The organism is Streptomyces sp. ISL-12 (assembly GCF_018614415.1).
Taxonomy (GTDB): domain Bacteria; phylum Actinomycetota; class Actinomycetes; order Streptomycetales; family Streptomycetaceae; genus Streptomyces.
Map to the genome: position 1 here is coordinate 55,581 of NZ_JAGGOO010000007.1, position 56,658 is coordinate 112,238.

Below are 56,658 nucleotides of genomic sequence, written 5' to 3' on the forward strand. Positions count from 1 at the left end.
GGCTCCGCGCTCGCCCGCCGGGTCGCCCTGGAGACCGCCGACTTCCTCGTCCGCGAGCTGCGCACCGCCGAGGGCGGGTTCGCCTCCGCGCTGGACGCCGACAGCGACGACGGCGCGGGCCGGCATGTCGAGGGGGCGTACTACGCGTGGACGCCCGAGCAGTTGCGCGAGGTGCTCGGGGAGGCCGACGCCGGCCTCGCCGCGCAGTACTTCGGCGTGACCGAGGAGGGCACCTTCGAGCACGGCGCCTCCGTGCTCCAGCTCCCGCAGCACGAGGGCGTGTACGACGCCGAGCGGATCGTCTCCGTACGGGAGCGGCTGCTCGCCGCGCGGGACCGGCGGCCCGCTCCCGGCCGGGACGACAAGGTCGTCGCCGCCTGGAACGGCCTGGCGATCGCCGCGCTCGCCGAGACCGGCGCCTACTTCGACCGTCCCGACCTGGTCGAGGCCGCCGTCGCCGCCGCCGACCTGCTGGTCCGCCTCCACCTCGACGACCAGGGCCGGCTCACCCGCACCAGCAGGGACGGGCGGGCCGGTACCAACGCGGGCGTGCTGGAGGACTACGCCGACGTCGCCGAGGGCTTCCTCGCGCTGGCCTCCGTCACCGGGGAGGGCGTCTGGCTGGACTTCGCCGGGCTGCTCCTGGACCACGTACTGACCCGGTTCCGCGACGAGGCGGGGTCGCTGTACGACACGGCCGTGGACGCGGAACGGCTGATCCGGCGCCCGCAGGACCCGACGGACAACGCGACGCCCTCCGGCTGGACGGCGGCGGCGGGGGCGCTGCTGACGTACGCCGCGCACACCGGGTCCGGGCCGCACCGGGAGGCCGCGGAGCACGCCCTGGGGGTCGTCAAGGCGCTGGGGCCGCGGGTGCCGCGGTTCGTGGGGTGGGGGCTGGCCGTGGCGGAGGCGTTCCTCGACGGGCCGCGGGAGGTCGCCGTCGTGGGGGACGGGGAGCTGCGCCGGGCGGCGCTGCTGGGGACGGCGCCCGGGATGGTGGTCGCCTTCGGTGAGGAGGGGAGCGGGGAGTTCCCGCTGCTCGCCGGGCGGGGGCTGGTCGGCGGGGAGGCGGCGGCGTACGTGTGCCGGAACTTCACGTGTGACGCCCCTACGACGGACGCGGAGCGGTTGCGGGCGGCGGTGCGCTGACGTCGTGGCCGCTCGCGCCCCTCACGGGACGTAGCGGTTGACGATCGCCTCGAGCTGCTCGTGGTGGGCGCCCCGCCAGTACGCCCGGCCGCATTCCGTGCACTGGGCGAAGACGTCGTACGACCGTTGCGTACCGCTCTCCAGCTGGTCGGCGACCTCGTCCTTGGTGGCCGCGCGCAGCAGGCCGTTGCAGGCCGTGCAGCGGGTCCAGGGGCGCAGGTCGGGGGCGAAGCGGTGCAGTACGTCGTGGAGCTGGTCGTCGGGGCGGGTGCTGTAGACGAAGGCGCCGGCCCACAGTTCGCGGCGGCGCAGCAGGCCCCGGTCGCGGCTGAGCAGGACGCGGCGCTCGGCGGCGGAGCGGGCGGCGAGCGCCGGGTCGCCGATGTCGGAGGACTCGTACGCCGTGTCCACGCCGAGCAGGCGCAGGCGGCGGGCGAGGGTGCCGAGGTGCACGTCGAGGAGGAAGCGCAAGGGGGCGCCCGGCACCCGCTGCGGACGGTCCACGGGGCGCACGGTCACCGACTCGCCGGCCGTCGGGATGTGCCCGGGCGGCACGGTGCGGCCGTCGACGACGAGGCTGCCGACCTCGGTCAGCGGGACGCCGAGGGACTCCACGACGTGGCCGAGGGTGGAAACGCCGTCGACGGCGGCCGGGGTGGCGCCGGACCGGCGTGCCCGGGGGACGAAGAGAAGCAGCTCGGGGGCGAACTCGACGCGGATCTCGGGACCGTTCACCTCGTCAGGATGTCATGATCGCCGACCCTGGGGCCGGTGCTTCTCCGGCGTCCGGGGACGGGGGCGGGTCCGTGCGGGGACCGGTGACGGGCTTGTGCGGGGAACTGGCGGGGGGCTCGGTCGGGGGACCGGTGGCAGCTCCTTGCCGGGGACCGGTGGCAGCTCCCTGCCGGGGACCGGTGGCTGACCTGTGGGGGGAACGGGTGGCGGGCTCGGTCGGGGGACCGGTGGCAGCTCCCTGCCGGGGACCGGTGGCAGCCCCCTTGCCGGGGACCAGTGGCAGCTCCCTGCCGGGGACCGGTGGCTGACCTGTGGGGGGAACGGGTGGCGGGCTCGGTCGGGGGACCGGTGGTAGCTCCCTGCCGGGGACCGGTGGCAGCTCCCTGCCGGGCACCGGTGGCAGCCCCCCTGCCGGGAACCCGTGGCAGCCCCCCGCGGGGACCCCGTGGCGGGCAGGTCGCGGAAGGCGTCGAGGGCGCGGTCGGTCAGGTGGGTCAGGTCGTCCCGGCAGTCCCGCTCGGCCCAGTAGACCAGCGCCTCCAGCAGGGCTCCCATCAGGCCCGTCACGTAGACGCGGACCTCCAGGTCGGCTTCGCCGCGGCCGGTGCGCCCGGCCAGGGCGCGGCTCATCAGGCGGCCGGTGACGGACACGCTCTCCCTCAGCCGGGTGCGGACGGCCGGGACCTCGGCCATCAGCCGGACGCGGAGCACCGTCTCCTCCCGGCTGCCGGGGTGCGGACGGTCGCCCAGGGCGAGGGCGGTCGCCCGGCGCAGCGCCCACCGGATCGACTCCGGCACCGGTTCGTCGGCCGGGCGCCGGAGCAGCAGTTCCTCCACCAGGGGCGCGTACTCGTCCGTGAGGACGATGTCCTCCTTGGTGGGGAAGCAGCGCAGCACGGTGCTGGGGGAGACCTCGGCGCGCTCGGGATCCGCTCGACGGTGGTGGCGTCGTACCCCCGCTCGCGGATCAGGGCGTACGTGGCGTCCCTGATCGCTCGGCGCGTCCTGGCCTTCTTCCGCTCCCGCAGCCCCGGTTGCCGGACGGTTCCGGGAGCGGAGGGGGTGAGGGCATGTGCCGGGGTCATGCCCTCCACTGTCCTGCCCGGCCGGCGGCCCCTAATAGGCGATCAGCGAGATCCCCACGTAGTGCGCGATGAACGCGGCCAGCGTGAAGGAGTGGAAGACCTCGTGGAAGCCGAACCAGCGCGGGGAGGGGTTGGGGCGCTTGATGCCGTAGACGACGCCTCCGACGCTGTAGAGCACCCCGCCGACGACCACCAGGACGAGGACCGCGATGCCGCCGGCCCGCATGAAGTCGGGCAGGTAGAAGACGGCCGCCCAGCCCATGGCGAGGTAGCAGGGGGTGTAGAGCCAGCGCGGGGCGCCGACCCAGAAGACGCGGAAGGCGATGCCGGCCACCGCGGCGGCCCAGATGCCCCACAGCAGCCACCGTCCCTTGGCCTCGGGGAGCAGCAGCATGGTCAGCGGGGTGTAGGTGCCCGCGATGATCAGGAAGATGTTGGCGTGGTCCAGGCGGCGCAGGATGCCGTCCATGCGGGGGCTCCAGTCGCCCCGGTGGTACAGCGCGCTCACGCCGAACAGCAGACAGGCCGTCAGGACGTAGACGCCGCAGGCGATCCGTCCTCTGGTCGAGTCGGCGAGGGCGGTGAGCGCGAGACCCGCGACGAGTACGGCCGGGAACATCCCGAGGTGCAGCCAGCCCCTGAGCTTGGGCTTGACCGGATGCGGCAGGGAGAGCGCGACGGGACCGCGGCCGGCGGCCGGGGAATCCGTGTGCGCATCGGAGGCGGACGCAGTCATGCGCGGCATCGTACCTACGGAACCGTAAGTTACGCGTCAGTACAACCGTGTGAATCCGGTCGCGCGTTCCATGGTCTCACGGTCGACGGCCGGTCGCCGAGTAAAGGAAGTACCAGGTGAACTCAACGTATACGCAAAAAAACGGGCGGGTGTGCGGCGGAGAGGCGAGGTGCGTGGCGCTCCTCACGTCGCTCAGGTGTGCGCTCCTCTGGACAGATGGGCGCGGGCGTCGGATGATCAAATGAGTGCGGTCGGCACCGGATGAGCGCTCGGGTGATCCCGGGCGGGCGTCCGGGTCGCAGCCCCCACGGGGCCTGTCAACAACACATCCCCGCCTTGAGGAGCAATCGTGGCGCGCGACATCGCGGCTTCCCCCGTCCCCACCCGGCACCAGGAGCTGGTCTCGTGGGTGGACGAGATCGCCGAACTGACGCAGCCGGACGCCGTGGTCTGGTGTGACGGATCCGAGGCCGAGTACGAGCGGCTGTGCGAGGAGCTGGTGGCCAAGGGCACCTTCCGGAAGCTCGACCCGGTCAAGCGCCCCCACTCCTACTACGCGGCCTCCGACCCCTCCGACGTCGCCCGCGTCGAGGACCGGACCTTCATCTGCTCCGCCGAGGAGGAGGACGCCGGCCCGACCAACCACTGGAAGGACCCCGCCGAGATGCGGGAGATCTTCAGCGGAGAGAACGGCCTGTTCCGCGGGTCGATGCGCGGCCGGACCATGTACGTCGTGCCGTTCTGCATGGGGCCGCTGGGCTCGCCGCTGTCCGCGATCGGCGTCGAGATCACCGACTCCGCCTACGTCGCCGTCTCCATGCGCACCATGACCCGCATGGGACAGCCGGTCCTGGACGAGCTGGGCGAGAACGGCTTCTTCGTCAAGGCCGTGCACTCGCTGGGCGCCCCGCTGGGCGAGGGACAGCAGGACGTCCCCTGGCCCTGCAACCAGACCAAGTACATCTCGCACTTCCCCGAGGACCGCGAGATCTGGTCCTACGGCTCCGGCTACGGCGGCAACGCCCTGCTCGGCAAGAAGTGCTACGCCCTGCGCATCGCCTCCGTCATGGCCCGCGACGAGGGCTGGCTCGCCGAGCACATGCTCGTCCTGAAGCTGACCCCGCCGCGCGGCGAGGCGAAGTACGTCGCCGCCGCCTTCCCCTCCGCCTGCGGCAAGACCAACCTCGCCATGCTGGAGCCGACCATCCCGGGCTGGACGGTCGAGACCATCGGCGACGACATCGCCTGGATGCGGTTCGGCGAGGACGGGCGGCTGTACGCGATCAACCCCGAGGCCGGTTTCTTCGGTGTCGCGCCCGGCACGGGCGAGCACACCAACGCCAACGCGATGAAGACGCTGTGGGGCAACGCCGTCTTCACCAACGTCGCCCTCACCGACGACAACGACGTGTGGTGGGAGGGGATGACCGAGGAGACCCCGGCCCATCTCACCGACTGGAAGGGGAACGACTGGACGCCCGAGTCCGCCCGCGAAGCAAATGAATACCGCCCGGCCGCCCACCCCAACGCCCGCTTCACCGTCCCCGCCGCGCAGTGCCCGATCATCGCGCCCGAGTGGGAGGACCCCAAGGGCGTGCCGATCTCGGCGATCCTCTTCGGCGGGCGCCGCGCCACCGCCGTACCGCTGGTCACCGAGTCCTTCGACTGGAACCACGGCGTCTTCCTCGGCGCCAACGTGGCCTCCGAGAAGACCGCCGCCGCCGAGGGCAAGGTCGGCGAGCTGCGCCGCGACCCGTTCGCCATGCTGCCGTTCTGCGGCTACAACATGGGCGACTACATGGGCCACTGGATCGACGTCGCCAAGGGCAAGGACAAGGCGAAGCTGCCGAAGATCTACTACGTCAACTGGTTCCGCAAGGACGACGACGGCCGGTTCGTCTGGCCCGGCTTCGGAGAGAACGGCCGCGTCCTGAAGTGGATCGTGGAGCGGCTGGAGGGCAAGGCCGAGGGCGTGGAGACGCCGATCGGCGTGCTGCCCGCCAAGGGCGCGCTGGACACCGACGGCCTCGACCTGTCCGACGCCGACCTGGACTTCCTGCTCACCGTCGACAAGGACGTGTGGCGCGAGGAGGCCGCGCTGGTGCCCGAGCACCTCGACACCTTCGGCGACCACACGCCCAAGGAGCTGTGGGACCAGTACCGCGCACTGGTGGAGCGCCTGGGCTGACACCCCCGCGCGCACCCCGCGCGCACCCCGCGCGCACCCCCGCACCCCCCCCGCACAGAACTTCGCGGCCGGTCCGGCTCCGCCCTGACCAGCGATGTCGTCACGAAGGCCGGCCGCGAGAGGGCTCGTCCCGCTCCAGTAGCTCGATGTCCCGGAGCAGCCGGAGGCGCCCCGTCCGGGCCGGGTCCCCGCACAACGGCGTGCGACGGACCCGGCCCATACCGCTTCAGTTCGGGCGGTCCTCCAGATACCGCGTGTGCGTCTCCTGGCGGCGCTCCTCCGTCTCCCGCAGCCGCGCGGCCAGCGCGGACGCCTCCTCGTGGAGCAGACCGAGCTGGCGTTCCAGATGCCGTTCCGGCGGCTCGCCGCCCGGCGTCATCCGGTGCCACCAGCGGGTGCGCAGATACGCGTCGACGGCCTCGGGGACGTCCTGCCGCACCGCCCGGGTCAGCGTGTGCACCCCCTCCGGGTCCTGGGCCAGCACCCCGGTGACCCAGCCCGGTTCCAGCAGCGCGCCGAGCAGCTCGGCCAGTTCGGTGAGGCGCCCGGCCGCCGCCGGCGGCAGGTCGGCGTCCGCGAGGTAGGCGCCGAGCCGCTCCCAGTCGGCGCGGATCTCGTCGAGCTGGGCGGACGGGTCGGGGAAGGCGGGCGGGGCGGGCCGCTCCGGCGGGGCGATCAGCGCGCCCGCGCCGTACAGACCGGCGACGACCACCGGCCAGTACGGTCCCGCGACCCCCGTGAAGGTCAGCACGAGCCCGGCGAGACCGCAGGCGCTGCCGGTCAGGTTCTTCCGGGACTCGACGTAGGCCCATGCCTTACTGGTAGCCACGGATCTCCTCGAAGGCGCCGTCCAGCGACCCCTGCCGGGCGTCGAACAGCCGGCCGCCGGTCAGGTCGGCGATGTGCTCCAGCTCCGCCCGGTCGGAGTCGCCGAAGAGGATGGGGAAGACCGGGATCCGCCGCTGTTCGGCGGTGAGCGCGCGGTAGAAGCCGTCGAAGTCGGCCGCGTCGGCGCCGGTGGTGTTCTCGCCGTCCGTCATCAGCACGATCGACGTGAACGTGTCCTCGTCGCCGCCGAGGTGGCCGTACGCCTTCTCCAGCGAGGTGTAGACGGCGGTGTCGCCCGACGCGGTGAGCGCCTCGGTGTCCGCGCGGATCGCCGACAGGCCCCGCTCGGGATCCCCCGGGTCCACGACATGGGTGCGCACGCTCTTCACCTCCGAGCCGAACGGCATCAGCGTGACCTCCTCCCGTTCCCGGAAGTCGCCGGTCAGGCCGGTGAGCGCGGCCTTCAGGCCCGCCAGGCGGTCGCCCCGCATGGAACCGGAGGTGTCCAGGACGTACACCGTGCGCGAGGGGCGGCGCAGTTCGTTCTCGTACGAGTCGAGCAGGCCGTCGGCGACGGAGCGGGTGCCGGGGAAGGGCAGTTCGCGGCGGCGTTCGGTGCCGAGACCGGCGGCGGGGGCGACGGAGGCGACGACCGGGCGGCGCAGGGTGGTGTCGGTGATCCGCCGCTGGAGCCGCTCGGTGCGCAGGGCGTCGGCCACCTTCCGGACGTCCTCGCGGGTCGCGGCGCCCGTGGACGCCAGAGAGGAGAGCGGGTAGTCGGCGGTGACGACGCCGTCGCGGGGGCGGATCACCGTCAGACCGTCGATGCCCTGGAGGACGGACTCGTAGTTGAGCAGCGCGTCGACGTTCCCGCGCCGCTCGTAGGCCGCCGCCAGCCAGCCCGAGGAGCCCGAGGTCAGCTGCTGGCCCTGGAAGAACTCCTTCAGCCGGGGCCGGGCCTCGCGCACGTCCGCGTCGGTGAGCGCCGCCTCGGCGCCGGAGAGCGCGGAGGCCACCGAGACCAGCGTGGCGAAGCCGGAGTTGGAGCGGGCCGGGTCGGTCATGCCGTACGTCAGCTTCCCGTCCGCGACGGCCTCCTCGACCTGGGACCAGGTGACACCGTCGGGCTTCCAGCCCAGCTCCCGCACCGTGGCGTCCCGTACGCCGATGGCGACCGGGCTGGTCATCACGGGCGTCTCGGAGACCACCTGCCGCGCGGCCTCGGGGCGCAGCCGCAGATAGTCGTTGGACGACAGCCACACGGCGTCGTACTGCCCGTCCGTCTTCCCCTTCGCCAGCATGTCGACGGCGTCGAGGGTGCCCATGGGGGTGAGGCGGACGGTGACGCCGGTGTCCTCGCGGACCTGCTCCAGCACCGGTGCCATGTCGGTCAGTTCGCTGGAGGCGAGGACGCGCAGCGTGCCGGGTTCGGCGGGGCCGGGGACGCCGGGGGTGGAGATGCCGGCGGCGGCGCCGTCGTCGTCGGTGGTGCAGGCGGTCAGCAGGGCGAGGGCGGCGGCGGTCAGACAGGCGGCGAGGGCGCGGCCACGCGGGCGGCGCTCCTCGGTACGACGGCGTCTCATGCGAGACCGCCGTCCAGTGCGCCCTGCGAGCGGCTGCGCTCCAAGTAGCCGCTCGCCTGCTGGAGTTCGGCGGTCAGCGACTCGACCGTGGCCGCCATCGCCTCGGTGGCCCGCACCTTGTAGCTGTCGATGGTGTCCAGGGTGCGGTAGATCTGCTGGAACGCCTGGCGCAGGGTGTCCGCGCCGACCGCCGGGTCGGCGGCGATCCGCTGGATCTCGCCGCTCTGCGTGGCGAGCATCTCCGCGTTGCCCCGGATCAGGTCCTCCGTGGTGCCGCGCAACGCGTCGACCTGCTCGACGACCTTCTTCTGGTGGTCGAGCGCGGACGCCAGCATGACGGAGATCCGCAGCGCGGACACGGTGGTCGTCGCCGCCCGGTCGACGCCCTTGATCAGCTCCTCGTTGTTGCGGCGTACGACGTCCATGGCGAGGTAGCCCTGCGCGCACACCGCGAGCTGGGTGAGCAGGTCCTGGTGCTTCTGCCGGACGGGGAAGAGGACGTCGGCGCGGAGCGCGTCGGCCTCCTGGGGGTCGACGACGCCGGCGATGTGCTCCTCGACGGCGGTGTCCAGGGCCTCGGTGAGGACGACGTACTCCTGGAGCTTGCCCATGGTCTCCCACAGGCGGACCCGCTCGGTCTGCAACGCGGCGTTGTCGCGGCGCAGTTCGTCCTGTCCGCCGCGCAGGGAGCCCACGATCGCGTGGAGCGTGCCCTGCGCGGAGGCGTACTTGGCGAGGTGGTCGCGCAGTCTGTTGCCGCCGGGCAGCCGGGAGAGGAACCGGCGGCCCTTGGCGGCCGGCAGGTCGCGCGGGTCCAGGTCCTCCACGACCCGGCGCAACTCCACCAGAGAGCCCGCCACCCGCGCCTGGGCGTCGCCGCCCTTGCCGGGCAGGCTGCGCACGGTCCGCTCCAGCATCCGGTTGGACTGCGCGGCTGCGGCCCGCATCTCGCCGGCGCCCAGGCCGGTGATCTCGCCGACCTTGCCGGCGAACTCCGGGGAGCGGGCGTCCAGCGCGGCCAGCGACTCGACGTAGGCGGCGGCCTTGCGGGCCGTCTCGGCGCGGACGCCGTCGTCCACGGGGACGAGCCCGCCGGCCTTCTCCCGGTCCACGGCGGCCACCGGCTCGGGCGGGGTGAGGACGAAACTGGTGTCGTTGTCGGTCATGCCGGGTCCCCCGTCATCCACGGGCCCGGCGGGCGATGTCGCGCAGCACCTCGGAGGTGGGCACGGGCGCCTGCCGGACGCCGGTCAGCTGTTGGTTGAGATACGCGGTGTGGTCCTGGGTCGCCCGGGTGAACTCGGCGGTGGCGCCCTGCGGCCGGAACCCGTGCCGGACGGCGAGCCCGCGCAGCTCCGGGTCGCCGGCGAGCAGTTCGCCCAGCTTCCGGCCGTCCTCGGTCAGCGGTACGACCGTGTGGTCGCTGGTCGCGGTGGTGTCCGGGTAGAGGACGGTGAGGTCGCCGACGTCCCGGTCCTCCTGGAGCAGGGCGGCGACCTGGGACTCGTACACCAGCACCAGCGGGTTGCCGACGCCGCTGACGAAGTCCCGGAACGCGGCGTCCGAGCTGGACTGCTGGGCGCCTTGCACCTGGACCAGCTCGCGCATCAGGGGCGCGGTGCGCGCCACGTCCGCGTCGGAGGCGGCGACCCGGTCGCCGCCCGCGACGTAGGAGGCGGCGGCGAGCCACAGGGCGCCGGAGTTGGAGGACTCCGGGTCGGTGGTCGAGACGTAGACCGTCCCGCGCAGCTCCCCGTGTTTCCCGGCGCCCTTGAGCTGCTGCCAGGTGCGGTCGTCGCGGGCGGCGTCCAGGAAGGCGTCGGTCCTCAGGGTGCCGCCGTGGGTGCGGCCGAGGGTCGCCAGGCCGTTCGCCGCCAGTACGTCGGCGGCGGCGCGGTGGGCGACGACGACCAGCGGCGAGTAGAACGGCCGGGGCAGCGGCTCCCGTACGCCGTACCGCTGCGCGAGTTCGTCGGCGGGGGCCTGGCTGGAGGGGAAGGCGAGGTCGTAGCCCTTGAGGTCGAGCTGTTCCATCGCCCAGGACCCGGAGGTCTCGGTGGTCACGGTCCAGCCCTGGGCGGCGAGGGCTTCCACCACGTCCGGGTCGGCGAAGAACTCCGCCTTCTCCGACCCGATCACGGCCCGCACGGTCTTCGTTGCCGTGCTCTGTTCCCCGCTGTCCCGTCCCGCGACGACGGCTGCCACCACACCGCCGACGAGCAGGACCGCGAGGACTATTCCTGCGATACGTCTCACAGGCGGAGCATCCTCGCGGAAGCCGACGTTCCCCGGTGTCCCGGGTGAACGAAGGGTGTCCGGGCCATACCGGTATGCAACAGGAACGGGTCGTTCCGCGCGCCACGCCGAGAAATCCCGCCGTGTCGCGGGGCGTTGCGGTGTACGCTCCCGATCTTGCCGGACCCGAACTGCCGTTCGGGTCATCGACGCATCCTGTGGGGGGAACAGTTGAACAGAGTCCGAGGTACCAGACGCGCCGGCCGTCTCGCGGCCCCGCTGCTCGCCGCCGCGCTCGCCGCCGGCGCGCTGACCGTCACCGCCGCACCGGCCGCGCACGCCGCCGCCTCCGACCTGGTGGCCAAGCTGCCGATCTCCTCGTTCTCGGCGCTGACCGTCGACTCGGAGCACCAGCGCGTGTACGTCGCCGACAGCAACCTGGGCTATTCGTCCAACACCGGTCTCATCGCCGTCTACGACTTCTCCGGTGTGCGGGTCGCCACCATCACCACCACGCGTTATGTCTCCGGCCTGGCGCTGAACACCGACAACAGCGTGCTCTACGTCGGCGGCCAGGGGAGCATCCTGCGGTACGACACCACCACGTACCAGGCGCTCGGCAGCACGTCGGCCAGTTCGGACACCTGCGGGCGCAGCCTGGCCTTCGCGGGCGGCAAGGAGTACCACACGTCGCCGACCGTCACCAGCTACACCTCCGAGTGCGAGGCGACGCTCACGTACCTGGACTACAGCCTGCCCGACAACACCTTGCAGCGCAGCGGCTGGCAGGACTACGGCAAGCTCCAGCTGGAGGCGGGTCCCGGGGACCGGCTGATGATGGGCCAGCCGTCGAACACCAAGGCCGCCAACCCGTTCGTCGCGGTGTTCGACGCGAGCGGGGAGACCCTGGTGCGCACGGCCGGCCGCCGGTTCGCCGACGCCGACGGCAAGGGCGCGCTCAACTTCAAGGACATGGCGTTCTCCGCGGACGGCAGCGAGGTCGCCGTCGCCGACGCGAGCGCGGGGACCCGGCTGCTGAACACCGACGACCTGTCCGACGCCGCGACCGGCTACCCGGCGCTGCCGGCCGGCGCCGCCGCCTCCGCCGTCGCCTTCAGCGGGGACGGGAAGTACCTCGCGCGCGGCGCCTCGGCCTCCGGTGCCACGCCCGACCTGCTGCTCTCGCCCGCCGACCCGCAGGACACGACCCCGCCGCTGGAGTTCGCCTTCGACGGCAGCCTCGACGGCGACCGGGTGGCGCCACGCGGCCTCGAGTGGTCCGCCGACGGCTCCCGGCTGTTCGCGGTCACCACCAACACCGCCGGGAGCCAGTACTGGCTGCACGTCGTCCAGCCGCCGGCCGTCCAGTACGACACCCGCTTCACCGGCGGGCTGACCCACAGCCCCGCCGCGGCGGCCGCGGGCGAGGCGCTGGCGGTGCGCGGCAGGCTGGAGCTGGACGGCCCCGCGCCCACCGAGCCGCTGAAGGTCACGGCGACCCGCACCGACGCGGCCGGTACGCACGAGATCGGCACCGCGACCGTCAAGGCGGACGGCACCTTCACCGTGCTGGACGAGCCGGACCTGGTCGGCGAGGCCACGTACACGGTGTCGTTCCTCGGCGACCTCACCCACCGCCCGGCCACCGACGTCGTCCGGACGGTGTCGGTCGGCAAGGCGGCCAGCTCGATCGCGCTCACCGCCCCGGCGGAGGCGTCGAAGGCCGCCGGCGTGCACATCACCGGCACGTTCAGCGCGCAGGGCGCGGCGCTGCCCGAGCGGGCGGTGCTGGCGGTGGAGCGCACCGACCGGCTCGGCACCGGGACGCTGTCGTCGGTGACGGTCGCCGCCGACGGCACCTTCACCCTCGACGACCTGCCGCGCACCCGCCGGGACACGACCTACACGGTCAGCTGGCCCGGCGACGACCTGCACGCCGGGTCCACCGCGGCGGCGACGGTCCGCGTCACGGGCTGACCCCACGCACAGGGGCACCCCGGGCGTATGTCCGGGGTGCCTCCGTGTCGGATCAGCGGGCGGCGAGCGCGGGCGGCTGAAGGGCCGCCGTGTGGGCGTCCATCCGCTCGGCGGCGAGGATCGCCGCCGCCGTGTCGGCGCGGGAAGCCGCCACCACCAGCGCGCGGCCCGCCAGGGTGTGAGCCCGTCGGTGCAGGTCCGCGAGGCGGGCGGGGTTCTCCGCGGCGGTCAGCGGGATGCGGGCCGGCGCCTCGCCTCCCCGCAGCCGGGCCACCTGCCCGGCGAGCCGCTCGGCCGCCGCGTCCAGCTCGTCGCCGGGCGCCAGCGCCCGCAACTCGTCCGTCACGGCGAGCAGTGCGGCCAGATGGCCCGCGAGCTGGATGTCCAGCTCTTCCTCGCGGGACCGGTGGGGGAAGTCCGGGGTGCTGCCGGCCATCGTGCTGTGGACCGACTTGGTACGGATCGGCTCGTACATGGATGGCCTCCTGACTACATTCAGGAAACCATCCTACATTGGATTGAGTCTAAAGTTGTGTGTTCTCGCGAACCGGACGTCAGGGCTGGCTGTAGCCGTCCAGGAAGCGGCCGATGCGCCCCACCGCGTCCCGCAGGTCCACCGCCGAGGGCAGGGTCACCACCCGGAAGTGGTCCGGCTCGGGCCAGTTGAAGCCGGTGCCGTGCACGACCATGATCTTCTCCTGGCGGAGCAGGTCGAGGACCATCTGCCGGTCGTCCTTGACCTTGAAGACCTCGGGGTCCAGACGCGGGAAGAGGTACAGCGCCCCCTTCGGCTTCACACACGTCACGCCCGGGATCTGGGTCAGCAGCTCGTACGCCGTGTCGCGCTGCTCCCGCAGCCGCCCGCCCGGCAGCACCAGGTCCTTGATCGACTGCCTTCCGCTGAGCGCCGCGACCACCCCGTGCTGGCCCGGCATGTTGGCGCACAGCCGCATGTTCGCCAGGATGGTCAGGCCCTCGATGTAGGACGCGGCGTGCGCGCGCGGCCCCGACACCGACATCCAGCCGACCCGGTAGCCCGCCACCCGGTACGCCTTCGACATGCCGTTGAAGGTGAGCGTCAGCAGATCCGGGGCGATCGACGCGGTCGGGACGTGCACGGCGTCGTCGTAGAGGATCTTGTCGTAGATCTCGTCCGAGCAGACCAGCAGGTTGTGGCGGCGGGCGATGTCGGTCAGCCCGCGCAGCAGCTCCTCGTCGTACACCGCGCCCGTCGGGTTGTTCGGGTTGATGATGACGATCGCCTTGGTGCGGTCGGTGACCTTGCGCTCGATGTCGGCGAGGTCCGGCATCCAGTCGGCCTGCTCGTCGCAACGGTAGTGCACCGCCGTGCCGCCGGACAGTGAGACGGCCGCCGTCCACAGCGGGTAGTCCGGCGCCGGGACCAGCACCTCGTCACCGTCGTCGAGCAGCCCCTGCATCGCCATCACGATCAGCTCGGAGACGCCGTTGCCGATGAAGACGTGCTCGACGTCCGTCTCGATGCCCAGGGTCTGGTTGTGCATGACGACCGCCCGGCGCGCGGCCAGCAGACCCTTGGCGTCGCCGTACCCGTGGGCCGTCGACACGTTGCGGAGGATGTCCTCCAGGATCTCCGGCGGGCACTCGAACCCGAAGGCCGCCGGGTTGCCCGTGTTCAGCTTCAGAATGCGGTGCCCGGCCGCTTCCAGCCGCATCGCCTCCTCAAGAACCGGGCCCCGGATCTCGTAACCGACGTTGGCGAGCTTGGTCGACTGGATCACCTGCATGACCGCGAGCTTACGGCCAGGTAACGGTCGCCGGGCCGTGTTTTCCGCCACGTGGACCGCGCGGTCCGGCCGGATTCACCGGACCGGGTACGGCGTCCGCCGCACCGACCGCCCCGCCAGGACGTCCGTGCGCCGTCCGTCCTCGATCACGAACCGGCCGTCCACCAGGACGTGCGGGATGCCCGTCGGCAGCCGGCGCGGCTCCTCGTACGTCGAGCCCGCCGCGACCGTCGCCGGGTCGAAGAGGACCAGGTCGGCCCGGTACCCCTCGCGGACCAGCCCCCGGTCGGGGAGGCGCAGCCGGGCGGCCGGACGCGAGGTGAGGTGGGCCACGCACTCCTCCAGCGACAGCACGCCCAGCTCGCGCACGTAGTGCCCGAGGTAGCGCGGGAAGGTGCCGTGGGCGCGCGGGTGCGGTTTCGCGCCCTGGAGGATGCCGTCCGAGCCGCCGGTGTGCACCCGGTGCCGCATGATCGCGCGGACGTTCTCCTCGTGGCCGACGTGCTGGAGGATGGTGGGCGCCAGCCGGTCTTCCAGGAGCAGCCGGCGGACGACCGTCCACGGGGTCTCGCCGCGGGCCGTCGCCGACTCCTGGACCGTACGGCCGACGTACGCCCCGAGCGACGGGTCGCCCGTGCCGGAGATCTCGATCGTCTCCCACTCCACGGGCACGCCGTGGCAGCCGTCGGAACCGGTCACCTCCAGGTGGTGCCGGACGCGCTCGGCGGTGTCGTCGTCGGCGAGGCGCTTGAGGATCTCCTCCGGGCCGCCCTCGCTCGCCCAGCTCGGCAGCAGCGCGGCCAGCGTGGTCGAGCCGGGGGTGTAGGGGTACGTGTCGAGGGTGAGGTCGGCGCCGGCGGCCAGCGCCTCGTCCAGCAGGGCCAGCAGTTCGGGGGCGCGGCCCTTGTTGACGCCGAAGTTCATGGTGGCGTGGGCCAGGTGCAGCGGGCAGCCCGCCTCCCGGGCCAGCCGGACCATCTCCGCGTACGCCTCCAGCGCCCCGGCCCCGTAGGAGCGGTGGTGCGGGCAGTAGTAGCCGCCGTACGACGCCACCACCCGGCACAGTTCGGTCAGCTCGGCGTCCTCGGCGTACATGCCGGGCGTGTACGTCAGCCCCGACGACATGCCGACCGCGCCCTGCTCCATGCCCTCGGCGACCAGCCGCCGCATGTGGTCCAGCTCGGCCGGTGTCGCCTCCCGGTCCTCCCAGCCGACGGCGAGCGCGCGCACCGTGCCCTGCGGGATCAGGTAGGCGGCGTTGACCGCGATGCCCCGGTCGAGGCGGTCCAGGTACTCGCCGACCGAGCGCCAGTCGAGGTCGAGGTCGTCACCGGGGCCGTTCCAGCCCGCGATCGCGCGGCGCACCTCGCCGAGGGTGCGGTCGTCGACCGGGGCGTAGGACAGGCCGTCCTGGCCGAGGACCTCCAGGGTGACGCCCTGCGCGGCCTTCGCGCTGTGGTCGGTGTCGCGCAGCAGCGCCAGGTCGCTGTGCGCGTGCATGTCGATGAAGCCGGGGGCCAGGACCAGCCCCTCGGCGTCCAGCTCCCGGCGGGCGGTGGGCCGCTGGCAGCCGGCCGCCGCGGCTTCCTGGACGATCGACACGATCCGGCCGCCGTCGACCACGACGTCCGCCCGGTAGGCGTCCGCGCCGGAACCGTCGACCACGTCGGCGTCCCGGATGACCAGCTCTTCCATGTCGGAGCCCTCCTAGAAGTACGTACGGATGTACTCGACGACCGTCCCGTCCGCCTCCGCGACCGGGATGAGCTGCCACTTGTCGAACGACGTGCACGGATGGGACAGGCCCATCCCGACCCAGTCCCCGACCGCCAGGTCCGCCTCGGCCGCCGTGCGCAGCCAGGCGTGCTGGTCGGACAGGCCGGTCACCGTGACGCCGGTGGCCGGCCGCTCGGCGCCACCGCCTGGGCGGATCACCTGGGCGAAGGGGAGGTGGAGGTCGTACGCCGCGTCCCGCTTGCCCGCGTTGGTGAACGCCTGCTCGGGGGAGGGCCGGGAGACGACCTGGCTCCACAGGCGGAACGCGGGCTCCAGCGCGCCCTCCTCGGGGACCCGGTTGAAGGGGGTCAGCTCGCGGTAGTGCCCGTCGTCGTGCGAGACGTACGCGCCGGAGCGCAGCAGCTTCAGCACGGGCCGGGAGAGGGCGGGGACCTCCGCGAACACGTCGGCCACCGCGTCGAACCAGGCGCTGCCGCCCGCGCTCACCACGATCTCGTCCGCCCCGCCGAAACGGCCCTGCTTGTCCAGGTCGGCCGCCAGGGCCACCAGCCGGCGCAGATACGCCCGCACCCGCTCCGGATCCGCGTCCGGCACCTCGCCCTCGTACCCGGCGACCCCGGCCAGCCGCAGGGCCGGGGCGGCGGTCACCGCGTCCGCGACCGCCGCGCACTGCGCCTCGGTGCGGGCGCCGGTCCGCGCGCCCTCGCCCGCGGCCAGCTCCACGACCACGTCCAGCGGGCGCGCGGCCCCCTCCAGCGCCGCGTCCATCAGCTCCACCCCGCGCACGGAGTCGACGTAGCAGACGAGGCGGAAGTCCGGGTCGGCGTCCTGCTCGGCGGCGATCCAGCGCAGGGCGGCGGCGTCGACCAGTTCGTTGGCGAGGAACACCCGCCGGATGCCGAAGGCCCGCGCCACCCGCACCTGGTGGGGCACGGCGAGGGTGATGCCCCAGGCGCCGTGTTCGATCTGCCGGTGGAAGAGCTGGGGCGCCATGGAGGTCTTGCCGTGCGGCGCGAAGGCCAGGCCGTGCCGGGCGGCGTACGTCTCCATGAGCGCGAGGTTGTGCGCCAGGCGCTCGGCGGACAGGGCCAGCACGGGGGTGGTGAAGCCGCCGGTGAAGAGGTTCCGGCGCTGGGCGGCCAGCTCGGCGACGGTCAGGCCGTGCGCGTCCGGCGGGAGGCCCTTGAAGCGGTGGTCGACGTGCTCCTCGGCCAGGCGGGCGAGGGCTTCGGTACCGGTGTCGAGGGCCATCGGGCCTCCCAGGTCTCGGGTGCTGCGTTGGTCTGAGGTGCTGCGTTGGTCTGAGGTGCTGCGTCGGGCTGGGGTGTTGCGCTGGTACGGGGTGTTGCGCTGACACAGGGTGTTGCGTTCTCTGCAACGCTCATTGCGTATGTCGCTTACCGCTGTCTAACATCTCGGCGAACGCGGGTCAACGGAGCCGCCGCTCGCCGGACACGACAACCCGCCGGACACGACACTCGCCGGACACGACAAGGAGCCTGCCCATGGATGCCGTCGATGTCGTCACGCTCGGCGAGTCCATGGTCACCTTCCTGCCCTCCCGCCCCGGGCGGCTGGCCGACGTCCCCTCCTTCGACCGGGCCATCGGCGGCGCCGAGTCCAACGTCGCCTGCGTGCTCGCCGCCGCCGGCCACTCCGCCCGCTGGGTCGGCCGGGTCGGCGCGGACGGCTTCGGCGACCACCTGGTGGAGACGATCGGCGGCTACGGCGTCGACGTGAGCGCCGTCCGGCGGGACCCGGCACGCCCGACCGGCGTGTACTTCCGCACCGCCGGGGACCGGGGCACCGACGCGCACGAGGTGGCGTACTACCGGGCCGGGTCGGCCGCCTCCGCCATGTCCCCGCGGACGGTGGACCTGGCCGCCGTCCGCGCCGGGCGCGTGCTGCACCTGTCCGGCATCACGGCCGCGCTCTCCGCCGACTGCCTGCGGCTGATGCGGGAACTGACCGCGCGCCACGCGGAACGGCCACGGGTGTCCTTCGACGTGAACTACCGTTCCGGGCTGTGGAGCCGTGCGGCGGGCGGCCCCGAGGTCCTGCTGGAACTGGCGCGGGGAGCGGACATCGTGTTCGTCGGGGACGACGAGGCCCGCGACGCCTGGGGCCTGCGCGGCGCGCGGGCCGTGCGGGACGCGCTGCCGGAGCCCGAACTGCTGGTCGTCAAGGAGGGCGCCGCCGGTGCCACCGCCTTCCACGGCCCGGACGCCACCTCCGTACCGGCCCTCCGCGTCGACGTCGTCGCCGCCGTGGGCGCCGGTGACGCCTTCGCCGCCGGATTCCTCTCCGCCACCCTGCGCGGACTGCCGGTAGGGGACCGGCTGCGCCACGGCCACCTCTGGGCCGCCGCCGCCCTCACCGTCCCCGGCGACCTCGCCCCGCCCCCGGCCCGCGACCTGGCCGACCGCCTGGCCGCCCTGGACGAGCGGGCATGGGGGAGACTGCGACTCGGCCCCGGCTGGACCCGTGCCGAGAAGGCCGACGAGGAGGTACGCACCCCATGAGCCAGACCGTCGACCGCGCGCTCAGCATCCTGCCGCTGCTCGCCGAGGGCCCCGCCGACCTCGGCCGGGTCGCCGACGCCCTCGGCGTCCACAAGTCCACGGCCCTGCGCCTGCTGCGCACCCTGCACGAGCACGGCTTCGTCTACCGCCAGTCCGACCAGCGCTACCGCCTCGGCTCCCGGCTGATCGCCCTCGCCCAGGAGGCGATGGAGAACCTGGACGTCCGCGAGATCGCCCACCCCCACCTCGTACGCCTCAACGAGACCTGCGGCCACACCGTCCACCTCGCCGTCTACGAGGAGAACGAGGTCCTCTACATCGACAAGGTGGAGAGCCGCTACCCGGTCCGCATGTACTCCCGGATCGGCAAGCCCGTCGCCATCACCGTCGCCGCCGTCGCCAAACTGCTGCTGGCCGACCTCCCCGAGGGCGAGCGGCGCGCGGTCGTCGAGCAGCTCGACTACCCGCTGTACACGTCCCGTTCGACACCGAGCGCCGACGCCTTCCTGAAGGAGCTGGCCAAGGTGCGCGAACAGGGCTGGGCCACCGACCTCGGCGGCCACGAGGAGTCCATCAACTGCGTCGCCGCACCCGTCAGGGACGCGGCCGGCCGGGTGGTCGCCGCGATGTCGGTCTCCGCGCCGAACGTCGTCGTCACCGCCGACGAACTCCTCACCCTGCTCCCGCTGGTGCGCCGTACGGCGGACGCCATCAGCGGCGAGTACTCCGGCAGGACCCCCGCCTCAGCCTCAGCCAAGGAAGTCACCGCATGACCGAGAAGACCGCGCTCACCCCCTCCACCCACACCGTGCCGCCGGCGAAGTTCAGCCACGGCGTGAAGAAGGGGAACATCCTCCAGGTCGCCGGCCAGGTCGGCTTCCTCCCGCACGAGGAGGGCAAGGCCCCGACCCCGGCCGGCCCCACCCTGCGCGAGCAGACCCTCCAGACCCTCGCCAACGTCAAGGCGATCCTGGAAGAGGGCGGCGCGAGCTGGGACGACGTGATGATGATCCGTGTCTACCTCACCGACGTCGACCACTTCGCCGAGATGAACGAGATCTACAACTCCTACTTCGAGGAGCAGGGCCTCACCCAGCCCCCGGCCGCCCGCACGACCGTCTACGTCGGCCTGCCCGCCGGACTCCTCATCGAGATCGACGCGCTGGCCGTACTGGGCTGACCGTCCCTCTCTGCTCGTCCGCGTACGGCGCGGCGCTCCCCGCACGGGGCGCCGTGCCGCGATCCCCCCTGCCCGAAAGCTCCATGCACCTCTCCAGAGGACCCCCTATGTCCGAGTCCCCGTCCCACACCGGCGGCCTGCTCCTCCTGATCGACGGCACGGCCGGTCTGCTGACCGTCGCCGCGATCGGCATCGCGCTGCTGCTCTTCCTCATCATCAAGGTCAGACTCCAGCCGTTCGTCGCGCTGCTGGCCGTCTCCATAGCCGTCGGCCTGCTCGCCGGGCTGTCGGTCACCGAACTCTTCGGCACCGTCCAGAAGTCCGACGCCGTCTCCACCATCGAGTCCGGGATGGGCGGCATCCTCGGCCACGTCGCCATCATCATCGGCCTGGGCACCATGCTCGGCGCGATCCTGGAAGTCAGCGGCGGCGCGCAGGTGCTGGCCACCCGTCTGCTCGGTCTCTTCGGTGAGAAGCGGGCGCCGCTCGCCATGGGCCTCACCGGCCTGATCTTCGGCATCCCGGTCTTCTTCGACGTCGGCATCTTCGTCCTCGCCCCGATCGTCTACGCCGCCGCCAAGCGCTCCGGCAAGTCGGTCCTCCTCTACTGTCTGCCGCTGCTGGCCGGCCTCTCCATGACCCACGCCTTCCTGCCGCCGCACCCCGGCCCGGTCGCCGCCGCCGGACTGCTCCACGTCGAGCTGGGCTGGGTCATCCTGATGGGCGTCGTCTGCGGCGTCCCCGCCGTGCTGGCCGCCTGGGCCTGGTCCGCCTGGATCGGCCGCCGCCTCTTCGTCGCCGTACCGCAGGACATGGTGGAGGCCGCCGAGGAGGCCAAGGCGGCCGTCGTCGCCGAGCAGCGCGCGGCGGGCGTGACGCCGAAGGAGACCCCGGTGCCGCTCGGCACGGTCCTCGGCATCATCGGCACCCCGCTGGTTCTGATCCTCGCCGCGACTTTCTCCTCGATCGTCCTGGACCCCTCCACCGGCCGCTCGGTGATCGAGTTCTTCGGCAACCCGTTCGTCGCCCTCACCCTCGCCCTGTTCCTCGCCTACTACCTGCTCGGCGTCCGGCGCGGCTGGTCCCGCAAGTCCCTGGAGACCGTCTCGACGTCCTCCCTCAAGCCGGTCGGCAACATCCTGCTGGTCGTCGGCGCGGGCGGGGTCTTCGGCGCCGTCCTCAAGGGCAGCGGCGTCGCCCAGGCACTCTCCGACACCTTCGACGGCGTCGGCCTCCCGGTGATCGTCCTCTCCTACCTGATCTCCCTGGTGCTGCGCGTCGCCCAGGGCTCGGCGACGGTGGCGATCGTGACGACGGCGGGCATCGTGGCCCCGCTGCTCGCGGAGGGCGACCACTCCCAGGCGTTCACCGCCCTGGTCATCATGGCCATCTCGGCCGGCTCCATCTTCGCCTCGCACGTCAACGACGGCGGCTTCTGGATGGTCGCCAAGTACTTCGGCATCAGCGAACGGGACACGCTCAAGTCGTGGACGGTGCTGGAGAGCGTGCTGTCGGTGGCCGGGTTCGCGGTGGCGGCGGTGCTGAGCGTCTTCGTGTAGCCGCATCGTCGTTGTAACGATGCCGGGGGCGGCTGTGTGCGGCACAGGTTCGTCGACCATACTGCCCGCTGTGGAGCAGCGCATTGGATCGAGCAGCCAGCCCCTGGAGGGCGCCGGGTTCGACCCGGCCTTCATCCCCGGGCTCACCGCGCCCGGGTCCGGCGAACCGGAGGACGTGAAACCGGCGGACGCGGGGCGGGAGGAACCCGAGCCTGAGCCCGAACAGGCTCCCGAACCGGCCGAGGCGGCCGAGGAGTCCCAGGAGGCTCAGGAGGAACCGTCCGCCGACGGCCCGGTCTTCGAGGCGGCCGACCGGCGCGCCCGGATCGTCGCCGACCACCGGGGCGTACGCCTGGCCCTGGACGACCAGGAGTGCGAGTTCCGCTGGGACGAGATCGGCGCGGTCGAGACGGAGACGCCCCGCTTCGGCAAGCGGTTCACCGTGACCGTGCACACGCCGGAGCGGCGCTGGTACTACCTGGAGATCGAGGCCGCCTCCCGCAGCCGCTTCGCGGAGTGGGAGACGGCGCTCGACGCGGTCCTGGACGCGTACTTCGAGGACGCCGGGGACGCCGAGGGCGAGGCGGACGACAAGGAAGCGGCAGCGGCGTCCTAGGGTCCGTTTTCGAGTGGATCCCGCCCAGAGCGGGAACGAGGCGCGAGAGACCGCCACTTCGTACGCGGACGCCGGCAGCGGCGCAGAGCCGCAGTTGCCCGTTCGAGCAGCCGGTGCTGCCCGGGAGTACCTGGGCGGCGGGGGAGGGTGTCGTGTAGGAAGTTGAGGATCACACATCATCGGAGGCGTTTCCTTGTACAGCCGTGAGAGCGCCAGGACAGGCGGAACCGAGAAGGCCGCGCGTTCACCCCACCGGTCCGGTCCGGCCCTTCCCGGACAGATGCAGGGCCGGCTCGGTCTTCAGCGGTCGGCAGGCAACGCGGCGGTCGTACAGATGCTCCGTCAGTCCGGGCACTCATGGGCTCAGCCCGAGCAGCACCAGCACTCCGCCGGCTGCGGCCACCGGGGGCAGCGGAGCGCGGCACCCGCCGAAAGCAGCGGCGGGCCGGTCGAGCGCGCGATCCAGCGGCGAGTGAGCCTCAGGGACGAGCAGAATCCGCAGAACAACCGGGAGTTGCGCAGCGAGGGAAGCGTTCAGGCATTTCTCGCACAGCACGGCGTCTCGGTACTCGATACCGTCACGTCCGGCATGGGTGCGTCCGTCACTCCCCAGACGGCGTTTGTGGGGTTCAGAGTCGGCGGAGTGATCAAAAGCTTCGTAGCCGATGAAATGGATCGTGTCTACGATGACAGCAGGGCCGGCGCGCAGGAGCTGGCCAAGGACATCGCCAAAGAGATCATCAAATCCCTCACGCCGCCACAAGCGCAGCCCGGTCTCTCCACTCCGAGCGCGATGCCGCAGCAGATGAACCAGCAGCAGTCGGGTGGCAGCAATCCCGGAGCGTCCTCGGGCACTCGGGGGCACGAGGTTGCCGACGTGCTGGCGCAGTGGGCCCGGCAGAGGTTGGCTCAGCACACGCCGGACAACCCGTACCTGACGGGGCTGGAGAAAGGCGTGAAGTCGGCTGTCACCGGTCGTGCCGCCGTGTTCACCGAGCCTCTGCCGAGTATGGAGAGCACGGCGGAAGGGGCGCGCTGGGCTGCCTGGGCCCTGATTGTGGGTGAGGAGAGGGTGCGCCAGGCAGTGGCGCAGGCCGCACAGGAGGCGAGTCCGGACGAGGCCCAGAAGCTGCTGGCTCAGTTCGACAGCACGCTGGAGGCCAAGAAGCAGGAAGCGGCGGGGAGTGTCATCGGCTCCCTGGCGACGGGTGGGCTGATCGGCCAGGCTGCGAACGTCGTCCCGCACCCTGCCGCCAAGGTGGCGCTCAAGGCTACTGCGACGCTCGTCGGAGGTCTGGCTGCCGCCAAGAAGCTCGGCGACGGTGCGGACGCCGTCAAGACGATTGAAACGGTCAGCCCTCAGACCTACCAGAAGCTCGTGAAGGCTCGTAACCAGGCGCTGGACAAGGCCGCCGAACAGCACCTGGCGAGGAGCAGGGAGCAGATGCATGAGCAGATGAGGGACTTCGGCCCCTTCGGGTGACCCCTGCGCCCATGGCAGGCCCCGTCCCCGCCAACGAGCGGGGACGGGGCGGCGGTCCGCGCGTACCCGGCCGGATTTCCGGCCCGCGCCATCCGCCCCAGCGGACGCAGATCCGGTCGAGGGTCTCCGGTACGAGGTCCTCGGCGAGGCGGGTGTCACCGTTTCATGGAGCGGTGAACGGTGACCGCCTCGCCATCGCCGTCAGCAGTACTGCGCGGACTTCCCTATGGACCGGTACATGCAGTCGGCGTTTTCCAGGAGTTGCAGCACCGCGTCCCGGTTGCGGGACGTCTCCCGCTCGATGACCTCGTCGGGCGGGTAGAAGCCGCCGCCGGAACTGGACGACGGGTACATCTCGAAGGTGTACCCGAAGATCTTCTGGTTCCCCCACAGCCAGTCGTCGATCGACCCGTCGGTGATGTACAGGTCGCTGGACTGCTCCGCCGTGTAGCCGTTGCTGGCGGCCATCTTCTGCCCGACCGCCGCGAAGGCGCTCCGGTCGTCGGCCGTCATCCCGGTGGTGGTGTCGGCGGTGGTGTAGCCGAAGGGCCACAGCACCAGTTCGCTGTACGTGTGGAAGTCGATGCCCGCCTTGATCTGCTGCACCCCGCCGACGACCCGGCTGCGCACGAAGTCGGCGACGACCTTCACCTCGGGCGCCGACTCGCCGGCCGAGCCCCGGTAGGTCTCGGAGGACGGCGAGCCGGAGGAGCCGCCGCAGCAGCCCCAGCGGTAGGCCCAGTTCCGGTTCAGGTCCGTACCGACGTACGAGGAACCGGAGTTGGGCTGGCGGTTCTTGCGCCAGGACCGGTAGGAGCCGGTGGCGATGTCGTACTCGCCGCCGTCCGGGTTCATGTCCGGCACGATCCAGATCTCGCGGCCGTTGACCATGCTGGTGACCCGGGAGTCGGAGCCGTAGCCCGCCCCCAGCTCGCGGATCAGGTAGAGCGCCATCTCCACCGTCAGGTGCTCGCGGGCGTGCTGGTGGTGGGTGAAGAGCACCTCGGGCTCGTTCTCGTCCGACGCCACGTTGTCGCTGATCTTGACGGCGACGATGTCCCGGCCCTGGTACGACTTCCCGATCACCCGCTTGCTGATGATGCCGGGGTACGCCGCGATCCGGGCGTCGATCTCCGCGGTCATCTCGGCGTAGTTGTGATAGCCGGAGTCGGCCGAGGGGAAGTCGAGGAGCCGTACGTCGTCCGCGCCGGCCGAGCGGTCGGGGACGGCGCCCAGCGGGGTGACGTCGTAGCCGAGCCGCTTCAGCTCCTTGATCTGGTCGGCGCGGCCCGAGACGAAGACCGAGTGGTCGTCGGCGTCGTCCACCGTGACGCCGGTGCGCTGGATCGCGGTGCGCGACGCGGAGTCCGAGCGGGTGCGCACCTCGTACGGGCGGATGTCGTCCGCCGACGGGGCGGCCTCGCGGGCGCTGTCGGCACCGGCCTCGGTCGTCCCGGAGAGCGGGGCGGCGAGGGCGAGCGCGAGGAGGGCGGCGAGCGCGGCCCAGTGTCTGCGGCTGCCGGGGCCTCGTGAGCGAAGTCGCATGAAGTCTCCTGAGTTCTCCGGGGCCTCCGGGATCTCCGGAGGCGGGGGAGTGGAGCGGGGGGTGGTCCAGCGACGTGCTGTGCGGATGTGGCGCTCATCCTGGCGGTGTGACATGGTCAGGTCAAGTGCACCCGCGCGCTCTTGCGCCGGGGTGTTCTTTGCGCTTTCTTGATCGGCATGGCGGACGCTACGGGCACCCTCGGCAACACCGGCACTCCTCGCAAGTCAAGCTGGCGCTACATCGGCCCCGGCATCGTCGTCGCCGCGACCGGCGTCGGCGCCGGCGACCTGGTCGCCACCCTCATCGCGGGCGCCAACTTCGGCTACACCCTGCTGTGGGCGGCGGTCATCGGCTGCCTGGTGAAGATCTCCCTGGCGGAGGCGGCGGGCCGCTGGCACCTGTCCACCGGCCGCACCCTCTTCGACGGCTGGGCCAGCCTCGGCCGCTGGACGACCTGGTTCTTCGCCTTCTACGTCGTCGTCTGGGGCTTCGTCTACGGCGCGGCGGCGATGTCCTCCAGCGCGCTCCCCCTCCAGGCCCTCTTCCCGGACGTGATGGACCTGAAGTGGTGGGGCGTGGCCTGCGCGGTGGCCGGCCTGGTCTTCGTCTGGTTCAACAAGTACGCCGTCTTCGAGAAGGTCATGACCGTCCTGGTCGGCGTCATGTTCGTGGTGACCGTCTACCTGGCGGTCCGCGTCACCCCCAACCTGGGCGACGCCTTCGCCGGTCTCCTCCCGGTCCTCCCCGACGAGAAGGACTCGATCCTCAACACCCTCGGCCTGATCGGCGGCGTCGGCGGCACGATCACGCTGGCCGCGTACGGCTACTGGGTCAACGCCAAGGGGTGGACGGACACCGGCTGGATGAAGGTGATGCGGCTGGACAACCGGGTCGCCTACCTCACCACCGGCGTCTTCGTCGTCGCGATGCTCTTCGTCGGCGCGGAGCTGCTGCACAGCGCGAACATCGCCATCGCCAGCGGCGACAAGGGCCTGGTCCAGCTCAGCGACATCCTGGAGGACCGGTACGGCACCGCCACGGCGAAGTTCTTCCTGATCGGCTTCTTCGCCACGTCCTTCACCTCGCTGATCGGCGTCTGGCACGGCGTCAGCCTGATGTTCGCCGACTTCGTGGCCCGGCTGCGGGCCGGGACGGCGGCGGCGACGGGCGAGAAGATCGCCGCCGGCGAACGCGAACGCTCCTGGCCGTTCCGCCTCTACCTCCTCTGGCTGACCTTCCCCCCGATCGTCCTGCTCTTCCAGGGCCAGCCCTTCCGCCTGGTCATCATCTACGGCGTGCTGGGCGCCGCCTTCATGCCCTTCCTCGCCCTGACCCTGGTCTGGCTCCTCAACTCCGACCGCACACCTGCCGAGTGGCGCAACGGCTGGCTGAGCAACGGCATGCTGGGCATCGCGGGCCTGCTCTTCCTGGTCCTGTGCGTGAAGCAGATCTGGGACCAGCCGTGGTCGGAGTTCTTCTGAGCGCGGCCGATCCGGTACGGCCTCCCGGCAGCCCGGCCGGCGCGGGCCCGGTGGTGTCTCAGCGCAGGGCGTCCCACTCCGTGCTGAGCGCGATCTTCCGCAGCTGCTCCAGACCGAGCGCCGGTTCGGCACGGCTCGGCTCGGCGTCCACGGCACTGTTGTTGAAGGCGCTGACCACGACCCGGAAGCCGTCCTCGCCGGCGCGCAGGGTGTCGGCGGTCCACATCACGACCCCGGCGACCCGGTCGTCACCGGACCCCTGCCGGGTGGTGACGCGGGTGCCGTCGGCGAGGGTCTCGGCGGAGCCGTACAGCTGATCGGCGACGTCGTTCATGCCGTGCTGGACGTTGACCTGGACCAGGCTCTCACCCTCGCCGTCGTCGACGACGGCGTAGGCGAACTCGCCCTCGCCGCCCCGCCGGACCACCTCCAGGCCGTCGGGGAGCAGCGCGGCGAGGGTGTCGCCGACGGCCTCGCCGGAGACCGCCGACGGCGTGGCGCCCGGCCCGCCGCCCTCCACGAGCCTCCCGCTCTCCGGCGCTACGTCCGCGACCCGGCGCCACACCTCCGCCGAGACCAGTTCCTTCAGCTCGGCCGCCGACAGCGGAGGTTCCTCACGGCTGACCGGCCGGTCCTTCTGCGCGGGCGAGTTCCACTCGCTCACGCTGATGTGCTGCCCCTCGGCCGTGACCAGGTCGGCGGTCCAGAGCTTGGTGTCGACCCGCCGGTCCGGATACTCGTAACCCTTGAGCACCCTGAGCACGGAACCGTCGGCCGACCGGTCGGTGGTGCAGTCGTCGTACGGGGCGAAGGTCGGGTCCGGGCACTCGGTGAGCTCACCGGCCTGCTCGCCGCCCGGCTCGACCCGGGCGAAGCCCACCCCGAGCGCGGCGGCACCTTTCCCGTCGTCGTACACGACCTGCACGTACGGGCCCTCTTCCGCGTCCGAGCCGCGCACCACTCCCTGACCGACCTCGCCCGGCGGGAGGAGTCCCTCCAGCGTGTCGAACAGCTCCCTGGCGGAGAAGCCGGACGGGGTGGCCGAGGGGGACGGCCGCCCGCTGTCCGGGGAGGCCGCGACGGAGCGCCGGGTGTCCGGCCCGGCCCCCTGCGGCAGCAGCACCGCCCCGCCCACCCCGATCAGCGCGATCCCGGCCGCCCCGCCGAGCACACCGGCCCGGCGCCGCACCCGGGCCCGCCGCCCGCGCGCCTGTCCGCCGGTGACGAGGGCCGTCCGGTCGGTCTGGAAACCGTCGCCGGCGTCGCGCAGCGCGGCGGTGAGCCGGTCCTCGAAGTGATCCGGCGCTTCCCGCTGGTTTTCGGGCATGACGGACACCCTTTCCGCAAGGTGTGAGGTGTGAGGTGAGTGGTGAGTGGTGAGAGGGTCTCTTGGTGGTGGGGCGGGTCAGGGTCTGGCGTACTCCGAGAGGTCCTCGCCGAGCAGCGCGCGCAGTTTGCCGAGCGCCCGGACGCAGCGCGTGCGCACCGCGGCCGAACTGACGTTCAGCGCGTCGGCGGTCTCCTCGACGGAGCGGTCCTCCCAGTAGCGCAGCACGACGACGGCCCGGTCCTTGGCGGGCAGCCGGGACAGCGCGTCGAGCAGGGTGAGCCGCAGCGGCGCGTCACCGTCGGAGGCGCCGGACACGTCGGGGAACGTGTCCGTGGCCCGCTCCCGGCTGCTGCGCCGCCGCTGGTGGGCGAGGAAGGTCCGGGTGAGGACCGTCTGCGCGTACCCGGCCGGATTGCCGACCCGCGCCATCCGCCCCCAGCGGACGTACAGCCTGCCGAGGGTCTCCTGTACGAGGTCCTCGGCGAGGTGGGTGTCACCGGCGGTCAGCAGACACGCGGACCGGTAGAGGTGCCCGGCCCGCGCCGTCGCGAACTCGGCGTACTCGTCCTCCCGGCCCTGCCGCTTCTGCCACATCCGCGCTCCCCCTGTCGTGCCGCCCTCACCTCATTGATGCGGTGGGCGGGGAGGAATGTTTCATACGGACTGCACAGCGGGGGCTCGGCCGATGCCCTTCGCGACGGTGCCCGCGGAGAAACGGCTTCGGTGAGGCCGGGGAACCCGGCGGCGCGACGCGGACGGGGGGCCCGCCGACGGCGAGTGCGCGGGCGTACGGAGCGTGTCGACGGCGTGCGTCCACGCAGGCGGCAGCCCGCGAGCCCTCCTCGTACGCGGTACGGGTGAATGGGCGCATGGTTCAGGTCGGCGCAGGTGGCGGGTCTTCTACGTTCTCCCAGTGGACCCCAGGGCCGAGGAAGGGCCCTGCGGGCGGGGACCGGTGAAAGGCCACCTGATGTCGGGGTTGGGGAGCGCGCTGGCGCGGATGGTGTCCTTCGGGCCGGCCGTCGGCTGCTGCGTGCTGGCGGTCTCGCTGGTGCTCCGTGCGCGGTGGGCGAGCGGACGGGTGCGGACGCGTCTGCTGCTGTTCGGAGGGTCGGCGGCGGCCGGGGGCCTGTACCGGGTGGTGGCCGCCGTGCTGTCGCTCCGCCCTCCGGATCCGGGTCGGGGCGAGCGGTCGCTGGTGGAGTCGGTGGTGGTCGTCGGAGCGACGCTGGCGGTCGGCCTGGGCACGGCCGGTCTGGTGGTCGCGGCCGACGCCGGTACCGGCCGGCCCGTGCTGATGCGGCGGGTGCTCGACGGGTTCGTCGCGGCGGGGGCCCTGTTCATGACGGGATGGGTGCTGCTGAACGGGGCCGGTGACGGCTGGCGGCTCGGGGAGGGGATGGTGGGCCTCCTGTGGGCCGCCGATCTGGTGTTCCTCAGCTTTCTGCTGGCCCTGCGCCGGCTCGTGCGCAGTGACCGGAGAGCTGCCCTGTGGGCCGGGATCGTCGGCCTGTCCCTCATGCTGATCGGGGACACAGCGCAGCTCTGGGCGGTCGGCCCGCACCGCGCCGGGGTGACGGCCTGTCAGCTGATCGACAGCTGCAAGACCGTGGGCCTGCTGGTGATCGCCGTCGGCCCGTGGCTGCCCGGCGGGGCGAGCGTCCTGGGCATGGCCCCGCCGACGCTGCGCTGGGGGATGGAGGGTGCGGCGGCGTTCGTTCCGCTGACGGTCTGCACGGTCACGACCCTGGGACACGTACTGGCTCCCACCGCGCACGACCCGGTGCCGCTGCTGGTCGGCGGGACGGTGCTGCTGGGCCTGTGGGTACGCCAGAAGTTCCTGCCGAGCGGGAACCTGGGGAGGGGCGACTGAGCCCGTGCGGCTGCGGCGGTACGGAGTGACAGCCGCACGGGCCGGCCGGTACTACGGCAGCGCGTCCACGTGCGGGCCCACCGCGCTCGACCAGCTGTTGCCCGCCGTCGCGTCCCAGTTGGTCGACCAGGTCATCGCGCCCCGCAGGTCCGGGTACGCCTTGGACGGCTTGAAGGAACCGCAGTTGGTGAGCTTGGTCAGGCAGTCCAGGGCGTTGTTCACCACGGACGGCGCCACATAGCCGCTGCCCGCCGCCCGGGTCGAGGCCGGGGTGCCGATGCCCACCTGGGACGGGGACAGGCCGCCCTCCAGCTGGACGCAGGCCAGCGCGGTCAGGAAGTCCACCGAACCCTGGCTGTAGACCTTGCCGTCACAGCCCAGCATCGAACCGCTGTTGTAGTACTGCATGTTGACGACCGTGAGGATGTCCTTCACGTTCAGCGCCGTCTGGAAGTAGGAGCCGGACGTCGACTGCATGTCGATGGTCTGCGGCGCCATGGTCAGGATCATCTCCGGGCCCGCCTTCGCCGACAGGGCACGCAGGGCCTGGGTCATGTACGTGGCGTTGAGGCCGTTCTCCAGGTCGATGTCGACGCCGTCGAAGCCGTACGTCTGCATCAGGGAGTGGACGGAGTTCGCGAAGTTCGTCGCGGAGGCCGCGTCCGCGACCGACACCGTGCCCTTCTCGCCGCCGACCGAGATGATCACCTTCTTGCCGGCCGCCTGCTTGGCCTTGATGTCGGCCTTGAACTGGTCGACGGTGTAGCCGTTCAGGCCCGCCGAGTCCAGGTCGAAGGTCACCGCGCCCGGTGTCGTCGTCGCGTCCGCGAAGGCGACGGCGATGATGTCGTACGCGGACGGGACGTCGGAGAGCTTCTGGACCGTCGCCCCGTTGTTGAAGTTCTGCCAGTAGCCGGTCACGGCGTGCTTCGGGAGGTCGGCGCCCCCGCTGTCGCCGGACTCGGTCGTCCGCGCCGTCACCGCCGCCGACTTCACCGACTCGCCGGCCGCGTTGGTGGCCGTGGCCTGGAAGGAGTACGACGTCGCGGCCGACAGGCCGGTCACGGTCGCCGAGGTGCCGGTCACCGCCGTCACCTTCGTACCGTCGCGGTAGACGGAGTAGCCCGTCGCGCCGGACACCGCGTTCCAGGAGAGGGACACCGAGGAGGAGGTCGTGCCGGAGACGCTCAGGCCGGCCGGGGCGGACGGGACGGAGGGCTGTTCGCCGTCGTCACCGCCGCCCCCGTCGGGGCCCTGCACGGAGATGTCGTCGGCGTAGTAGGCGGGCTGGCCGTACCAGCCGTGCGTGTACACCGTCACCGAGGTCGTCGAGGGGCCGGTCCTGAAGGTCGTCGAGAGCTGTTTCCACGTCGTGGAGTCGGGGGTCCAGGTCGACACGTCCGTCGTGCCCGTGCCGGTCACGCCCAGGTAGGCGTACCCGCCCTGCACCCAGGCGCCGAGCGTGTACGTCGAGTCGGGGACCACCGCGACCGTCTGCGTACAGCGCGCGTTGTCCTGGCCGCCCGGCGTCGCCTTCAGCGCGGCGGCGCCCGTGCGGACCGGCGAGGACACGGTCGTACCGCTGCCCGCCGAACAGGTCCAGCCGCTCAGGCCCGACTCGAAGCCCGCGTTGCTCGCGTTGTTGACGTCCGCGGCGGACGCGGCGGACGAGGCGGACGAGGCGGACGCGGGTCCGATCGCCGTCACGGTCAGGGCGAGCGCGGCGGTGGCGGCGCCGGCCCAGCTGCCGATGCGTCTTCCGTGCTGTCTGCGTACGGGGTCCACTGGTGCCTCCGGGGGGAAGTAGGGGGACGGTGGCCACCGTTGGGAGTACAAGGTGGTCCAGACCAATTGGCCTGTCAAGGGGTGGGTGTGGACCGGGGAGGGGAGAATGAGCGCGGACATGCCATTGGGAAATGCTCAAGCTGTCCCGATTTGGCGCAACTTGTGCGTCACAAGTTGTTCCACAGCTACAGAAACGCTGTTCTCCGGTCACAGACGCGTGGATACAGTGCTCGGGAAGTCACGCAGTGAAGTCATCCGGGTGTGCCGGAGTTACACCGGTGGACCGACGGGCATGGGAGACGGGGAGCCGCGCGTGCCAACTGCCATTGCCGTGACCAGTGCCGACCTGGCACTGCCGCCGCAGGACGAGCGGACCATGCCCGCCATAGTCCTCCAGGACGTCGAGCAACGTCCCCTGGAGCAGGTGCTGGCCGAGCTGCAGAGCCTCGTCGACCAGTACGGACATGTCATCGTCGTCTGCTCGGCGGCCGCCCCCGCCGGGGTCGAGCGGCGGCTGCGCACCGTGCGGTCCCTGCTGGAGAGCGACCGGATCGCCCTGTTCCGTCCGGAGCTGCCGCCGCTGGGACTCGCGGTCCTCGTACGGCAGTTGCGGCAGCTGGCCTCCTGCGACCTGAGCCCCGGTGTCCTGGCGTCGGCGGGGCGGCTGCTCACCCACTACATCCACGCCGGCGCCCTGCTCGGCTCGGTCGCCCGGCTCGACCGGGTGCCCGTGGGGCTGAAGGCGCACGCCAAGTCGTGGGTGCCGGGCAGCCAGTTCGCCGTACTGGCGCATCCGGAGCCGCAGCTCGTGCGGATCGGTCCCGAAGCGGCGCTCGGCGGGCCGGACTTCGGCACCTGGATGCTGGTAGCCAAGGGCCAGCTCACCTCGGACTGGGTCACCCAGACCCTCGCCCCCTCCTGGAACGTGCTCGGCATGCGCGAGACGCCGCTCCCCGCCGACTCCCCGGCCTGGTGGGGGACGGGCCGGATGACCGAGTTCTGCGCCTTCCTGCCCGACCTGTCGGTCCTCTACCAGCTGGTGACCTCGGTACGGCAGAGCACCTGCCACTGGTGCGGCATCGACGTCATCGGCGACCGGTGCGTCTTCTGCTCCGCCGGTCCGCCGCCCGACGAGGCCCGGCAGCGCAACGGCCGCAGAGCCCTGCCGGCCGGCACACGGCAGGGGCAGGGACAGGGCGGCCGGCACGGCATCCAGTACGGCGGCCGGAACGGCTTCCAGGACGGCCCTCAGTACGGCGTCCAGAACGGCGTCCAGTACGGCGGCCAGAGCAGCGGTCCGTACGGCGGACCGGGCAGCGGTCCGTACGGGAGACACGGCGGCCGGCACGGGCGGCCGTACGAGATCGGGTCCGGCGGCGCCCCGAACGGGACGTCACGGGGCGCCCTTCCCGCCGGCCCCGGCGGGTGAGCCCGTGATCCGCCCGCGTCCGCAGTTCCCCGTCCCCGCCCGACCGATATCCCCGATGAGGTTGCACGGCACATGAACTCCCGTCAGCGCCGCGGCGTGATCCTGCTCGTCCTGTCGGTCCTGTGCGCCTTCGGCGCCTTCGCCGGCGTCCTGTCCGTCATCAGTGACGTGAAGTCCAAGGTCGGCCCCGAGGTCACCGCGTACCGGCTCAAGGCCGAGATCAAGCCCTACACCCCGCTCAGCCCGGACCAGTTCGAGAAGATCGAGATGCCCGAGCGGTGGCTGTCGGAGAACGCCGTCACCGACCTCTCCGCCGTCCGCGGCAAGATCGCGGTGACGACGCTGAAGGGCGGCTCCCTGCTCCAGAGCGACATGATCGTCGACCAGCCCGCCCTCCAGCCCGGAGAGCAGGAGGTCGCCATCATGATCGACGCGGCGACCGGGGTGGCCGGCAAGATCACCCCCGGTTCCACCGTCAACGTCTACGCCACCTTCGAGGGTGCCCGGGAGGGCGACCCCGACCAGTCGAAGATCATCGTGACCGGCGCCAGGGTCCTCGACGTCGGCAAGCTCACCTCACTCGAACCCGACGAGAGCAGCAGCCGCCGGGACGCCTCCGAGGCCGTCCCCATCACCTTCGCACTGTCCACCCTCGACGCCCAGCGCATCACCTACGCCGAGTCGTTCGCCCAGCGGGTCCGGCTCGCGCTGGTCGCGCCCGGCGGCGACAGCACGGTCCCCGAGCAGGACCGGACGTACGAACTCGCGAAGGACAAGTGAGAGGCCCGCATGCCCACGAGGATCCTCCCGGCGGTCGGTGACGCGGACGCCGTCCGGTCCATCACCACCCTGCTCAGCCAGCTCCCCGACGCCGAGCCGGTCGCCCCCGTCACCGACTCCACCCAGCTCATCGACACCCTCGCCCGGCTCGCCGCCGAGTCGGTCGACGAACTGCCCGAGGTCGTCGTCGTCCACGAGCGGATCGGCCCCGTCCCGGCCCTGGAGCTGATCCGCGAGGTCGCCCTGCGCTTCCCGGCCGTCGGCGTCATCCTCGTCACCTCCGACGCCGGACCGGGACTCTTCCAGGCGGCCATGGACTACGGCGCCCGCGGCCTGATCGCCCTCCCGCTCAACTACGAGGAACTGGCCGCGCGCGTTCACGTCGTCGCCCAGTGGGCGGTGGGCGTACGCCGCCACCTGGGCAGCGGCGGCGACGCGAGCACCGGCGCGGGCGGCACCGTCGTCACCGTCAGCGGCGCCAAGGGCGGCGTGGGCGCCACCGTCACCGCCGTCCAACTGGCCCTGGCCGCACAGGCGTCCGGCCGCTCCACCGCCCTGCTCGACCTCGACCTCCAGACCGGCGACGTCGCCTCCTACCTGGACGTCCAGTTCCGCCGCTCGGTACTGGACCTGGCGGCGATCACCGACATCTCGCCGCGCGTCCTGGCCGACGCCGTCTTCCGCCACGACAGCGGCCTGGCCCTGCTGCTCGCCCCCGGCGAGGGGGAACGCGGCGAGGACGTCACCGACCGGGCCGCCCGCCAGATCGTCGGCGCCCTGCGCTCCCGCTACGACGTGGTCGTCATCGACTGCGGCGCCCAGCTCGGCGGGGCCGGCGCGGCGGCCGTCGAGACCGCCGACACCGCGCTGCTGGTCACCACCCCGGACGTGGTCGCCGTCCGGGGCGCCAAGCGCGCGGTGCGGATGTGGGAGCGGCTCCAGATCCGCAAGGCCGAGGAGACCACCGTGGTCGTCAACCGGCACACCCGCGGTACGGAGATCCAGCCCCCGCTGATCGGCCGGATCACCGGCACCGCCGTCGCCGCCACCACGATCCCCGCCCACTTCAAGGAACTCCAGGCCGCCGTGGACGCCGGCCGCCTGCACGAGCTGGACGCCCGCTCCACCGTACGGCAGTCCCTGTGGGGCCTCGCCGCCGAGATCGGCCTGGTCAAGGCCCCCGGGACCGCCGTGCAGAAGGCCGGCCGGTTCCGCGGCGACCGGGGCGCGGTGAGCCTGCGGCGGCGCAGGGGAGGCGCGGGATGAACCGCTCACGCCGGTACGGGTCCGGGGACCGGGGCCAGGTCACCGTCGAGTTCCTCGGCATGACCCCGGTGATCCTGGTGACGCTGGTGGTGCTGTGGCAGCTCGTGCTGGTGGGGTACACCTACACGCTCGCGGGGAATGCTGCGGACGAGGCGGTACGGGCGGGGACGGCGGCGGCACCGGGGGAGCGGCAGGGGGCCTGCCAGGCGGCCGGCCTCGACAAGCTGCCGGACGCGTGGAGCGGCAGCGCGGGCTGCGAGACCGGGGGTGGGTATGTCACGTCGACCGTCGAACTCCAGGTCCCCGTCCTCTTCCCGGGCGCCTTCGGGCTCCCCTTCACGGTCCGCGGCCACGCGGGCGCGGTCGAGGAGGAGACGGACTGAGATGCCCCGCCGACGTCACCGCCGTACGACCGGCGACCGCGGTCAGGTCGCCATCGAGTACCTGGGGTTCCTGCCCGTCCTGGTCCTGGTCGCGCTGGCCGCCGTACAGCTCGGGCTGGTCGCCTACACCGCCCAGCAGGCCGGTACGGCCGCCAGGGCCGGGGCGCGTGCCGCCTCGCTCGACGAGAGCGCCCAGCAGGGGTGCGCGGCGGCGGTCAGCGGCTGGCTGGCCGACGGGACCGCCTGCCCGGCGTCCTTCGGCGGCGACGAGGTGACGGTCACCGCCACCGTCGACATCCCCTCCGTCGTCCCCGGCTGGGACCTCGGCACCGCCACCCGGACCGCCACCATGCCGCTGGACCACTGAGCAAGGAGCACCGGACGCATGAGCCTGCGCGCGCGCATCCACTCCCCCGAGGAGCACGGCAGCCGGGGCGAGGACGGCCACCTGGTCGCCTCGTACCGCTCCAAGCTCCTGGAGGAGATCGACCTCGCCGAGATGAGTTCGCTGGCCGCCGCCGAGCGCCGGGCCCGGCTGGAACGGGTCCTCGGACACATCATCAGCCGCGAGGGACCGGTCCTGTCGACCGTCGAGCGGTCGCAGCTGATCCGGCGGGTGGTCGACGAGGCCCTCGGCCTCGGCATCCTCGAACCGCTCCTCGAAGACGCCTCCATCACCGAGATCATGGTCAACGGACCGGACGCGATCTTCGTGGAGCGCGGGGGGAGGGTGGAGCAGCTGCCGATCCGGTTCGCCTCGCACGACCAGCTGATGCAGACCATCGAGCGGATCGTCTCCACCGTCAACCGGCGGGTGGACGAGTCGAATCCGATGGTCGACGCCCGGCTGCCCTCCGGGGAGCGCGTCAACGTCATCATCCCGCCGCTCTCCCTGACCGGCGCGATCCTGACCATCCGCCGCTTCCCGCGCTCCTTCACCCTCCAGGAGCTGATCGGCCTCGGCTCGCTCGACGAGCACATGCTGTACCTGCTGGCGGGGCTGGTGCGGGCCCGGTTCAACATCATCGTCTCGGGCGCCACCGGCACCGGCAAGACCACGCTCCTCAACGCCCTCTCCGGGCTGATCCCGGAGCACGAGCGCATCATCACCATCGAGGACTCCGCCGAACTCCAGCTCCAGCAGTCCCACGTCATCCGCCTGGAGTCCCGCCCGCCCAACGTCGAGGGCAAGGGCGTCATCACCATCCGCGACCTGGTCCGCAACTCGCTGCGGATGCGCCCCGACCGGATCGTCGTCGGCGAGGTCCGCGGCGGCGAGTCCCTGGACATGCTCCAGGCCATGTCGACCGGCCACGACGGCTCGCTGGCCACCGTCCACGCCAACAGCGCCGAGGACGCCCTGATGCGGCTCCAGACCCTGGCCTCCATGTCCGACGTGGAGGTCCCCTTCGTCGCCCTGCACGACCAGATCAACAGCGCCGTCGACGTGCTCGTCCAGCTCACCCGCTTCCCCGACGGCGCCCGCCGCATCACCGAGGTCGCCCTGCTGGCCAGCCACGGCGGGGAGCCGTACCGGCTGGCCACGGTCGCCCGCTTCCACGCCCAGCCCATGACGCCCGACGGCCGGGTGCACGGCGTCTACGAGCACTACCCGCTGCCGCGCCGCACCGCCGACCGCCTCCACATGGCCAGCCAGCCCATCCCCCAGGCGTTCGGCGTCGCCCGCTCCACGGAGCAGCTCGCCACCCGAGAGACCCGGTAGACCCGGTAGACCCGGAAGACCCAGTAGGAGACCCGTCCGATGGAACTGTCCGCCCTCGTCCAGCTCACCACCGGCATCACCCTGCTGACGTGCGTCCTGGCCGTCGCCGGTCTGCACTCCTACGCCGCCGGCCGGGCCCAGCGCCAGGCCCTGGTCGACCGGCTCACCGCCACCGGCCAGGTCTCCTACAACGGCCGCCGCCGCCACTTCCCGAACCTGGACCGCCGGCTGCGCCGCACCCGGCTCGGCAAGAACCTCGAACTGCGGCTGTCCGCCACCGGCCTGGACGTCACCCCCGGCGAGTTCTTCGTCTACCTGCTCGCCGTCGTGGCCGGGCTCTGGCTGATCGGACAGGCGGCCCTGGCCCCCTTCTTCGGCCCGATCGCCGGGCTGCTGGGCGTCTGGGCGGCGGTCCAGTTCCTCACCTGGCAGCGCCAGAAACGCATCGAGAAGTTCATCAACCAGCTCCCCGAACTCGCCCGCATCCTCGCCAACGCCACCCACGCCGGACTCGCCCTGCGCACCGCCATCGGCATGGCGGCGGAGGAACTGGAGGCCCCGGCCGGCGAGGAACTCGGCAAGGTCGCCAACCAGCTCGCCGTCGGCGCCTCCATGGACGACGCCCTCGGCGAACTCGCCGAACGCCTCCCCTCCCGCGAACTCGTCGTCCTCGTCACCACCCTCGTCCTGTCCAACAAGGCCGGCGGCCAGGTGGTCAGCGCCCTGCGCAACCTCACCGAGACCCTGGAGGAGCGCAAGGAGACCCGCCGCGAGGTCCGCACCCAGCTCTCCCAGGTGAACATGACCTCGTACGCCGTCCCGGTCCTCGGGGTCGGCTCGCTCTTCCTGATGAACGGGGTGAAGGACGGCGCCCTGGAACGCATGACGGGCTCCCCGGCCGGACAGATCGCGGTACTGGTCGCCTTCTCCCTCTACACCGTCGGCTTCGTCCTCATCCGCCGCCTGTCCCGTATCGACGTCTAGGGAGGTCATGTCATGGGACTGCTGCTCGCCACCGTCATGGGCCTCAGCGTGTGGGGCGTCTTCGCCGGCATCCGCATGTACCGGGCCGACGCCAAGCTCCCCGGCGACCTGGCCCTCGCCCTGGAGATCGGCGCCACCCGCACCGGCGCCGTCGACTCCCTGGTCGACCGCATGGGCATGCGGTACGCCCCCGCCGTGCTGCGGCTGATGGGCCCGGGGCAGGTCGCCAAGTACCGCCGCCGCATCGACCTGGCCGGCAACCCCGGCGGCCTGACCATCGACCGCTACGCCGCCCGCCGCGCGGTCTACGGCGTCCTGGGCGCCGTGGGCTTCCTGGTCTTCCTCCTGCGCGGCCAGTACCTGGTCGCCCTGCTCCTGCTGGCCTTCGGCGCGTTCTGGACCGAGGTCGGCATCTGGTCGGCGATCCGCGTCCGCAAGGACGTCATCGAGCGCACCCTGCCCGACTTCCTGGACGTCCTCGCGGTCGTCGTCTCGGCGGGGCTCGGCTTCCGCCAGGCCCTGGACCGGGTGGCGACCCGCTACGAGGGCCCCTGGGCCGACGAACTGCGCATCACGCTCCGTCAGATGGACCTGGGCATGAGCCGCCGCCAGGCGTTCGCGGAGCTGAGGAGGCGCAACGACTCCGAACAGGTCGCCATGTTCGTCACCGCGCTCCAGCAGGGCGAGGAACTGGGCGCCCCCATCGTCGACACCCTGGTCTCCCTCGCCAAGGACATGCGCCGCACCGACGCGCAGAACGCCCGCCGCAAGGCCGCCCGCGCGGTCCCCAAGGCCACCATGATGATCACCACCTTCATGGTCCCGGCCACGATGATCCTCCTCGGCGCCGGCCTGATCCTCGGCTCCGGCACCGACTTCGGCACCCTCACCGGTGAGTAGGCGGAGCGGATGACGATCATGGGGACCACCTGGCGACGCCCCGGGCCGCCGCGCCGCCGCCCGAGGGCACCCGAGATCACCGGCCCGCCGGTGGGCACCGTGCTGCCGGACCACGTCAGGACGGGCGCCGCGGACGTGCCGGTGACGTCGGCGACACCGCCGCTGCCGGTGCCCGAGAAGGTTGAGGAGGCTCCGCGCACTCCCGGGATCGGCCTCCAGGTGAACGCCCTGCAGGCGATGTGCCGCCAGGTCTTCGGGTTCCGGCTGGCGATGATCGCCGTCGCCGCCCCCGCCGCGCTCCTCAACGCCGGCCCCGGCATGGGCGTCCGGCTGGTCGGCGCGGCCGTGGTCGTCACCTTCATGGGCTCCTACGTCCTCTTCCGCGACTGGGAGCGGTTCGGCCCGCTCCTGCTGCGCCACCCGACCCTGCTGGCCGCGGACACCCTCTTCGGCGCGCTGCTCCTGGTCTCGGCGGGCCCCGACACCACCCTGGCCTACGTCAGCGTCTGCACCCCGCTGCTGGCCGGCCTGGTCTACGGCTGGCGCGGCGCCGCCGTCTTCGCCTCCCTCCAGTCGCTGATCCTGCTGCTGGCCCACGCGACGGCCCCCGACTTCTCCCCGGGCGTCGCGGAGTCGCTCCTGCTGCCCGGCCTCTGCGTAGTCGCCGGAGCCGCCGGTTCCAGTCTGCGCGGGCTCATGCTCCGTTTCGGCTCCGCCACCCGGGCCCTGACGGCCGTACAGGCCCGGCTGGCGGCGACGGAGGCGGTCAGCGCCGAACGCGCCCGTCTCGCCCGCGAACTGCACGACTCCGTCGCCAAGACCCTGCACGGCGTCGCCCTCGCCGCGGACGGCCTGGCCGCCACGGCCGGCGCCGACCGGCTGGACCCCGCCCTGGTACGGCGGCAGGCGGAACTGGTCGCCCGCTCGGCCCGCCGGGCCGCCGCCGAGTCCCGGGAACTCCTCACCGACCTGCGGCGCGAGTCCGACCCCGAGCACGCGACGGACGTCCTGGTCGAACTCGCCGCCCGCACCCGCGCCTTCGGCGCCCGCACCGGTCTGCCGTCCGTCTACCACCCCACCGGCGACCACGCCGTCCCCCCGGTCGCCCCGGCCGTGGCCCGCCAGGTGCTGACGATCGCCGAGGAGGCCCTGGAGAACGCCCACCGCCACGCCACCGCCACCCGCGTCGACGTCCGGGCGGGCGTCCACGACGACCACCTCCGCGTCACCGTCGAGGACGACGGGACGGGCCTCCCCGAGGGCACCTCCCTCGAACAGCTCCGCCGCACCGGCCACTTCGGCCTCGTCGGCATGGTGGAGCGGGCCGCCTCGATCGGCGCCCGCATCCGCATCGGACCGGGCGAACGCGCGCGGGGCACGGAGGTCCGCCTGGACCTGCCGCTGGCGGCCCTGCCCACCGCCCCTCGACCAGCCGAGGAGGAACCCCGATGACATCCCCGCTGCCACCGGTCCCGCCGGTTCCGCCGGATTCGGCCGCGCTGCGGGTCGTCGTCGCGGACGACAACCCGGTCGTCCGCGCCGGCCTCACCGCCCTGCTCTCCGGCCGCCCGGACATCACGGTGGTCGCCGAGGCCGCCGACGGCCGCCAGGCCTGCGAGGCCGCCGACCGGCACCGCCCCGACGTGGTCCTCCTGGACGTCCGCATGCCGGGCGTGGACGGCCTCTCGGCCCTGCCCTACCTCGTGCGCATCGCCCCGGTGATGATGCTGACGTACAGCGGGGAGTCGGAGACGGTACGGGAGGCGCTGCGCCGGGGAGCGGGCGGCTACCTGGTCCACGGCGAGTTCACCGCGGACCAGCTGATCACGGCGGTACGGGACACCGGGGCGGGCCGCACCCACTTCTCGCCGACGGCTGCGGGGGCGGTTCTTGAGCAGCTCAGGAGTGCGAATGCATACGGTGATGCGGTACGACAACCTCCGTATATTGCCAGCGGCAAGGCGAGTTCGCCTGCTTTCGTGGAAAACCTTTCGCGAATGCAACCGGATGTGGGACAGTCGTCGAGTGGCAAGCCGGGGTTCCAGCTGAGCGCCAGGGAGGCGGAGATCATGGACCTCATCGCGTCCGGCATGACCAATCAGCAGATCGCCGCGGCCTGCTTCATCAGCGAGAAGACGGTCAAGAACCACATCAACCGCATCTTCGCCAAGCTGCACAGCAGCAGCCGCGCCGAGGCGACCGCCAAGTGGCTGGGCAACTGGGGTGATCCGCGGTGAGGCGCCGGATTTGGGCCCGGGATTGGGCCCTGGGGCCCTCGGGAGGCCGGCACCGGCCCCCGTACGGTGCGGCCACCGGCACCGGCCACCGCGAAGGGGAACACCATGGGCAACTGGCTGCACACGACGGCCGCGTACCTGCAGACCCGCGCCGCCCGGGGCGACAAGGGGCAGACGGCGGTGGAGTACCTGGGGATCATCGCGGTGGTGGTGGCGATCGTGCTGGCCATCACGGGGACGAGCATCGGGCAGACGATCTTCGATGCGATCAGGACGAAGATCGCCGAAGTCACCGGCGGCTGACACAGCTGCGTAGGCACGACGACGCTGGGCAGGCATTTCCCATCTACCTCACCGTGGTGGGAGGCCTGCTCTTTCTCGCGCTCGCGTACCTGGCGGTGGGCCAGGCCGGAGCCAACCGGAACGGGGCCCAGACGGCCGCTGACGCGGCGGCCCTGGCGGCGGCGCAGGACTGGCGGGACCAACTGGCGGGACAGTGGGTCGAAAACGTAGCCGACCCGGAGTCCTGGCAGGACATCTTCGACGGCCTGGGTCAGGGGCTCACGCCCTCCTGTTGGCGAGCGGAACAGCTCGCCGCACAGAACGGCGCGGCTCTCGATGCGTGCACTCCCGTCGGGCCGCTCGAATACACGGTGGAGGTCACGGCGGAGGAGTCCGTCGGCGAATCCATCGTCCCCGGCACCGAGAACGTGCACGCGCGTGCCGTCGCCACCGCGGTCGTCGAATCGCGCTGCACGTTCGAGCTTCCCGGCCCCGACGCGGACGACGAGACGCTGCCGGGACTCACCTGTGAGGGCGGCGAGGACTGGGAGTTGGACCCAGAGGATCCCGCCGGACTCCCGGAGCCGCGCGACCTCTTCGACGTCCACCTGACCGACGCTTGAGAGAACGACGAGTGATGAAGGAAGCGGAGTCATGAGCATGCGGTTCACAACGAAGGCCCTCAGAGGGGTGGTCGCGTTGACCGCTGTGGCCGCAGTGGCCCTCGGAGTGACCGGCTGCGGTGGTGGGGGCGGGGAGGAAGAGAGCCCCGACGCCTCGGCGTCCGCCTCCAAGGACACGGGGCCCGCCCCGAGCACTCAGGACGGCAAAGCCGAGGCACCGTTGGCCGAGGTGAAGGGCTCGAACGGTCTGCTGCTGCGGATCACCTCCGCCGAGCGTGACGCCGGTGGCTTCATCACAGTGAACGGTGAATTGAAGAACGACGCTGATGACAGTGTTCAGGTCCCGGCCGCGCTCAGCGGTAACGAAACGGAGATCATCAGGAACGGCCTGTCCCTCGGCGGAGCCACCCTCGTGGACTCCAAGAGCAAGAAGCGGTACTACGTCCTGCGCGACACCGACGGCCGCCCCCTGACCACCACCGGGTTCACGACCCTCAAGGCCGGTGACAGCCTCGCCGTCTTCATGCAGTTCCCCGCACCGCCGGCGGACACCACGGAGGTCACCTTCCAACTGCCGACCTTCGCCAGCGCGACCCTCTCCATCTCCGGGTGAGGCACCCCATGACTCCCACCCGACTCACCGCCACCCTCGGCGTCACCGTCCTCCTCCTCACCGGCGGCACCCTCGCCCACGCCGACGACGCCCCCAGCGTTCCGCCGGGAACCGAAGCCACCCCCTCCGCCCCCGTCGAAGTGGACCCCAACGACCCCGACCTGAAGCTCCCCGAAGGGGCCACGCTGGCCGGGGCCAAGGTGCTGGACATCAAGTCGGTCGTCGAGGACCAGAGCGGGGACGAGCGCCGGGAGGACACCAACACGGACGTGAAGTTCGCGCTCCAGGCAGAGGTGCTGTTCGGCAAGGACAGCGCGAAGCTCGGCGGCGAGGCCAAGTCCCGGATCGCCGGCATCGCCGAGGAGATCAAGGCCCAGAACGCCACCAGGATCCGCGTCTTCGGCTTCACCGACGACCTCGGCTCCGCCGCCCACGGAGACGACCTGTCCAAGGAACGCGCCAACGCCGTGCACGACCTCCTCTCCCAGGCCCTGGACGACCCCGGCATCACCTACGAGGTACGCGGCTACGGCGAGCAGTACCCGATCTCCGACAACTCCACGGAACCGGGCCGCAAGAAGAACCGCAGGGTCGAGGTCTCCTTCCCCCGGACGGAGAACTGACCCGAGTGGTACGTGAGCCAGCCGCCCTGACGCTCCTCGCGGTACTCGCCCTGGCCGGCTGCGGGGGCACCCCGGACCGCACCGCCGGGGAGACGCCCACACCCCGCCCACCGTCCTCGTCACCCCCGTCCCCGTCCCCGTCCCCGTCCCCGTCCCGGCCCCCGTCCCCGACGACGACCGCGGCGGACGGGCGGAACACCGACGCCTGCGCCGACGCCGACTGCGAGGTCACCGTGTCCGAACCGGTGACCATCCCGTTCCGGGGCCCGGAGGGCCACGCCGAACTGTCCGTGACCGAGGTCGGCCCGGACCGGGTTTATTACGAAGTCACCGCCGGCGACGGCCGCTCCAGTGGCGGCGCCGACGGCCCGGGCTGGGGCTGCTACACCGTCCTCGGCGAGGACAGCAGCAGCAACGGATGCGGCCCTGCGGCCCCGGCGCCCAGTGCGGCCCCCGGCACCGTGGTCCTCCACCTGACGACGGCCCCCGACGGCACGGCGACCGTCCGGATCAGCTCCGGATGACCTCTCCCCGCACCTCCACCTCCACCCGCGTCCCCGGCCGCACCCCCCACCCGGCCATCACCCCGGCCGCCGCCTCCAGCACGTGCCGCGACCGCACCCGAGGCAGGCCCAGCCGCCCCGGCACCATCGTGCGCACCGCGAGCACGGTGAGCCGCCGGTCCAGATAGGCCACGTCGATCGGCATCCGCATCCGGAACGTGTGCACCGAGCCGGCCGGCGACAACAGCATCGCCCCGTCCACGGCGTCCCGCCCCAGCAGCCCCCGGGTCCGGGCCCGGTAGGACGCCGCGATCTCCAGCGGGACCCGTACGTCCGTCCCACCGGCCCCCTCGGCCGGCACCACCAGCGTGCCCCGGCCGTCCCGCCACCGCCGCCCGGTCACCGCGGCACGCTCCCGGCGGACGCCCGGTACAGGTCGCGCAGCAGGGCGATCTCCGCACCGTGGTGCAGCAGTTCCTGGTTGACCCACCACACGATGTCCAGGAACGGTTCCTCCGCGTCGCTGCCGTGCGGATAGGTGCAGTGGCCCACCCGGTCGAGCGCGGCGTCGTCCGCGCTCAGCAGCGCCTCCCGCCAGGCCGCCGCCCCGGCCCCGAAGGCGGCGACCGCCCCCGCCGCGTCCCCGGGGACCGCGATGTCGTCCCGCGTCAGGGAACGGCTCCCCGCGGTGTGGTCGGCGCGCAGCGCCAGCATCTCGGCGAGGTGGCTCAGCCGCCACGCGAGGGTGGTGAAGGGCGGCGGCCAGGGATGGGGGTAGGGCGCCGCGTCCCGGCCCCACTCGCCGGAGGCCGCACCCGCCAGGAACTCCCCCCGCGCCCCCGGGCCGTCCGCCCGCCGCCGTACCGACCAGCAGCCCGGCACCGGCTCCCAGAGGTACTCCGCGTCGGTGAGCGGCCCCACCGCCGTCTCCGACCCGTCCCCGCTGTCCATCACGGGCCCGGTCAGCCGGGCGGCCAGCCGCTCCCGGGCGAAGTCGAACTGGTCGAGCAGGGAAATGAGACGGGGAGGGGTCACGCTGCACGCTCCTGTGATGGTCCGGCGGGTCGACGGGTCGACGGTTCGACGGGACGACGGGACGACGGGACGACGGTTCGGCGGGACGTCGGCCCGGCACGTCGGCCGGCCGACCCGCCAGCCTGGCACAGCCCACCCCCGCACCGCGCCCCCTTTCCCGGCGCCGGATCACCCGGCCGAAATCCCGTTGTACGGCGCCCCACCACCCGGGTAGGAAGATCCCATGACCGCACTCGGCGCCGTGTTCCGTCCCCAGCTCGCCCCCGAACGGCTGCGTGCCGTGGCCCGGACCGCCGACGAGGCGGGACTGGACGCACTGTGGCTGTGGGAGGACTGCTTCCGGGAGGGCGGCATCTCCACGGCCGCCGCCGCGCTCGCCTGGACCGAACGGGTACGGGTCGGCGTCGGCCTCCTCCCCGTACCGCTGCGCAACGTCGCCCTCACCGCCATGGAGGCCGCCACCCTGCACCGGATGTTCCCCGGCCGGGCCGTCCTCGGCGTGGGCCACGGCGTGCAGGACTGGATGGGCCAGGTGGGCGCGCGGGCCGAGTCCCCGATGACCCTGCTGCGGGAGTACCTGACCGCGCTGCGGGCCCTGCTGGCGGGCGAGCGGGTCACCACCGAGGGCCGCTACGTCCGCCTCGACGACGTGGCCCTGGACTGGCCGCCGGACGCGCCCGGCGGCGCCGAGGTGTTCGCCGGAGCCACCGGCCCGCGCTCGCTGCGGCTGTCCGGCGAGGCCGCGGACGGCACGGTGCTCACCTCGGCCACCCCGCCCGACGGGGTACGGGCGGCCCGCCGGCTCATCGACGAGGGCCGGGCCGCGGCCGGCCGGACCGACGGGCACGAGGTCGTCGTCTACCTCCTCACCGCCACCGGCCCCGACGCCGACGCCCGGCTCCGCGCCGAACTGGCCGCCGAGGGACTGGACTCCGTACCGGATCTCGGTGCGGCCGGCGACGCGGGTGCCGTCGCCGAGGCCGTCGACCGGCTGGCCGAGGCCGGCGCCGACACGGTGATCCTCCAGCCGACCGCGGACGAACCGGACCCCGAGGGGTTCGTCCGCTTCACGGCGGAACGCGTCGCCCCCTTGCTGGCCTGAGGACACCACCATGCGCACGTACGAGGACCTGGTCGCCGAGGCCGTCGCCGCCCCCACCGAGGGCTGGGACTTCTCCTGGTTCGAGGGCCGGGCCACCGAGGAACGGCCCTCCTGGGGATACGCCCGCTCGCTGGCCGGACGCCTGGCCGGCGCCGACGCCGTGCTGGACATCCAGACCGGCGGCGGCGAAGTACTGGACTTCGCGCTCGGCGCGGCCCCACGACCGCCCCGGCTCACCGTCGCCACCGAGGGCTGGCCGCCGAACGTCGCCAAGGCCACCGCCCTGCTCCGCCCGCGCGGCGTCGCGGTCGTCGCCGCACCGGAGGACGCGCCGCTGCCGTTCGCGGACGGTGGCTTCGACCTGGTCGTCAGCCGGCACCCCGTCAGACCGCGGTGGACGGAGATCGCCCGGGTGCTGAGCCCCGGCGGCACCTACTTCGCCCAGCACGTGGGCCCCGCCAGCGCCTTCGAACTCGTCGAGTACTTCCTCGGGCCCCGCCCCGAGGCGAGCCGCCGCGACCGTCACCCCGAGGACGAGCGGGCCGCCGCCGAGGCCGCCGGGCTGGAGGTCACCGAGCTGCGGGCGGAGCGGCTGCGGATGGAGTTCCACGACATCGGGGCCGTCGTCCACTTCCTGCGCAAGGTCGTGTGGATGGTCCCGGGGTTCACCGCCGAGGCGTACGAGCCCCGGCTGCGCGCCCTGCACGAGCGGATCGAGGCCGAGGGGCGGCCCTTCGTGGCCCACAGCTCCCGGCACCTCGTCGTGGCCCGGCACGCGGCCTCACGCGATGCCCGACGACGCCACTAATCACGTTTGCGCCCTTTGCTGCGCCTATGCCCGATAACTCCATCGAGGATCTCCGCGGATCTCCACGGGGTTTCCACATCGTTATCCCGCGCGGTGTCCAGCGACTCGATCGAGACCCGCCATGTCGCGTAAGTTCAGACCAAGTTGATTCGCGTGAGCAAAGCCACGTGAGTGGCACCGCGCAGCGGAGGGGGCTGCGCGGTGCCGGGTCACGTGCGCGTTCGCCGGTGACGCCGCCCGGCGGGGGGAGCCGGGGCCGCTTCACCGGGCGGGCCGGGGCTTGCCCCGGACCCTGTGGAACGTCTCTCATGGCACACGGCTCCCGTGGGATTCCGCTGTGTTCCGGCCATGATTACGACGTGAATCGGGGACCCGTCGGCCAGCGCGGCGTCGCCGGGCGAATTCGGAGAGTAGTTGTTTCGCGCCGATGCACCCAGTAGCCCTTACGAAGGGTTATGGTGGAAACCCCCCCTCGGGCCGGTCCGTATCCCCCCCCACGGACCGGCCCGTTTTTCTGTGTGGCCTACGCGTGGCCGACGCATGGCCGACGCGTCGCCGGTGGAGGGCCGACGTGCGGCCGGACCGGGCCGTGCGCGGCGCCGCCCCGTCCCGCCGGACCCGCGGGTGTACTGACGGGTCACGTGTCACGAACAGTTCATCAGCGCGCCGTCATATGCCGGGGCATGGCCGCGCTTCGGACCGGGCATAAAGCAACCAGGTCGACACCCGAACCACGGGTGTCGGTTCTCAGCGGGCGGCACGGGGCCGTCCCGCCCGGGAGGCCCTTTGCACCAGCACGACCGTGCGGTCTCGGCACGGGAGAAGCAGTGGAGGGCCGGTTTCCGGCCCGTGCGGTGTGTGCATCGCGGCCGACGACCGGTCCAGCCCCACTCCGTCGCTCCCCGACCTCTCCCGAGGGGGTACGTCCTTCCGTGGTGACCAGCGCAAAGCGCCCCAAGCCAGACCGGCGCACCTACGTTCTCGACACCAGTGTCCTGCTGGCCGATCCGAACGCTCTCAGCCGCTTCGACGAGCACGAGGTCGTGCTTCCGATCGTCGTGGTCACGGAACTGGAGGCCAAACGGAACCATCCCGAACTCGGCTACTTCGCCCGGCAGGCCCTGCGGCTGCTCGACGACTGCCGGGTCCGGCACGGCCGCCTGGACGCCCCGATCCCGATCGGGGAGCTGGGCGGGACCCTGCGGGTCGAGCTGAACCACTCGGACCCCAGCGTGCTGCCCAGCGGCTACCGCCTGGGGGACAACGACTCCCGCATCCTCGCGGTCGCCCGCAACCTCCAGGCCGAGGGGTTCGACGTCACCGTCGTGTCGAAGGACCTCCCGCTGCGGATCAAGGCGTCCTCCGTGGGGCTGCTGGCCGAGGAGTACCGGGCCGAACTGGCCATCACGGACTCCGGCTGGACCGGGATGGCCGAGCTGACCCTGCCCGGCGAGCAGGTGGACATCCTCTTCGAGGAGGGCCACCTCCATGTGCCCGAGGCCGCCGGCCTGCCCGTGCACACCGGGCTGACCATCCAGTCGGAGCGGGGCAAGGCGCTCGGCCGGATCACCCCGGAGGGAACCGTCCGCCTGGTGCGCGGCGACCGGGAGGCGTTCGGCATCAAGGGCCGCAGCGCCGAGCAGCGGATCGCGCTCGACCTGCTGCTCGACCCGGACATCGGGATCGTGTCGATGGGCGGCCGGGCCGGCACCGGCAAGTCGGCGCTGGCACTGTGCGCGGGCCTGGAGGCGGTCCTCGAGCGCCGGCAGCACCAGAAGGTGATGGTCTTCCGGCCGCTGTACGCGGTGGGCGGGCAGGAGCTGGGCTATCTGCCCGGCACCGAGGCCGAGAAGATGAGCCCCTGGGCGCAGGCGGTCTTCGACACCCTCTCGGCGGTCACCAGCCGCGAGGTCATCGAGGAGGTCACCGCGCGCGGCATGCTGGAGGTGCTGCCGCTCACCCACATCCGCGGCCGGTCGCTGCACGACGCGTTCGTCATCGTGGACGAGGCCCAGTCCCTGGAGCGCAACGTCCTGCTGACCGTGCTGTCCCGGATCGGCGCCGACTCACGGGTCGTGCTCACCCACGACGTGGCGCAGCGGGACAATCTCCGCGTCGGGCGGTACGACGGTGTCGTCGCCGTGGTGGAGAAGCTGAAGGGGCATCCGCTCTTCGCGCACGTCACGCTGACCCGGTCCGAAAGGTCACAGATCGCGGCGCTCGTCACCGAAATGCTGGAGGACGGCCGCATTTGACACCCGCGTAGGGGCGCCGTCCGGAAAAAGGCCAAGAGCCTAGCCGGGCGGCGCCTTCGCGTGCGGGAGTTTCCGTAAATCCCCGGGGACAAACGAGGTGTGAGCTTTCACACGCAACTCAAGATTGCCTCACGCCGTCCGGTTACGGCAGAGTCTCGTTCCTGTCAGGCCCCGCATACGACACACGTGTACCCCTGGGGGTACCTCCCAGGCCTTAGGGCACTGGGGGAGGTACGCAATCACAGCAGTACCAGGTCAACTCCATAGCCACGTCGTATGCCGCCCGAGCACCACGCGGCGCTCCCCCACCGGGAGTTGCCCACCGGGCCCGCGCCTCCCGTGACCCCGAAGTTGGGGAGGCCAGCGTCAGGGGCACGATCGCGTCCGCGAGGGTCACCGAAGCGGGCGATGCTGGAAGGAAACCGTGTGAGCCGGATCTCGGTCCGGGGATTCGCAGTGGCCTCGGCCACGGCGGTCACCGCTGTCGGAAGCGTCGTCGGTGTTGCCTCGGGCAGCACCATGCAGGGCAACAACGACGCCGAGGCGACGGCCAGTGGCACGACGCTCCTCGCGGACATCCCCGTGGGGCAGCAGGCCCAGGTCCAGACCGCGTCGCTGACGCAGCAGGCCGACGCGCAGGCCATCGCCGCCGACGCGGGCGCCAGGAAGCAGGCGGAGGAGGCGGCACGCAAGGCCGCCGCCCAGACCGCGGTCGCCAAGAAGAAGCAAGCCGACGCGGCGGCCAAGAAGGCCGCGCAGGCCGCGCAGGACGCGAAGGAGCGCGAGGACGCCGACGAGCAGGCCAGCCGCGACGCCACCCGCGACGCCTCCGACTTCTCCGTCCAGAGCTCCTACACCGTCGCCCAGATCCAGTCGATGGCGCGTCAGATGGTGCCGAGCGCGCAGTTCCAGTGCTTCAGCAACATCGTCGACCACGAGTCGAGCTGGAACTACCAGGCGGTCAACGCCTCCTCCGGCGCCTACGGTCTCTTCCAGGCCCTGCCCGCCTCCAAGTACTCCTCGGTCGGCTCCGACTGGCAGACCAACCCGGCCACGCAGATCAAGTGGGGCCTGAACTACATGAACGATCGCTACGGCAGCCCGTGCGACGCCTGGACCTTCTGGCAGGCCAACCACTGGTACTGAGCCGCCCGCGGCCCCCGTGCCGCCGCTCAACCCCGCGCAGCCCCTCGCCGTCCTACGGTGAGGGGCTTTCGCGTGCGCGCCCTGTACGGTCGGAGCGACGACTCCAGGGGGGAGTGGTGGGGAGAGACGGGGGAAGAGGACGGATCATGTCGCGAGTGCCAGGGTGGATCGGCCGGCTCGGCGCCGGGCTGACCCGGGTGAGCCGGACGCTGGACCAGCGCCGCGCGGAGGCGGAGCGGGAGGACGCCGCCGCCGACGCCGCAGGGACACAGCCGTACGAGCATCAGACGTACGAGCAACGGTCGTACACGCAGCAGTCGTACGAGCAACGGCCGCACGACCACGTACCGCCGCCGCCGGACCACCCGCCCGCCGTCGCCGCCCGGCCCGATCCCGCCCAGGCCGTGCCGTGGGGCGTACGGGTCGCGGCCGAGGCGGGCTGGCGGCTGCTGGTCCTCGCGGGCACCCTGTGGGTGCTGATGCGGATCATCAGCGCCGTCCAGCTGGTCGTGCTGGCCTTCGTCGCCGCGCTGCTGATCACGGCGCTGCTCCAGCCGACGGTGGGGCGGCTGCGGCGGCGCGGGGTGCCGCGCGGAGTGGCCACGGCGCTCACCGCGATCGGCGGGTTCGTGGTGATGGGCCTGATGGGCTGGTTCGTCACCTGGCAGGTCATGGAGAACATCGACAGCCTCTCCGGCCAGGTCCAGGACGGCATCGACGAGCTGCGCCGCTGGCTGCTCGACAGCCCCTTCCACGTCACCGACAAGCAGATCAACGAGATCGCCGAGAACCTGCGGGACGCCGTCGGCGCCAACACCGACCAGATCACCTCCGCGGGCCTGGAGGGCGTGACGGTCGTCGTCGAGGCGCTGACCGGCATCCTGCTGGCCGTCTTCTCGACCCTGTTCCTGCTCTACGACGGCCGGCGGATCTGGGAGTGGTCGCTGAAGCTGGTCCCGGCCGCCGCCCGGCCCGGCGTGGCCGGCGCCGGTCCGCGGGCCTGGCGGACGCTGACCGCGTATGTGCGCGGCACGGTGATAGTGGCCCTGATCGACGCCGTCTTCATCGGCCTCGGCATCTACTTCCTCGATGTGCCGATGGCCGTGCCGCTGGCCGTGTTCATCTTCCTGGGCGCGTTCGTCCCGCTGGTCGGCGCCGTCGTGTCGGGCGCGCTGGCGGTCGTCGTCGGGCTGGTGACGCAGGGCGTGTTCACCGCCGTGATGGTCCTCGTCGTGGTGCTGGCGGTGCAGCAGATCGAGGGGCACATCCTCCAGCCGTTCATCCTGGGGCGGGCGGTGCGCGTCCATCCGCTCGCGGTGGTGCTGTCGGTGGCGGCCGGCGGGCTGGTGGCCGGCATCGGCGGCGCGGTGGTCGCCGTACCGCTGGTCGCGGTGACCAACACCGTCGTGGGCTATCTGCGGGCGCACTCCCGGGAGGCGGCGCTGCGGGGCACGCCCCGGCCGCACGGGGCCACGTCGACGGACGCCGCCCCGGCGGCCGGGAAGCCCCCGCCCGCCGGCCCGCCGCCGGCCTCCGCCTGACGACATGCCGACGGGCCCCGCCCACCGGGAGGTGGACGGGGCCCGTCGCCGTACCGGGTACGGAGGACTCCGTACCGGGGTAGGCGGGACTACTCGGCGAGGACCGCCTCGGCGTCCAGCGTGGCGCCCACGGCCTGGATCACGGCCGCGATCTTGAAGGCTTCCTGGACCGTCTCCCGGTCCAGGCCCGCCTTGCGGAGCACCTGCTCGTGCGAGTCCAGGCACATGCCGCAGCCGTTGATGGCGGAGACCGCGAAGGACCACAGCTCGAAGTCGACCTTGTCGACGCCCGGGTTGCCGATGACGTTCATCCGCAGCCCGGCCCGCAGGGTGCCGTACTCGTGGTCCGACAGCAGGTGCCGGGTGCGGTAGAAGACGTTGTTCATCGCCATGATCGCGGCGGCCGACTTGGCGGCCGTGTACGCCTCCGGCGTGAGGTTCGCCTTCGCCTCCGGCTCCAGCTCGCGCAGCACGATCGGGGAGCGCGAGGCGATGGCGGTCGCCAGCACGGTGCCCCACAGCTGCTGCGCCGGGAGGCCGGAGTTGCCGATGACCGAGCCCAGGTTGAGCTTCAGGTCCTTGGCGTAGTCCGGTATGGCGGACTTCAGGGTGTCGAGGGACATGTCAGCTCACTCTCCCGACAGCAGCGCGACGGGGTCGAGGGTCTCGTCGCCCTTGGACCAGTTGCACGGGCACAGCTCGTCGGTCTGCAGGGCGTCCAGGACCCGCAGGACCTCCTTGGGGTTACGGCCGACCGAGCCGGCGGTCACCATGGTGAACTGGATCTCGTTGTTCTGGTCCACGATGAAGACGGCGCGCTGCGCGAAGCCGTCCTCGCCCTCGATGCCGAGCGCGCGCATCAGCTCGTGCTTGGAGTCGGCCATCATCGGGAACGGCAGGTCGGTCAGGTCCGGGTGGTCCTTGCGCCAGGCGTGGTGGACGAACTCCGAGTCACCGGAGAAGCCGAGGATCTGGGCGTCCCGGTCGGCGAACTCCTCGTTCAGCTTGCCGAAGGCCGCGATCTCGGTGGGGCACACGAAGGTGAAGTCCTTGGGCCAGGCGAAGACGACCTTCCACTTGCCCTCGTAGGTCTTGTGGTTGATCTGCTCGAACTCCTTGCCCTTCTCCAGCGAGACGCAGGCGGTCAGTTCGAACTCGGGGAACTTGTCACCGACAGTGAGCACACGCTCTCCTTGCAGCGCGGAAACGCCCAGTTTGCAGGCGTTTCCCATGGGTTGGACGGTTCCGATGCTGGCACAGGGTGCATTGATTGCGGAAATAGCTACACTCGGTCGGGTTGATCGGAGGTAGTTATCAGTACGGCCGGTAATAAGCCCAGGCAGCCCAGTCTCGCCCAGCTCCGCGCGTTCACCGCGGTCGCCGAGCACCTGCACTTCCGCGATGCCGCCGCGGCGATCGGCATGAGCCAGCCCGCACTCTCGGGTGCGGTATCCGCCCTGGAGGAGACACTCGGTGTCACCCTCGTCGAGCGTACGACGCGCAGAGTACTGCTCACTCCGGAGGGTGAACGTCTTCTGGTCCGGGCCAAGGCGGTACTGGAGGAGATAGGGGCGCTGACGGAGGAGGCCACGGCCCTGCGCGCCCCGTTCACCGGCGCGCTGCGCCTGGGCGTCATCCCGACCGTCGCGCCGTACGTACTGCCGGCCGTGCTGCGCCTGGCGCACGAGCGCTACCCGGACCTCGACCTCCAGGTGCACGAGGAGCAGACCGCGAGCCTGCTGGACGGGCTCACCTCCGGCCGCCTGGACCTGCTGCTGCTCGCCGTCCCGCTCGGTATGCCCGGCGTCATCGAACTCCCCCTCTTCGACGAGGACTTCGTCCTGGTCACCCCGCTCGGCCACTGGCTCGGCGGCCGTGAGGGCATCCCGCGCGAGGCGCTGCGCTCGCTCAACCTGCTGCTGCTCGACGAGGGCCACTGCCTGCGCGACCAGGCCCTGGACATCTGCCGGGAGGCCGGACGCGCGGACGTGCCGGCGACCACCACGGCCGCCGGCCTGTCCACGCTGGTCCAACTGGTCGCCGGCGGCCTCGGCGTCACCCTGCTGCCGCGCACCGCGGTCCGGGTGGAGACCTCCCGGGCCGGCGGGCTCCTCACCGCGTACTTCGCCGACCCCGCGCCCACTCGCCGGATCGCCCTGGCGATGCGCGGCGGGGCGGCGCGGGCCGCGGAGTACGAGGAACTGGCGGCCTCCCTGCGGGAGGCGGTACGCACCCTGCCGGTCCGGGTCGTGGCCCCGACGCCCTGACGCCCTGACGCCCTGACCGGTCCGGCACCGACGGTTCCGGCCTGCTTTGTACGCGGCCCCGGGCCCTGAACGTCCAGGGCCCGGCTGTCCCGCCCGCTCCGTACGCAGGCCCCCGGGCCCCGCCCCGTCCGGCACCGGCTGCTCGGGCCGCCTACTCCGTGCGCAGGCCGTCCGGGCGCAGCATCCGCAGCAGCGGGGGCAGGCTGAGCAGCGTCACCGCCAGGACGACCGCCGCGCCGACGCCGGTCATCGACAGCAGGCTCGGCCAGTCGATCCGGACCGCGGTGCCGGTCATCTTCAGCAGGACCGTGCCGAGCGTCAGCCCCACCACCGCGGAGAGCAGCAGGCCCACCGCGATCGGGACCGCCGTCTGCCACAGCACCGACAGCCCCAGGGTGCGGCGCCGGGTGCCGAAGGCGACCAGGGACGACAGCAGCTTGCGGCGCTCGCGCAGCTGCTCCAGCTGGGTCACCAGCAGACTCGCGCCGATCAGCGCCAGCACACAGGCGGCGCCGACGAACAGGCCGGAGCGGATGGCCGTGAACTTCTCGCTCCGCGTGACGGACGACCAGACCTCGGCGCGCGCCAGCGGATCGACGGCCGCGGCGGTGTTGCGCACCCGCTCCTGGACGTCCGGCACCGACCGGTCGAGCCCCAGGTAGACCTCCGTGCGCAGACTCGACAGGGCCTTGTCGTCGAGGGCTCCGGGAGTGAACAGGAACCCGGTCGTCGTGTTGTTGGTCAGGCCGACGCGTTCGCCGGCCTCCTTGATGCCCTCCGGAACCGTCCATTCGATCCGCGCGCCCGGGAAGTCGTCGTACGACGGATCGAAGTACAGCCGCCGCCCCGGCTCGGTCAGCGTGTCGATGGCCGAGTCGTACGAGGGGTCGAGGACGGCGAAGACGTCGCCGTCCGCGCAGGAGTCCAGCCGGACGATCTGCCGCAGCGCCGTGCAGTCCCCGACCGTCACCTGCTCCGAGTCCTCCGGGTTCATGGGGCGGTCGCCGATGGAGCCCTCGGAGTAGGCGTAGACGTCCTCGACGCCCTTGGTGGACCTGAACTCCGCGCTGGAGGAGGGCTTGGCGCTGTCCGACAGGGTCACCTGCATCTGCGCCCGCGTGACGTCCTGCCCGGTGCTCTTGGTGTAGTCGTCGTCCACCCCGGCGAACAGCATCTGCAGGGCGATCGCCCCGGCGACGGCCACCGCCACGCCGTTGACCATGCGGGCCGCGGTGCCGCTGTTCATCTGGAGGCGCCGGACCGCCAGCTGCCAGGAGACACTGCCCGCGCCGAGCCGGGCGACGAACCGCTCCACGATCCACGGCAGCAGCGCCGTCACACCGATCAGCAGCAGGACGACTCCGCCGACGACCAGGTACTGGTTGAAGTCGCCGTTGCCGCCGCCCTGGCCGATCATCGGGTAGAGCATCGCCAGACCGGCCAGCGGCAGCAGCAGCCGCCACCACAGCCGGCGCCGCGCGGGCCGGGCCGTGCGGACCACGCCGAGCGGCTCGATGACCACCCCGCGCAGCGCGAACAGCGTCACCAGCACCGCCGCCGCCGGGACGGCCACCCCCACCAGCAGGGCCAGCCAGGGCGAGGGGTTCAGATAGCTCGGGAAGACGCTGACGTCGAACACCACGGCCCGGCCCGCGAGCTGCCGGCCGATCAGGAAGAACACCGTGCCGAAGACCAGTCCGAGCACCGAGCCCGCCAGTGCCTCGCCGGCGGCGATCCGCCGGGTCATCAGGCCGTCGGAGCCGACCAGCCGCAGCGCCGCGAGCCGCCGGTCGCGCCGCTCGCCGCCGAACCGCACGGCCGTGGCGATGAAGACGGCGACCGGCATCAGCAGCACCACGAACACCACGAGGATCAGCAGCAGCAGTACGGGGTCGAGCTCGTCCGACGACGTGCTGTCGATGGGGCCGAAGTGGTCGATCCTGGTGACGCTGGAGTCGTCGAGGTGCGCGGCGAGTCCCTCGGCGCCCCGGACGAAGGTGAGTTCCTGGGAGCCGACCAGGCCCTCCTCGGCGATGGTGCCGGTGATCCGGTCCGGGAACCGCTCGCGCAGCAGCTTCCCGGAGTCCGACTCCAGCAGCTCCTTCAGCGCGGGGGAGACGAGCATCTCGCCCTCGGCCGGTACGGCGTCCATGCCGGGCGGCACCGGAGCGTCGGGCCCCTCGGGCTCCATCCCGCGGCCCCGGATCTCCTGGTCCCGGAACTCCGTGTCGAGGTCCGCGACCAGCAGGGTGTCGTTCCCCTTCGGCGGGACGGTGGTGTCCATCCACGAGATGTCGGTGCGGGCGTCCTCCCGGTCGTGCCGGGCGTCGAGCGCGCTGGGAATGGCGGTGGTCAGCAGCAGCAGTGCCACGCCGAGCCCCACGCCGACGGCCGTCAGCAGCGCCCGGGTCCACCCCTCGCGCCCGCCGGTCAGGGTGAACCGGACCCCCAGGGCCAGGTCGCGGCCCCACTGCCGGACGTTCATACGACCCGCTCCATGTCCCGGGACTTCCCGTCCCGTACGACGACCTCGCGGTCCGACCAGGCGGCCACCCGCGCCTCGTGCGTGACCAGCACGACGGCGGCGTTGGTGGACCGGGCGGCCTCGGTGAGCAGCTCCATCACGCGCTCGCCGTTGAGGGAGTCCAGGGCGCCGGTGGGCTCGTCGGCGAAGAGCACGCGCGGGCCGGTGACCAGCGACCGCGCCACGGCGACCCGCTGCCCCTGCCCGCCGGAGACCTCGCCGGGCCGCTTCTTGGCG

General features: G+C 72.3%; 51 protein-coding genes and 2 pseudogenes (2 of these 53 running past the window's edge). 32 read left to right on the plus strand and 21 right to left on the minus strand.

The features are described from left to right. Positions 1-1,152 carry the 3' portion of a thioredoxin domain-containing protein gene (locus tag J7I94_RS01655; protein ID WP_215164624.1) on the plus strand. 855 nt of this gene lie to the left of the window's left edge, so the window shows 1,152 of its 2,007 coding nt (coding positions 856-2,007); its start codon lies off the left edge, out of view; its stop codon occupies positions 1,150-1,152. Positions 1,153-1,173: 21 nt separating this feature from the next. On the opposite strand, the gene J7I94_RS01660 is transcribed toward J7I94_RS01655, so the two are convergent. From J7I94_RS01660 to J7I94_RS01670, 3 genes and pseudogenes are all read right to left on the minus strand, one after another. Beyond that, positions 1,174-1,887: a Mut7-C ubiquitin/RNAse domain-containing protein gene (locus J7I94_RS01660; protein ID WP_215164625.1), complete on the minus strand. Its 714-nt coding sequence runs from the start codon at positions 1,885-1,887 to the stop codon at positions 1,174-1,176. Between the two features lie 456 nt (positions 1,888-2,343). After that, a pseudogene (locus J7I94_RS01665) lies at positions 2,344-2,972 on the minus strand (TetR/AcrR family transcriptional regulator); the annotation flags it as partial. Between the two features lie 31 nt (positions 2,973-3,003). Further along, positions 3,004-3,708, minus strand: coding sequence for a hemolysin III family protein (locus tag J7I94_RS01670; protein WP_215164626.1), 705 nt, complete (start codon positions 3,706-3,708; stop codon positions 3,004-3,006). A 349-nt stretch (positions 3,709-4,057) separates the two neighbouring features. Between J7I94_RS01670 and J7I94_RS01675 the strand changes: the two genes are divergently transcribed. Beyond that, positions 4,058-5,896, plus strand: coding sequence for a phosphoenolpyruvate carboxykinase (GTP) (locus tag J7I94_RS01675; RefSeq protein ID WP_215164627.1), 1,839 nt, complete (start codon positions 4,058-4,060; stop codon positions 5,894-5,896). A 226-nt stretch (positions 5,897-6,122) separates the two neighbouring features. Here J7I94_RS01675 and J7I94_RS01680 read toward each other — a convergent pair whose 3' ends face one another. Genes J7I94_RS01680 through J7I94_RS01695 form a run of 4 tightly spaced genes read right to left on the minus strand, consistent with a single transcriptional unit; the run spans position 6,123 to position 10,563 of the window. Then, entirely contained in the window at positions 6,123-6,725 is a 603-nt protein-coding gene (locus J7I94_RS01680) for a hypothetical protein (protein WP_215164628.1), read from the minus strand. Continuing rightward, positions 6,712-8,307: a VWA domain-containing protein gene (locus tag J7I94_RS01685; RefSeq protein ID WP_215164629.1), complete on the minus strand. Its 1,596-nt coding sequence runs from the start codon at positions 8,305-8,307 to the stop codon at positions 6,712-6,714. Before J7I94_RS01685 ends, J7I94_RS01680 begins: the two co-directional genes overlap by 14 nt. After that, a complete protein-coding gene (locus J7I94_RS01690; protein ID WP_215164630.1) occupies positions 8,304-9,473 on the minus strand; it encodes a toxic anion resistance protein in 1,170 nt (389 codons plus the stop codon). The genes J7I94_RS01685 and J7I94_RS01690 overlap by 4 nt, the downstream gene beginning before the upstream one ends. 13 nt (positions 9,474-9,486) lie before the next feature. Then, positions 9,487-10,563 (minus strand): substrate-binding domain-containing protein, encoded by a 1,077-nt coding sequence (locus J7I94_RS01695; RefSeq protein WP_215164631.1) that lies wholly within the window; start codon positions 10,561-10,563, stop codon positions 9,487-9,489. Positions 10,564-10,773: 210 nt separating this feature from the next. On the opposite strand from J7I94_RS01695, the gene J7I94_RS01700 reads away from it, so the two are divergent. Then, a complete protein-coding gene (locus tag J7I94_RS01700; protein WP_215164632.1) occupies positions 10,774-12,519 on the plus strand; it encodes an Ig-like domain repeat protein in 1,746 nt (581 codons plus the stop codon). Positions 12,520-12,571: 52 nt separating this feature from the next. Here J7I94_RS01700 and J7I94_RS01705 read toward each other — a convergent pair whose 3' ends face one another. The 4 genes from J7I94_RS01705 to J7I94_RS01720 form a co-directional block, all read right to left on the minus strand. Next, positions 12,572-12,994 (minus strand): hypothetical protein, encoded by a 423-nt coding sequence (locus tag J7I94_RS01705; protein WP_215164633.1) that lies wholly within the window; start codon positions 12,992-12,994, stop codon positions 12,572-12,574. Positions 12,995-13,073: 79 nt separating this feature from the next. Then, entirely contained in the window at positions 13,074-14,285 is a 1,212-nt protein-coding gene (locus J7I94_RS01710; protein ID WP_215164634.1) for a pyridoxal phosphate-dependent aminotransferase, read from the minus strand. 75 nt (positions 14,286-14,360) lie between these two features. After that, positions 14,361-15,980, minus strand: a complete 1,620-nt coding sequence (locus tag J7I94_RS01715) for an amidohydrolase family protein (protein WP_215164635.1) — start codon at positions 15,978-15,980, stop codon at positions 14,361-14,363. 12 nt (positions 15,981-15,992) lie between these two features. Continuing rightward, positions 15,993-17,273: an amino acid deaminase gene (locus J7I94_RS01720; protein WP_215164636.1), complete on the minus strand. Its 1,281-nt coding sequence runs from the start codon at positions 17,271-17,273 to the stop codon at positions 15,993-15,995. Positions 17,274-17,527: 254 nt separating this feature from the next. On the opposite strand from J7I94_RS01720, the gene J7I94_RS01725 reads away from it, so the two are divergent. The 6 genes from J7I94_RS01725 to J7I94_RS01750 all read left to right on the plus strand — a co-directional run bounded on the left by J7I94_RS01725 (position 17,528) and on the right by J7I94_RS01750 (position 23,382). Further along, complete coding sequence (locus J7I94_RS01725; RefSeq protein ID WP_215164637.1) at positions 17,528-18,544, plus strand: sugar kinase; 1,017 nt, start codon at positions 17,528-17,530, stop codon at positions 18,542-18,544. Further along, the gene (locus J7I94_RS01730; protein ID WP_215164638.1) at positions 18,541-19,317 is read left to right on the plus strand and encodes an IclR family transcriptional regulator; all 777 of its coding nucleotides are present in this window, start codon (positions 18,541-18,543) and stop codon (positions 19,315-19,317) included. The genes J7I94_RS01725 and J7I94_RS01730 overlap by 4 nt, the downstream gene beginning before the upstream one ends. After that, positions 19,314-19,724: a RidA family protein gene (locus J7I94_RS01735; protein WP_215164639.1), complete on the plus strand. Its 411-nt coding sequence runs from the start codon at positions 19,314-19,316 to the stop codon at positions 19,722-19,724. Before J7I94_RS01730 ends, J7I94_RS01735 begins: the two co-directional genes overlap by 4 nt. Positions 19,725-19,831: 107 nt before the next feature. After that, positions 19,832-21,283, plus strand: a complete 1,452-nt coding sequence (locus tag J7I94_RS01740) for a GntP family permease (RefSeq protein WP_251074507.1) — start codon at positions 19,832-19,834, stop codon at positions 21,281-21,283. Positions 21,284-21,353: 70 nt separating this feature from the next. Next, entirely contained in the window at positions 21,354-21,899 is a 546-nt protein-coding gene (locus J7I94_RS01745) for a hypothetical protein (protein ID WP_215164641.1), read from the plus strand. A gap of 472 nt (positions 21,900-22,371) precedes the next feature. Further along, entirely contained in the window at positions 22,372-23,382 is a 1,011-nt protein-coding gene (locus J7I94_RS01750; protein WP_215164642.1) for a hypothetical protein, read from the plus strand. A gap of 201 nt (positions 23,383-23,583) precedes the next feature. Here the strand turns inward: J7I94_RS01750 and J7I94_RS01755 are convergent, their stop codons facing one another. Then, a complete protein-coding gene (locus J7I94_RS01755; protein ID WP_215164643.1) occupies positions 23,584-24,927 on the minus strand; it encodes a M14 family metallopeptidase in 1,344 nt (447 codons plus the stop codon). Between the two features lie 177 nt (positions 24,928-25,104). Between J7I94_RS01755 and J7I94_RS01760 the strand changes: the two genes are divergently transcribed. After that, entirely contained in the window at positions 25,105-26,409 is a 1,305-nt protein-coding gene (locus tag J7I94_RS01760) for an Nramp family divalent metal transporter (protein ID WP_215164644.1), read from the plus strand. A gap of 58 nt (positions 26,410-26,467) precedes the next feature. On the opposite strand, the gene J7I94_RS01765 is transcribed toward J7I94_RS01760, so the two are convergent. Both J7I94_RS01765 and J7I94_RS01770 read right to left on the minus strand, forming a co-directional pair. Next, the gene (locus J7I94_RS01765) at positions 26,468-27,736 is read right to left on the minus strand and encodes a hypothetical protein (RefSeq protein WP_215164645.1); all 1,269 of its coding nucleotides are present in this window, start codon (positions 27,734-27,736) and stop codon (positions 26,468-26,470) included. Positions 27,737-27,814: 78 nt separating this feature from the next. After that, positions 27,815-28,333, minus strand: coding sequence for a SigE family RNA polymerase sigma factor (locus tag J7I94_RS01770; RefSeq protein ID WP_215164646.1), 519 nt, complete (start codon positions 28,331-28,333; stop codon positions 27,815-27,817). 376 nt (positions 28,334-28,709) lie between these two features. On the opposite strand from J7I94_RS01770, the gene J7I94_RS01775 reads away from it, so the two are divergent. After that, on the plus strand, positions 28,710-29,612 hold the full coding sequence (locus J7I94_RS01775; protein WP_251074528.1) for a hypothetical protein: 903 nt from the start codon (positions 28,710-28,712) through the stop codon (positions 29,610-29,612). Positions 29,613-29,663: 51 nt separating this feature from the next. Here J7I94_RS01775 and J7I94_RS01780 read toward each other — a convergent pair whose 3' ends face one another. Next, positions 29,664-31,397 carry a glycoside hydrolase family 18 protein gene (locus J7I94_RS01780; protein WP_308114475.1) on the minus strand — a complete coding sequence of 578 codons (1,734 nt, stop codon included), beginning with the start codon at positions 31,395-31,397 and terminating at the stop codon, positions 29,664-29,666. 292 nt (positions 31,398-31,689) lie between these two features. Between J7I94_RS01780 and J7I94_RS01785 the strand changes: the two are divergent. The 15 genes and pseudogenes from J7I94_RS01785 to J7I94_RS01855 form a co-directional block, all read left to right on the plus strand. Next, a pseudogene (locus J7I94_RS01785) lies at positions 31,690-32,530 on the plus strand (hypothetical protein); the annotation flags it as partial. 368 nt (positions 32,531-32,898) lie between these two features. Beyond that, on the plus strand, positions 32,899-33,606 hold the full coding sequence (gene cpaB / locus J7I94_RS01790; protein WP_215164648.1) for a Flp pilus assembly protein CpaB: 708 nt from the start codon (positions 32,899-32,901) through the stop codon (positions 33,604-33,606). Positions 33,607-33,615: 9 nt separating this feature from the next. Continuing rightward, positions 33,616-34,872 (plus strand): AAA family ATPase, encoded by a 1,257-nt coding sequence (locus J7I94_RS01795; RefSeq protein WP_215164649.1) that lies wholly within the window; start codon positions 33,616-33,618, stop codon positions 34,870-34,872. Next, complete coding sequence (locus tag J7I94_RS01800) at positions 34,869-35,255, plus strand: TadE/TadG family type IV pilus assembly protein (RefSeq protein WP_215164650.1); 387 nt, start codon at positions 34,869-34,871, stop codon at positions 35,253-35,255. The genes J7I94_RS01795 and J7I94_RS01800 overlap by 4 nt, the downstream gene beginning before the upstream one ends. A 1-nt stretch (position 35,256) precedes the next feature. Next, on the plus strand, positions 35,257-35,622 hold the full coding sequence (locus J7I94_RS01805; RefSeq protein WP_251074510.1) for a TadE/TadG family type IV pilus assembly protein: 366 nt from the start codon (positions 35,257-35,259) through the stop codon (positions 35,620-35,622). 18 nt (positions 35,623-35,640) lie between these two features. Further along, positions 35,641-36,978, plus strand: coding sequence for a CpaF family protein (locus J7I94_RS01810; RefSeq protein WP_215164652.1), 1,338 nt, complete (start codon positions 35,641-35,643; stop codon positions 36,976-36,978). 39 nt (positions 36,979-37,017) lie between these two features. Continuing rightward, entirely contained in the window at positions 37,018-37,962 is a 945-nt protein-coding gene (locus J7I94_RS01815; RefSeq protein ID WP_215164653.1) for a type II secretion system F family protein, read from the plus strand. Positions 37,963-37,974: 12 nt separating this feature from the next. Then, on the plus strand, positions 37,975-38,862 hold the full coding sequence (locus J7I94_RS01820; RefSeq protein ID WP_215164654.1) for a DUF5936 domain-containing protein: 888 nt from the start codon (positions 37,975-37,977) through the stop codon (positions 38,860-38,862). A gap of 18 nt (positions 38,863-38,880) precedes the next feature. Next, positions 38,881-40,314, plus strand: a complete 1,434-nt coding sequence (locus tag J7I94_RS01825) for a sensor histidine kinase (RefSeq protein WP_374198346.1) — start codon at positions 38,881-38,883, stop codon at positions 40,312-40,314. Further along, positions 40,311-41,099, plus strand: a complete 789-nt coding sequence (locus tag J7I94_RS01830; protein WP_215164655.1) for a response regulator transcription factor — start codon at positions 40,311-40,313, stop codon at positions 41,097-41,099. The genes J7I94_RS01825 and J7I94_RS01830 overlap by 4 nt, the downstream gene beginning before the upstream one ends. Positions 41,100-41,204: 105 nt before the next feature. Further along, entirely contained in the window at positions 41,205-41,402 is a 198-nt protein-coding gene (locus J7I94_RS01835) for a hypothetical protein (protein ID WP_215164656.1), read from the plus strand. Continuing rightward, on the plus strand, positions 41,399-42,004 hold the full coding sequence (locus J7I94_RS01840) for a pilus assembly protein TadG-related protein (RefSeq protein ID WP_374198347.1): 606 nt from the start codon (positions 41,399-41,401) through the stop codon (positions 42,002-42,004). Before J7I94_RS01835 ends, J7I94_RS01840 begins: the two co-directional genes overlap by 4 nt. A 31-nt stretch (positions 42,005-42,035) precedes the next feature. Continuing rightward, positions 42,036-42,617, plus strand: coding sequence for a hypothetical protein (locus J7I94_RS01845; RefSeq protein WP_215164657.1), 582 nt, complete (start codon positions 42,036-42,038; stop codon positions 42,615-42,617). Between the two features lie 8 nt (positions 42,618-42,625). Next, positions 42,626-43,240: an OmpA family protein gene (locus tag J7I94_RS01850; RefSeq protein ID WP_215164658.1), complete on the plus strand. Its 615-nt coding sequence runs from the start codon at positions 42,626-42,628 to the stop codon at positions 43,238-43,240. Positions 43,241-43,245: 5 nt separating this feature from the next. Further along, a complete protein-coding gene (locus J7I94_RS01855; RefSeq protein ID WP_215164659.1) occupies positions 43,246-43,764 on the plus strand; it encodes a hypothetical protein in 519 nt (172 codons plus the stop codon). Here the strand turns inward: J7I94_RS01855 and J7I94_RS01860 are convergent. Next, complete coding sequence (locus tag J7I94_RS01860) at positions 43,751-44,146, minus strand: DUF192 domain-containing protein (protein ID WP_215164660.1); 396 nt, start codon at positions 44,144-44,146, stop codon at positions 43,751-43,753. The two genes, J7I94_RS01855 and J7I94_RS01860, sit on opposite strands and share 14 nt — an antisense overlap. Then, positions 44,143-44,778, minus strand: coding sequence for a DinB family protein (locus J7I94_RS01865; protein ID WP_215164661.1), 636 nt, complete (start codon positions 44,776-44,778; stop codon positions 44,143-44,145). Before J7I94_RS01865 ends, J7I94_RS01860 begins: the two co-directional genes overlap by 4 nt. A gap of 223 nt (positions 44,779-45,001) precedes the next feature. On the opposite strand from J7I94_RS01865, the gene J7I94_RS01870 reads away from it, so the two are divergent. From J7I94_RS01870 to J7I94_RS01890, 5 genes are all read left to right on the plus strand, one after another. Continuing rightward, positions 45,002-45,880, plus strand: coding sequence for an LLM class flavin-dependent oxidoreductase (locus J7I94_RS01870; RefSeq protein WP_215164662.1), 879 nt, complete (start codon positions 45,002-45,004; stop codon positions 45,878-45,880). 10 nt (positions 45,881-45,890) lie between these two features. Beyond that, positions 45,891-46,688, plus strand: a complete 798-nt coding sequence (locus J7I94_RS01875; RefSeq protein ID WP_215164663.1) for a methyltransferase domain-containing protein — start codon at positions 45,891-45,893, stop codon at positions 46,686-46,688. A gap of 932 nt (positions 46,689-47,620) precedes the next feature. Then, positions 47,621-48,943 (plus strand): PhoH family protein, encoded by a 1,323-nt coding sequence (locus J7I94_RS01880; RefSeq protein WP_215164664.1) that lies wholly within the window; start codon positions 47,621-47,623, stop codon positions 48,941-48,943. 426 nt (positions 48,944-49,369) lie between these two features. After that, positions 49,370-50,089 (plus strand): transglycosylase SLT domain-containing protein, encoded by a 720-nt coding sequence (locus J7I94_RS01885; protein ID WP_215164665.1) that lies wholly within the window; start codon positions 49,370-49,372, stop codon positions 50,087-50,089. 146 nt (positions 50,090-50,235) lie between these two features. Then, positions 50,236-51,630, plus strand: coding sequence for an AI-2E family transporter (locus J7I94_RS01890; RefSeq protein WP_215164666.1), 1,395 nt, complete (start codon positions 50,236-50,238; stop codon positions 51,628-51,630). A gap of 89 nt (positions 51,631-51,719) precedes the next feature. Here the strand turns inward: J7I94_RS01890 and J7I94_RS01895 are convergent, their stop codons facing one another. Beyond that, positions 51,720-52,253 carry an alkyl hydroperoxide reductase gene (locus tag J7I94_RS01895; protein ID WP_215164667.1) on the minus strand — a complete coding sequence of 178 codons (534 nt, stop codon included), beginning with the start codon at positions 52,251-52,253 and terminating at the stop codon, positions 51,720-51,722. A 6-nt stretch (positions 52,254-52,259) separates the two neighbouring features. Beyond that, positions 52,260-52,814: a peroxiredoxin gene (locus tag J7I94_RS01900; RefSeq protein ID WP_215164668.1), complete on the minus strand. Its 555-nt coding sequence runs from the start codon at positions 52,812-52,814 to the stop codon at positions 52,260-52,262. 129 nt (positions 52,815-52,943) lie between these two features. Between J7I94_RS01900 and J7I94_RS01905 the strand changes: the two genes are divergently transcribed. Then, positions 52,944-53,897 carry a LysR substrate-binding domain-containing protein gene (locus J7I94_RS01905; RefSeq protein WP_215164679.1) on the plus strand — a complete coding sequence of 318 codons (954 nt, stop codon included), beginning with the start codon at positions 52,944-52,946 and terminating at the stop codon, positions 53,895-53,897. Positions 53,898-54,048: 151 nt separating this feature from the next. On the opposite strand, the gene J7I94_RS01910 is transcribed toward J7I94_RS01905, so the two are convergent. Together J7I94_RS01910 and J7I94_RS01915 are read right to left on the minus strand one after the other, a co-directional pair. Then, entirely contained in the window at positions 54,049-56,382 is a 2,334-nt protein-coding gene (locus J7I94_RS01910; RefSeq protein WP_215164669.1) for an ABC transporter permease, read from the minus strand. Further along, positions 56,379-56,658 carry the final stretch of an ABC transporter ATP-binding protein gene (locus J7I94_RS01915; protein WP_215164670.1) on the minus strand. It continues 413 nt past the right edge of the window, so only the last 280 of its 693 coding nucleotides appear in the window; its start codon lies beyond the right edge, outside the window — the gene reads right to left on this strand; the stop codon is at positions 56,379-56,381. Before J7I94_RS01915 ends, J7I94_RS01910 begins: the two co-directional genes overlap by 4 nt.

What these genes read in the sequence shown, in the direction of transcription:
- J7I94_RS01670 (WP_215164626.1), bottom strand. Translation starts at nt 3,708, where the DNA reads ATGACTGCGTCCGCCTCCGATGCGCACACGGATTCCCCGGCCGCCGGC.
- J7I94_RS01685 (WP_215164629.1), bottom strand. Translation starts at nt 8,307, where the DNA reads ATGAGACGCCGTCGTACCGAGGAGCGCCGCCCGCGTGGCCGCGCCCTC.
- J7I94_RS01690 (WP_215164630.1), bottom strand. Translation starts at nt 9,473, where the DNA reads ATGACCGACAACGACACCAGTTTCGTCCTCACCCCGCCCGAGCCGGTG.
- J7I94_RS01705 (WP_215164633.1), bottom strand. Translation starts at nt 12,994, where the DNA reads ATGTACGAGCCGATCCGTACCAAGTCGGTCCACAGCACGATGGCCGGC.
- J7I94_RS01710 (WP_215164634.1), bottom strand. Translation starts at nt 14,285, where the DNA reads ATGCAGGTGATCCAGTCGACCAAGCTCGCCAACGTCGGTTACGAGATC.
- J7I94_RS01715 (WP_215164635.1), bottom strand. Translation starts at nt 15,980, where the DNA reads ATGGAAGAGCTGGTCATCCGGGACGCCGACGTGGTCGACGGTTCCGGC.
- J7I94_RS01720 (WP_215164636.1), bottom strand. Translation starts at nt 17,273, where the DNA reads ATGGCCCTCGACACCGGTACCGAAGCCCTCGCCCGCCTGGCCGAGGAG.
- J7I94_RS01725 (WP_215164637.1), top strand. Translation starts at nt 17,528, where the DNA reads ATGGATGCCGTCGATGTCGTCACGCTCGGCGAGTCCATGGTCACCTTC.
- J7I94_RS01730 (WP_215164638.1), top strand. Translation starts at nt 18,541, where the DNA reads ATGAGCCAGACCGTCGACCGCGCGCTCAGCATCCTGCCGCTGCTCGCC.
- J7I94_RS01735 (WP_215164639.1), top strand. Translation starts at nt 19,314, where the DNA reads ATGACCGAGAAGACCGCGCTCACCCCCTCCACCCACACCGTGCCGCCG.
- J7I94_RS01740 (WP_251074507.1), top strand. Translation starts at nt 19,832, where the DNA reads ATGTCCGAGTCCCCGTCCCACACCGGCGGCCTGCTCCTCCTGATCGAC.
- J7I94_RS01755 (WP_215164643.1), bottom strand. Translation starts at nt 24,927, where the DNA reads ATGCGACTTCGCTCACGAGGCCCCGGCAGCCGCAGACACTGGGCCGCG.
- J7I94_RS01760 (WP_215164644.1), top strand. Translation starts at nt 25,105, where the DNA reads ATGGCGGACGCTACGGGCACCCTCGGCAACACCGGCACTCCTCGCAAG.
- J7I94_RS01765 (WP_215164645.1), bottom strand. Translation starts at nt 27,736, where the DNA reads ATGCCCGAAAACCAGCGGGAAGCGCCGGATCACTTCGAGGACCGGCTC.
- J7I94_RS01770 (WP_215164646.1), bottom strand. Translation starts at nt 28,333, where the DNA reads ATGTGGCAGAAGCGGCAGGGCCGGGAGGACGAGTACGCCGAGTTCGCG.
- J7I94_RS01775 (WP_251074528.1), top strand. Translation starts at nt 28,710, where the DNA reads ATGTCGGGGTTGGGGAGCGCGCTGGCGCGGATGGTGTCCTTCGGGCCG.
- cpaB (WP_215164648.1), top strand. Translation starts at nt 32,899, where the DNA reads ATGAACTCCCGTCAGCGCCGCGGCGTGATCCTGCTCGTCCTGTCGGTC.
- J7I94_RS01795 (WP_215164649.1), top strand. Translation starts at nt 33,616, where the DNA reads ATGCCCACGAGGATCCTCCCGGCGGTCGGTGACGCGGACGCCGTCCGG.
- J7I94_RS01800 (WP_215164650.1), top strand. Translation starts at nt 34,869, where the DNA reads ATGAACCGCTCACGCCGGTACGGGTCCGGGGACCGGGGCCAGGTCACC.
- J7I94_RS01805 (WP_251074510.1), top strand. Translation starts at nt 35,257, where the DNA reads ATGCCCCGCCGACGTCACCGCCGTACGACCGGCGACCGCGGTCAGGTC.
- J7I94_RS01810 (WP_215164652.1), top strand. Translation starts at nt 35,641, where the DNA reads ATGAGCCTGCGCGCGCGCATCCACTCCCCCGAGGAGCACGGCAGCCGG.
- J7I94_RS01815 (WP_215164653.1), top strand. Translation starts at nt 37,018, where the DNA reads ATGGAACTGTCCGCCCTCGTCCAGCTCACCACCGGCATCACCCTGCTG.
- J7I94_RS01820 (WP_215164654.1), top strand. Translation starts at nt 37,975, where the DNA reads ATGGGACTGCTGCTCGCCACCGTCATGGGCCTCAGCGTGTGGGGCGTC.
- J7I94_RS01825 (WP_374198346.1), top strand. Translation starts at nt 38,881, where the DNA reads ATGGGGACCACCTGGCGACGCCCCGGGCCGCCGCGCCGCCGCCCGAGG.
- J7I94_RS01830 (WP_215164655.1), top strand. Translation starts at nt 40,311, where the DNA reads ATGACATCCCCGCTGCCACCGGTCCCGCCGGTTCCGCCGGATTCGGCC.
- J7I94_RS01835 (WP_215164656.1), top strand. Translation starts at nt 41,205, where the DNA reads ATGGGCAACTGGCTGCACACGACGGCCGCGTACCTGCAGACCCGCGCC.
- J7I94_RS01845 (WP_215164657.1), top strand. Translation starts at nt 42,036, where the DNA reads ATGAGCATGCGGTTCACAACGAAGGCCCTCAGAGGGGTGGTCGCGTTG.
- J7I94_RS01850 (WP_215164658.1), top strand. Translation starts at nt 42,626, where the DNA reads ATGACTCCCACCCGACTCACCGCCACCCTCGGCGTCACCGTCCTCCTC.
- J7I94_RS01870 (WP_215164662.1), top strand. Translation starts at nt 45,002, where the DNA reads ATGACCGCACTCGGCGCCGTGTTCCGTCCCCAGCTCGCCCCCGAACGG.
- J7I94_RS01875 (WP_215164663.1), top strand. Translation starts at nt 45,891, where the DNA reads ATGCGCACGTACGAGGACCTGGTCGCCGAGGCCGTCGCCGCCCCCACC.
- J7I94_RS01890 (WP_215164666.1), top strand. Translation starts at nt 50,236, where the DNA reads ATGTCGCGAGTGCCAGGGTGGATCGGCCGGCTCGGCGCCGGGCTGACC.
- J7I94_RS01895 (WP_215164667.1), bottom strand. Translation starts at nt 52,253, where the DNA reads ATGTCCCTCGACACCCTGAAGTCCGCCATACCGGACTACGCCAAGGAC.
- J7I94_RS01910 (WP_215164669.1), bottom strand. Translation starts at nt 56,382, where the DNA reads ATGAACGTCCGGCAGTGGGGCCGCGACCTGGCCCTGGGGGTCCGGTTC.